Raw genomic sequence first — 56944 nt, forward strand, 5'->3', positions numbered from 1 at the left:
TCAGGTGTGAAACGCGACTGCGGCGACGATACTCTGGGGGTCGCCCCACGGGACAATAGCTCCGCGCCAGGTCGATTTTTTGTATTAATACAAAGCCCTCTTTTTCTATAGATGAAGGGGGCTTTATTTTTTTAATCTTTTTCGTCAAGTTCTAAGTCTATCTAGTATGTGTCAACTTGAAGAAAACTTCAATATGATATGACTGGACTTCTTAAGCGATCGCCTCTACCGATTTTTGTGCCTCGCAGTGCAATCCGTGGGCAATCCGAAACATTTCTTGCCCGACGTGCAAATAACGTTCATCATAGTTAAGCGGAAAGTAGGCTAATTCATCTAATCCATCCGCTACTTGATTAATACAGTAATAAAGATGCGCTGCTGCTTTGCCCATACTGGGAGGATTTGGCATTGAACGAAATGTCGTTTGAGCTTGTTTCAACCAGTCCTTACAATCGACGATGTAAGCCTGAAACTTGTCCAAAAGTTCGTCATCAAATGGATCGGCAGATAATTCTTCGATTTGTTGTTCTAAAGAGTTTAGGATTCGACATAGCGATCGATTGACAGGTTGATAAACTTGTTGCATCCATATTTCTATTTGCTCGTCAGCATCTCTACCACTAGGACGATTTTGGTAGGAAGATCGAGCATTTGGGCGTTGGGACGATCGCTGTTGTGTGGTAGTTGAATAAGGCGATCGCTTTGGCGCACCTGCTCCTAATTGGCGATCGTACTGCCGACGACTTTGAACGTCGCTCAACACTTCATAAGCAGCGTTAATCTGAATAATCCAATCGCGATCGCCTGTCTTAGGATTCGTATCGGGATGAAATTGCTTCACCAAGTGGCGATAGGCAGATTTGATCTCCGCTTGGCTGGCATGAGGTTGAATTCGTAGGGTTTCGTAGTGATTTGAGTGAGCCATTCAATCACTTTAGCGTTAACTAACCGTGGCGGGTAGTCTCGGCTCAAGATCTTGAAACAATGGCGTACTCAAGTAGCGTTCGCCAAAGCTAGGCTGAATCATCACAATTAGCTTGTCTTTATTTTCTGGACGCTGAGCTACCCGAACTGCCGCAGCCAGAGCCGATCCAGAAGAAATCCCCGATAGCAACCCTTCTTCCTTTGCCAAACGCCTACCGTAGGCGATCGACTCCTCATCAGTTACGGTAATGACTTCATCAATCAAGTCTACTTTCAGGACTTGCGGTACGAACCCAGCTCCAATTCCTTGAATTTTGTGGGGTCCTGGACGACCTCCCGATAGTACGGGACTGTTAGCTGGTTCGACTGCGATCGCTTTAAACCTGGGTTTTCTGGCTTTAATAACTTCCGCTACTCCAGTAATTGTTCCACCAGTGCCAACACCAGCAACTAAAATATCCACCTGACCATCTGTATCTTGCCAAATTTCTTCAGCCGTTGTCTCTTTGTGAATTTTGGGGTTAGCAGGGTTGCGGAATTGTTGCAACATGTAAGCATTCGACGTTGATTCCACAATTTCTTGTGCCCGCCGAATTGCACCACTCATCCCTTCGATGCCTGCTGTCAGTTCTAACTCTGCTCCGTAAGCCCGCAGCATAGCTCGACGTTCGGCACTCATAGTTTCCGGCATCGTCAAAATTAACTGATATCCCTTTGCTGCTGCTGCCATTGCCAGAGCAATACCCGTGTTACCAGAAGTTGGTTCGACTAAAATCGTTTTGCCAGGGGTAATCAATCCCTCCTGTTCGGCAGCATTAATCATGCTGATGCCAATTCGGTCTTTAACCGAAGCGGCAGGGTTCATGCTTTCCAGTTTTACGACAATTTGGGCAACACAGCCTTCAGCTTGCGGAATACGATTCAACTGTACTAGAGGAGTACGACCGATGAGTTCTGTAATATTTTGGGCAATACGCATAGTTTGTCCTTCGTCAGGTGTCATTTATCATTCGCGAGCAGCAATAGTAATTCCACTACTCACTACTCATTACTCACTGGCAATCAGATATAGTACATAATATCGAGTTGTCGTCTGGCAGCTATCTGTTCGCAAAGATTTTGTAAGGTATGCTGCTGCAAGACCATATTTGCCGCTTGTCGAGCTTCATGCCAAATCTCATGCACGACAGCAGTTTCTAACGTTCTAGGCTTACTTTCTTCTTCAGTAGCTCTTGCTTCTATACCTTCTAGGCAGACCAAAACCTCTAGTAAAGTAATTTTCCAAGGTTCTCGCGCTAGGATATAGCCTCCCTTGGCTCCCCGTTGGCTTTTGACTATACCACCGCGTCTTAAGGTTGCTAGTAGTTGCTCTAAGTAGCGGTCTGGAATGTTTTGTTGAGCTGCTATTTGCCGAATTTGCAAGGGTTCACCGCTTTGGTAGCGAGCTGCTAGCTCTGAGAGGGCAAGCAGAGCATATTCTGATTTACACGACAGTTCCACAAGCTAGTTCCAAGAAGTTGAAGGATATTTTAATTTTTAGTCTTAACTTCTCTATTATACCCCGGTTCTCCACTGGGGTTTGATAGATTTGTGATTTGTCACTTGTTATTTGTCAAGGGGTTCATCAAATGACAAAAGACAGATGACGAATGACCAACAAAAAACCCCGCTGCGATCGCGGGGTATGATAATTGAGAAAACGGCTAATTCCAGAACTAAGAGTCGCTCAAATTAGTCGGTCACCAAAACCTAGAAGTTGAATGTTGTGCGAAGCGTACCGATGATTGCATCTTCATCGCTGCCAGTTTGACCAACTCGGTTGAGCCAAATCACACCAGGAGTGACGGAAATATTATCGGTAAGTTGGTAGCGGTAGAAGCCTTCAACGTGGAGTCCATATTCATTACTGAAATCTCTGACACCAGGAGCATCTAGAGATGTTAATGTTGGTTGCACGCCAGCAAAAATACCTAACAAGTTACCTTCTTTACCCAGGTCAGAGAAAGCTACACCGCCACCAAATGACCAGATATCACCATTACCACGACCAATAAGAGTAGCATTGGTGTAAGATCCGAAGCCGCTGATCGAGATGGTGTCGCTTAATCTGAAAGAACCAGAAAGACCGTAGGAATTAGAAGAGATTGGGACAGTATCAGCACCTACAGCCGCACCCAAAAGCCTAGATGGATTGTTTGCCTCTAGCGTCCCAACAACACCAGTACTACCGGCGTAATTAAAGATATCGGAGTTTTCATCGTCATCTGGATTGAGGTTGCCGAGAGAAGCTCCGGTGTTGTATGCGTTAACATAAGTTGCTGCAAGGGCAATGCGATCGCCGAAGTTGAAGTTCAGCTGTCCTAATGCTGCATAATCACCGTTAAACAAGCCAGCCCCTTGACCTGGATCTTGAGCATTTCTAGCAAAATAGCCAGCTGTGATACTAGGTTTAAAACCACTGGCTTCGCCAAAAGGAGCGATGTTGATCCCCAAACCTGCACCACCCCCAATCCGATAGATCGGGTTTTCGGAAGCGAAGGTAGATATTGCCCCACGACCACCATCAAAGTCTTCAAAGAAGGGGTTGTTGGTAGGAGCGTAGTCGGCGTGAACGCCTCCCGCTGCGGCTAGATAAGCTCTGGAGTTTTCGCCAATTGGGAGTTTAAAGTCGTAGGCTGCCCAGTCTACCACAACATCATTACCATTGTCGGCTGGGTTGAAAGTGAGAGTGTTTTGGTAAGTATCTTCACCCACATCTAAGCGAGTCGCATTACCAGCTGATAAACGAGTGTGGAGGATATCGCTACCGGTGAAACTAGTTTGGAAATCCAATCGCACCCGATCTTGGAACACTGTATTAGCGTCGGTGTCTCCGCCAAAAGCATCACTGACAGCAGCGACCACTTCACCCACGAGTTTAGTGGTAGTCGAGAACTGATTCGCTTCGAGTTCTGCAACGTTAGCTTCTAGGCTGTCTACCCGTCCGCGTAGAGTTGCTAGTTCCGCAGAGAATTCTTCTTGCAATCTTTGCAGGGTAGCTAAGTCTTCCTTGCGAACTTGATCGGCTGTGCCAGCTGCAATCAATTCATTAACGCGATCGAGAGCAGCGTTCAAACCTGCGGCAAACTCATAACGAGTCATGGCACGGTTACCTCGAAACGTGCCATCGGGATAACCTGCAATTACGCCATAGCGTTCTACCAAGGATTGCAAGGCTTGGAATGCCCAGTCTGTAGGCTGTACGTCTGATAGCTGAGAGACTGAGGTTACCTGCGCGATGTTGTTGCGATCGCCTCGACCTTCATTACCATAACGGTTGATTTCGGAAATTGTATTGTCAGTTTCAGGGGCAGCAGGCACTTGTTGTGCGATTAGCGTTCCCTGTGGTTTTGTAACGCCACTATTGACAATACTTGTCTCTTTGGCTTCAATAGCAGCATTAAGTTCTGAAACTGCTAGAGCGCTGCTTGGTGTAGCAGCGATTGCCGATGTTGAAACTGCGAGTGCGGCAGTCAGCCACGCTGGGCTGAGAATAACGGTTTTCCACAATAACCTAGACATATTCCTTTTTTCCCTCACACCTTTAATCAATCTATATACTCAACTGTTACCTTCGTCTTGCGATCGCGGTACAGCTAGTTTACTAGTATCTGTAGATAAGATACTTCATATTTAGTTTAACTCCGTTCTCGAATAGTGCAATACTCAATCTAAAAAAAGATTAATAAAATCCAAAAATATTATCTCACTCCAATCTCAATTCAAGCTTCAGCAAAATTTGCTACACAGCTCTACACTCTGGCTGAGTGACACTATTCAAACTGTCACTCAAAAGTTTACTTTCCAATTGCTTTGAACTACGCCTAGCCAGCGCGACGATTGTTGTGCGAACTACTGAAAGTATTGCCATTATTGTCAGTCTCAGCACAAAGTTGAAGCGAGCTTCACGCTCCCGCTGCTCGGGAAGAAATAACAGTTGAAGCGATCGGATTTTGAGATTTTCTCACCCTCGATCTTAACAAATTTTAAAATACTTTTTTCTATATAATATATAAGTCAAATTAAATAATAATTTATCTATCTTGAAAGAAGATAACAAATTGTCAAACTTATTGCAGTAGCATGACCGTTATGCTTAAGAATAATAATGAGAGATGATGGCTTGCTAAGCTGCTTGAGCTAACTGAAAAAAAGCAAATTCTAACCCACTCATCCACTAACCAAGCATAAAAACTAGACGCATTCACTATCGGGTTAAATCAATGATTGAAAAAATTTTGCTTGCTGTCTCAGGATTGGGACACGCAGAAGAAATGCTCAAGAATTTGAAAGAGATTCCATCGATCGGACAGGCAAAAGTTACTGTTTTACATGTAGTTCCTTCCCAAGCAACTTCTGCTGGAATGACAACCAAGCTAGAGGAAGGTGACAAAATTATCGCAAATGCTGTGGAGTACTTAGGCTTAGATCCCAGCCGAACTGTTACTATGCTGCGACAGGGAGAACCCAAAGACGTAGTATGTCAAGTAGCAGATGAGATTGATGCTGACTTAATTATTATGGGTTCGCGAGGACTCAAGCGGTTGCAAGCAATTTTATCTAACTCTGTCAGTCAATACGTATTTCAGTTATCCTCGCGTCCTATGTTGCTGGTGAAGGATGACATTTACGTGAAGAAAATCAACCGTATCATGGTAGCTTATGACGGTTCCGATGCGGCAAAACAATGCTTGCAGTTAGCACTCTTTTTGCTGAGAGATATTAAAGGCGGTCAGCTAGTCTTAGCATACGTTAATAAGAATTTGAGCGGTAAACAAGGAGAAGTCGCCCTAGCAGCAGCAGAAAAAGATTCAGTTTTGGCTGGGGCGATCGCTGAAGCGAAAAAGCAAGGAGTGCAAACCCGCTGTGTTACTAGTATGGGCAAGCCAGGCGAAGAAATTTGCCGCTTAGCTGAAGATATGTCTGTAGACTTACTAATGCTGGGTTCACCCGATCGCCGTCCTTCCGTGGCTAAAAGTTTTGTTGACATCGATCGCTTAATCGGCTCATCGCTATCAGATTACGTTCGTGTCAATGCTACATGTCCCGTGCTGTTAGCGCGGACGGTTGGTTGAAGAGCAGGAAGAGAAAGTCGCAAAGCAAGACAAGTCACAATTCAATCCTACACCCCGTGAACTAATAACTAAAAACCTCTGTAGTTCTTTCTACAGAGGTTTTGTTTTTGATTCAAAGCAATTGACAAAACAGTGATAATTAATCTTTTTTTCCTTCGCGGCTAGCGGTTTGGATGTAAAGAATGATTAAAAATACAGATGGAACTAGCACAAATAAGATGCTTGCCACAAAGCCTAAATCGTTTACTTGCATCGCCAGAAAGCCTCTTTTATACGGGGGTTTGACTCTTTCAGGATATCATCAATGCGTGACACAGAGGGAGGGGCGAGTCAGCGACCAGTTGTCAGTTATCAGTAAAGAAAGGGTGTAGGGTGTAAGGCGTGGGGAATTGGTAGTTGGTAGTTGGTAGTTGCTCCTGAAGCCCCTCAGCGACCTTGCGCTCTGCTACTCCTCTGCTCGATCGCTCCCTCATTTTGGTTTAGTGACAACGCTAACTGGTCCGTTGACTAAAGTTTGACAAGCAAGACGATAGTTAGCTGGCTTTTTCTTCAGCTTTTTGTTTTCAACTGGAGTGCGGGGTGAGAGATTTTCTACACCTTCAACAATCTCTACGATACAAGTACCACATTGACCATAGCCGCCGCAGTTCATCATTTTGCCCCAAGTCGTATAAAGATCGATACCATTTTCTAGAGCTTTGATGCGGAGGTTTGCCCCATCAGCGGCGATCGCCTCCCGATTTTCTTGCACAAATTTGATGTTAGCCATAGCTGCTCTCTTTACCTGGGTTTCTGTCTCTCCGCCCTGCATCATAATACTTTGCTGAAACAAAAATTATACGTCTTGTTAATTATGTTAAATGATTGCGAAGTTTTATAAATGATTTTTTTAAAGAGTATCATGACAAATTGCGACGGCTAGCAGCAAACCTCAAGTATCGATAAATTCCCCAGGCGATCGCTCCAGGAATCGAATTGAGTGCCGAGCGACTCGCGATAAACCAGAAAATATCTGGTTCGAGTAGCTGGACGGGATGTAAAGGGCTAAGAGTTCTGACAAGCAGAAAAAAGCCAAAAATTGCATTACCACCGAGCATCAGGGCAAACGCAACCAAACCTCTTTGCCAGTAGCGATGGATAGATGTGATGCCAGAAATCAGGATAATTGATGGCTGATGCTGCACCTGTCGCCACCAGCTTTCCATGCGCCAAAAGAGCCAGAGGAAAAATGGAAATAATAAGTAGCTCAAAAGATTTATTGGTGGATTGTAGCGCCAAGCACTAGAAAATATATTGACGAGAGCATGACAAATAATTGCGTCGATCAAAAAGGCAAAAGGCAAGAGGCGAGAGGCAAGAGGTAACTTCTCCCTCAGCCTCCTGGGCTCCCTGGGCTCCCTCAGCTCTCTTCTTCCCTGCTCCCTTGCCAGAGCATAGCCAAAAGCTGCTGAGAACATGGCATGAATGGGAGTACCGATCGCGCGCTCGAATACAGTTGCTACGCCATTGGATAAATAAACCCAGCTTTCTTGAGCAGTGAACCCTAGAGCGATCGCGATCGTCTGTATGAAAATAGAGAGGGCAGGCGATCGCCCGTTACCTCTACGTCCTGCCAACCATTGAGAAGTAATGACTCCAGCTAACTTACATCCCTCTTCAATTGGGGCAATAAACACCAACTGACGTACAGCTACACCAGCAAGAGTGCGAGTAAATCTTTGCCAATCTTCCCACTGGCTGGTGAGATGCTCGAATATCCACTCTAGACCCAGAGCGATACTACCAAAAATTGCGCCCCAACCGAAGCACAGTAGTAATAGAAACAGGGGAGGTGGTGCAGTTGCCCGACGATAGTAATAAATCAGTAGCAATAGTGGCGGAATAACTGCCCAAATGAATTCGGAATTAAATACGTTCCACTCTGCTCGCGCACCACGCACCACGCACTACTAATCCTTCACCTGAGACACAATCGTCCGGTGGCGGGGGCTGTTACAGGTGATAGTAGGTGGATGGAAACCTGCTGCTACGATTGCTTGAGCAATATCCAACGTGAAATATTCGTCTAGATATGGCTCGGTACTTTTGAGTAGCGTCAAGATGTAGGGTGGCATCTGGGCATAGATTTCTGACTGGGGATTCATGTCCATAATTGCCAAATATCCGCCCGGACGCAACAACCGCTGCATCTCCTGCAATATCTGCCGCGTGGCTGACTGAGGCAATTCGTGACAGACAAGAAAAATCGAAACGAGATCGTAATTTGCCTCTGGTAGTCCTGTTGCTTCTGCGGCAGCGTGTACCCATTCGATTTCGCTCTGGTTTTGCTGCTGCGATCGCTGATGGGCAACGGCAAGAAAATAGGGTGATAAGTCTAAACCAGTAATTTTTGCTTGGGGATAGAGTGCTTTTAGAGCAAATGTACTCATACCCACGCTACAGCCTACATCAAGAATTGCTTGTGGGTTGTGAGGAAGTTGGCTTTTGACGATTTCATGATAGCTCTGACGAAGTTGAGCATCGCCAGCCGCGCCTGCATCAGACCAAATTCCTGCATGAACGGCACGCGCAGCGACTTCTACCTCAAAAGCTGCATCCCAACTGAGATTGCCTTGTTCGTAAGCGTGGAAAGAGCAGCAATAATACTCGGGATATTGCAATTGAGGATTGTATACCTGTTGCCAGTGGCTTTCCCATTCTTGAGAGCGTAATTCTCGGACTGTTTTGGTCCAGGGTACGCCGATTTTCTCTGCTCGTTTCACCATCATTTGCCGTGCTTGATGCTTAGCTAAGTTAGCTAGAGGCTGAATTGCCAGCACGGTGTTTACCAAGCGGGAACCTAGTCCCGTAGCAGTATTTGCAGCAACGGTCATGAGTAAGAGTTAAAACAATTGGTTGTTCTATAAACATTTCTGGTCGGCTAAAAGCCAACTGACGTTTTGTGTGGACTAAAAGCCAACAGGCATTTCTGGTTGGCTAAAAGCCAAGCAATACTGCAATTTTACAAGCTTTGGATCTTATGAGATAGGGGTGCGATCGCACCTATGTTTATCTTGCTCAACTCGGGATTAACCCAGGTTCCGAGTCTCAATTGTGGTCGTCAGGCGATCTAATGCTCCTGTCAATCTCTCTTGGGCAATGACAGTAGGATCGGGTGGTGCAGCTTCAGCAGCTTCTGGACTGCGGAAAAATCGGCGCTGGGCTTTTTCAAAGGCACGGATGATTAAGAAAAGGCAAAAGGCAATGACTACAAAGTTGAGAACAGCTGCTAGAAATACACCGTATTTGATGCCGTTGACCGATAAATTTTGTAAATCTTGAACGTTAGCAGCCTGCAATGCCGGATTGAGAATTACGGGCGTAATAATATCTTCTACGAAAGAGGTAACGATCTTGCCAAATGCGCCACCGATAACAACTGCAACTGCCAAGTCAATGACGTTGCCGCGCATGATAAACTTGCGAAAATCTGCCCAAAAACCGCCGCCATTACTACGTGCCATAAATTTGTCAATCTCCTTTTATGTAGAGATTTGATGTTTAGATGAGGATTATACAAGTTTTTTGGGTTTTTGCTCAAATGCAATCGCGCTATTTGTTACAAATGCTACATGTCATAGTTAAACTTTAGAAACAGCCGGACAACCCTGCACGTACCACCGCCAAGGGAGATCTACACCTTGAGATAGTCCGATCCGCGTTGTCTGGACGATCGCAAATTCTTGCTGACGTTGTTCGAGCCATAGCGGTTGTCCTGGTTGTAATATAGTTCCGTTTAAGCCGCGATCGATCTGCAAAACACGACATAGTTTACCTGGTCCAGCCGCTAGACGGTGCAAGTTTCCTTTACTACCAATTTCCCAGCCACTAGGCAAGCACTCCAGTTGTAAAGCGCGAATGAGTACGGCACTAGGAATTCCTTCGCAGTCCGTGACGACATTTAGGCAGTGGTACATGCCATAGATTTGATACACGTATGCTCTCCCTGCCATGCCAAATACAACTTGATTGCGCGGGGTGACACGCCGATAGGCATGAAAAGCTGGATCTCCAGGGGCATAAGCTTCTGTTTCGACGATCGCTCCCCTGAGAATTTGTCCAGACGGCAATTGCCTAACTAAAGTGCAGCCAAGTAATGCTGGTGCAACTTCAGTAGATGGACGGGTTAGGGTAGAAGGTTCTAAAATCTGATGGAAGAGAGTCAATTTACCAGCAATTATTTATTTACAATTGAACGGATGAAGGCTGTTAGCGATCGCCCGATCGCGCTCTGCTAATATCCCCAGGGTAGAAGTCTCTCGACTTCAAATCGTTGTGCTTGTCGAAATTAAAGAGAGGAATAATTAAGAAATGGATATCAAACTTGTCTTAGTAGGATTAACGGTTGTATTTACTGTTTGTTGCCTATTTTTTGGCACGAAAAACGGATTTTACGATTCAGACAACTACCACGGTAACGGCTCCGCCCATTAACAGTGACCAGTGACCAGTGACCAGTTATTAGTGAAGAGTTGTTAGTTGTGAGTGCGTGGGGTCTAATTGCGCATTATGAATTGAATTGCCCCCCGATCTTTCCCTAACCTGTCGCTTCTATTCGCTGCTCGCTTCATTCATGACCTAATTATCCTACAATTCATCGTTTCATATTTATCGCTGCGCTCCAACAGCGGCATTAGGTTTGAGTGGAGGGGAAGATGAGCGATCGCATGTCAGCATCCTCTATGCCTGTAGGGGAAGCAAATTCAGAACTAGAATGCTTTCCCTATGGTGTGAAGCATGGGGATGAAGGTGTCTGTTTGATGGTCAAGATGGGACCGTACCGCATTCTGCTCGATTGCGGATTGACGGACATTTCTGTTTTACAATCGGGACTAGAACAGCCTAAGTCTCATGGTTTACTTGTCGCTACCAACTTGCCAGTAGACCTAGTTCTATGCAGTCATGCTCATCCCGATCATGCTAAAGGTTTACTATCCCTGCATCGTGCCTTTCCGCAACTGCCAATTTATGCCAGCGAAGCAACAACTCGTCTGCTACCGCTGAATTGGTTAGATGAGGATGGAAAGATCCCGCAATTTTGTCAAGCGCTACCTTGGCGATCGCCTGTGGAATTTCAGGATGGATTGACGGCTGAATTATATCCTGCCGGACACTTACCAGGGGCAGCAGCCATTCTCCTTACCTACACGACTGGACGGCGCACTTATACAGTGTTTTACACGGGGGACTTTTTCTTATCTAACTCTCGCCTGGTGGAAGGGTTACCTTTAGAAGAGTTACGCGGTTTAGAACCAGATGTATTAATTATCGAAGGAACCTACGGCACGGCACGTCATCCGCACCGTCGCAACCAAGAAAATCAACTGGCTGAAAGAATTAATCGGGCGATCGCCAGTTCGTATTCTGTCCTTTTGCCTACATCGACTCTAGGTCTAGGTCAGGAAATTCTGATGCTGTTGCGCAGCCATCACAACTTTACCGGACGCAACCTCGATATTTGGGTTGATGGCAGTGTAGCTCAGGGCTGCGATGCCTATTTAGAATTACTACCACATTTCCCCACAGCAGTACAAAACTTTGCCAAACATCAATCTTTATTTTGGGATGAAAAGGTACGCCCGCGAGTCCGTCGCCTACCACTCGAACAGCGAGGAATTGTCGGTCAATCGCCCTGTATCGCGATCGCAGATAATGTTACTGATTTAAGTCAATACTGCCAACCCAACACCGGACCCTGGTTAGTTCTTCTGCCTGAAAATCCTGGTCATCCTAACGAGTTTCAACCCTCACTCTTCACTCCTCATTCCTCACCCCTAGTAGAGGTAGAAACCTACCTGCTAGCACAGCATAGCGACGGTCCTGGTACGACTCAACTCATTCACAACCTGCGACCGAAGCACGTTATTTTCGTTCATGGCGCTCCAACTTATCTAGCCGACCTAGCTAGCCTGGAAGAATTACGCAACCGCTACCACTTACATTCTCCAGCCGTTGGCACGCTTGTCGATTTACCCATCGGCGATGTTTTCGTTCAACCAGCTGCTCCAGAAACGAATTATGAAGGAGAACTTAATGAATTAGGTACGGTTGTAACTATTACCTTGCCTGATGCCATTACCGCCGATCCTCGCTGGCGCAATTTTGCCGATACAGGCTTAGTGGAAGCTCGCTGGCAAGGTGAAGACCTAGTTTTGCGGGGCTTGTCGCCCCGCGAGTTGATGAACCAAAATGGCGATCGCTTAGCCTGGACGGATTTGAGCTGCTGTGCTACCTGCAAGTTCCAGCGCGGGCAGCGCTGTTGGAATCCAGAGTCGCCCTTATTTGGCTTCAAGGTTACACCGGATGGCTACTGCCCTGCCTACGAACGCCAAGACGAATAAAACAAGTAAAGGCGTTTTAGATAACGCCTTTACTGATTAGAACTTATTCAGGATTAGAATCAGTAAAGCGATTGCGAATGCGCTCTGCTTCGGGGCAGTCGTCAGAAACTAAGGGTTCAGCATTGCCTCGCGGTACAGAAGCTAGCTTCTGAGTCACTGCACCAATACTTTCTAGGCGAACCATCTCCTCCCAAGAGCAGATTTCGTCTTCTTCTTCAGTTTCATATCTGAGAGTGACTAAATCGCCTTCGATATCGATGATGCGGGCTTTCTCGATCCAGCGTTGCTGATCCCGCAAGAAGATACATACTTCACGCCCATCGCAACACAGTTGATAAATCTTGCGGTGTAGCATTTATTGCTTCTACCTTTCTCAACGTCGTTATACCTGTGGACTGTTGGGCTAAACCCTACTATATAATACCCAGTTTGAGCTACTTAACTTTACTCCAATTTGGCAATTATATGTTTGTGTTTCAGTTTTTGCTTGTATTTCAGTTTCATATTATATTTCGACCGCCAGCTATTGATTGAAACTACTACTGAGTCTAGCGGACACTAAAGAAGCCTATTAGAAACTTCATCTGTCATTAGCAGCATTTCGCTTATCCTCGCACTCCGACCAATATCAGTGGCTATCGACCGCGCTACATGCATTAAGCAACTTGGAAATTTTTGTACCACCTTTACGCTAGACGTTTACTTAAACGAATCATGCCTTTCCCTCTGCCTCCTCGGCTTGAGTGGCATCCCTCTAAGCGTCAATTCGAGAAAACTCGACCTTATCAGCTCGATCTATTTTAATCAATTTTAACTCATTCTTTAGCATCTCATCAGCTTGAATAGAGAAAAATCAGGGTTTTCTATAAATCTTCCTCGCTCTTTGGCGCCATTTAACTAGTCATTTGTCATTGGTGAGTGGCTGGTGACCAGTGGTTAAACTCAATTCTTGTCACCAGCCACTCGTCACTAGTCAGTGATAACTGATTCAAACAACTGGCATCTGCGTTCTGTCTTGCTTGTGAATCCGGTCTGAGTAATGAGCTGCCGATCGCTGTTTTTCCGAGTCAGTATTCTCTCGACTAAGTTCTGTAGACGAGCTTTCCGAGCCATCATTGCTGGCGTACTATCCAGTCCGACTGTAGCTAAAATTGTTTCCCAACGGTAAACCCAATCATGTTTTAAGAGTGAGTTAACAACATTGTTAGTACGGATTTTTTGCAAGCGATCGGGCTGGGAGTCAAGTTCGGCTAGAATTTCAACTATATTAGGGGCATCGTAAGCAACTTGAATGACTGCATCCTCCCAGTCAAAATTTCGAGTAAAGGATTCGCATTCAGGGGGAACTCCTAGCATGACTGTTCCTGCTGCTGCACCTTCAAAAAAGCGTGCGCCTACTTCTTGTTGATCGCCAGTTGCATTTGCATCGTCAATCTTTGCTCGATTGGCAATAAAATAACGACTCTTTTTTAAAATATTTTTATATAAACTTCGATGATATCTATGATCGGCTGTGTATAGATCTTTGATAGTTTCATAGATATAAAAAAAATTAATTCTTTCAGATAAATTCAATAAAGCTTGATGCGTGACTTGCGAGCGGCGACCAACACTATAAAGATCGACGCTACGCTCTCTATTCAGCGGATAAGGACAGAACTTAATTGCATCAATTCCAAATGGAATGTATTCACAAGGACGCTGAATTATTTTGGAGACTCCCTCGATACTTTGGCTAAAGTTCATGAAAATATAGTCAATTTCTTGCAAAAAACTCAGCTGAACTTTCCATTTTTCAATATCTTTTGCCCAAATTTCATCGAGCCAAACTACTACTCTACGACATTTGTTTCGCCAGTTTCTTATTGAATTTATCGTTAGAATATCTAGAGGAGACTGACAGATGATAAAAAATAGTTCATACTCTTTATCCAGATTAAATTGCTTGAACAATGGGTTAATTAGCCTGCTACTACCAACAGCTTGAGCCATAGTATTAGCAATTCTATTAGTAACTTTGAACAAGTCGGGATTAAAAACTGGTGTAAGTATATCGGCTGAGTCAAATTCACAAATCAAATCTTCTAGCTCGTATAAATAACAGCGGGCGACATGAAACTTTATCTTTCGCAAAGATAGTAATAGAATTCGAGCGTTTTTCTTAGCATCGAGATTGAAGATTACTGACATATAGCTTACCCCTACTCGAATATTTAAATTGATAGTTTAGTTTTGCAATAGCTACTGCTATGCCACAGTAAAATTCTTCGCTTGCCTATGCAAGCGATCGCATTTATGCAACTCGTGAATTTATCCGATTGAGTCTGCCGAATTACTACAACAGCTTTTACCAAACTTCCGCAAAATAGTCTAACAAATTATTTTGATATTTCGTAATAATTTGTTGACAATCAATGCAGTGAATTGATTTTAAAAAATCAAATCTTGCTATTAAATACTTAAACTAAAAAAGGCAAAGTTAGTAGAAACAGTGTATGTATGTAAGATGCTGCTGACGAAAACTAGTAAGAATTGCTTGCAGAAGTTGCTTAAACTCTTACCGTCTTGATAAACGTATTGTTTTATACTTTTTAGGTTACTTGCTGGATCTCAGATAAATTGTAAAATGGGCTACAAAATTTTCGAGTAAATGTAAAAATATATAACGATATTGGCTGTGACTTACGTAAGATCGCGGAGGTGTTTGGGTCGAGAAGCTGCTAGCGCTTGTAGAAAAGTCGAAAATCTTCGTCTTGCTGACTTAATTGCGCCCATTCCACTCCGGCAGTTTGAAGCTTTGTCACCAATCGATCGCAAGCTGGACGTTCGGTAGCGTAGTGTCCGGCATCAATCAGAATTAAACCGCGATCGCGACTTTCTTGAAATTGATGAAACTTACAATCGGAAGTTAAATAAGCTTGCGCCCCTGTTTTTACCACATCCGAAATAAAACTAGCACCAGACCCACCTAAAACAGCTACTCGCCCGATTGGTTTTTGTAAATCTACTGTGGGGGAGAAAATCAGATCGGGAGGGTTCAGTACTGTTTGAATTTGTTGTAACAATTCTTGCAAAGGACAAGAAGGGTTAATCTCTCCCACACGACCATAGCCTAGTTCTGGCTGCGTCGGTACAATTGGCGCAACTTGCTTGAGATGTAATAACTGCGCTAGTACGTCAGCAGTACCGTCTGCTACTTGGTCAAAGTTAGTATGAGCTGTATAAACGCCGATCTGGTGACGAAAAGCTAGGCGCGTCATGTCCGCGATCGCATTTCCACTACACAAAGATTTCAGCGGACTAAAAATTAGTGGATGATGGGCAAAAATTAGATTGACTGGAATACCCAATTTTTGTAGTGCGATCGCCTCTTGCATCACAGCTAGAGTTGGTGTCAAGCATACCAGTACCCTTGCAGGTTGCTCTAATACTCCTGGTTCAATCTGCCAACCAGAATTATCCCAACTTTCTTGCCAAGCAGGATTTGCCCAATTTTCAAACCAATTTATTAAATCTGAGATTTTCATTGTGGCTGGTAATTGGTAATCAGTAATTGGTAATTGGTGAGAGATAAACTTTTATTTCCGACTTCCGCCTTCCGACTTATTAAGCAATATGAACGACGAGTTCTCTAATATGGCTGCGCTGACGGTGTTCCCAAATGTAAATTCCCTGCCAGGTTCCTAATAATAATTGTCCTCTAGAAATGGGAATTTGTTCGGAAGTGTGAGTTAGGGCTGTACGAATGTGGGCGGGCATATCATCTGCACCTTCAGCATTGTGGATGTAATTCGCTGATTCTGGTACGAGTTTTGCCATGAAGTTTGCTAAATCTTGCAGTACATCAGGATCGGCATTTTCTTGAATCACTAAACTTGCAGAAGTATGGCGCAAGAATAAACTACACAGTCCAGTTTCTACACCAGATTGAGCAACAATTGCTTCAATTTTAGCAGTGATGTTAGTAAAAGATTTACCAGTAGTAGAAAGTCTGAGAATATGTTGATGCATGGTCAGTTGTCAGTTATCAATTATCAGTTAATTCCGATTTATGACTTACGGCTTCAAGCACGGCTTGAGCGATCGCTTCGTTACCGTCTTTCGCTATAGGTTGAGATTGTCGAGGCGGTTGTGGAGGTTGGTGGAGAAATTCCCAGTGGCTTTGAAAGAATTCTTCTGTGTTGAGAATTTGATGGTAAGAGTAATTTGCAATTCCATCAACTAGAAATTTAGCTTCGGCAAAGTCTTCACGAGTCAGGGTAACTATAGGAATTCCCACGCCAACTGCTTCAGCAAAAGTACCGTAACCTGGTTTAGAAATAACTCTGCCACAGAGGGGCATAAAATCAACTGGACGTAACTTTTGGTCAGTAATTTTGATTAAATTTGGTAAGTTTGGAGCTGTAACATCAAAAGTAAGGAACTGCCAATCGGGGAAAAGTTGAAGGTTTTCAAACGGAATTTGTTGTAGACCTAAACCACCAAAAGTGAGTAAGATAGTTTTTTCTGGTGGGGTACTGATACCCCAATTAGATCGTAGCGTGTCGATCGCGTGACGTGGTGAACCACCTGTTAAGCCAACATCGGTAATATTGGGAAAAGCACTCATCGGTTCGTGAAAAGGCAACCGAAATAGGCGATCGCATTGTACGTAATGCTTGCCCATCCAATCGGCAAATTCCACAAATTCACCTCCCCAGTCGCGATAAATGAAATCCCATCCAAAGTTACTACTCATATAACAGGGAATACCTGCGGCATGGGCGATCGCTACTGCCAAAGGAGGGATATCGGCAAGGATCAGATTAACGCGATTTTGACGGATAAAGTTAACTTCTGAGGCAATTATCGAGTGTTCTTGTTTGCGGATTTGCTGTAGCTTTTCTAACGTGGCGACTTTGTCCATCGTTAAGCTATCTGACTGGATTACACCTAAATCGAAGGCGCGAGGACGATAGATAAAATCTCCTTCTATGTATGATTCCAGTAACCAACGGGGTGCGGTTGTCACCATGATGAGTAAGATATCGGGACACAACTGCTGGATCTTCGCTGCAAGTGAGGCGGTGCGGGTAGCATGTCCGAATCCGTGGTTGGTGATGGCTATGTATATGGTGGGTCTAGATTTTTCCATAAAAGTTAAAGACAGATTAGTGTCACGCAAAGGCGCAAAGTGTGCTTAGCGTCTTCGCGTGACATTTTAGCTTTGCTGGCAAAATCTCTCGATTTCTTCAATGAGGCGATCGATCTCGCAGGGGAGGGTAAAGTAGTGGACGCAAGCCCTGACGCAGCTTGGATCGACAAGAGTGCGTGTCATCAAGCGATTTGATTCGAGAAATTGGACGAGTTTTGCATGAAGAGAAGATCGATTTTTGAGTTCAAAGGAAACGAGTCCGGCTTGAGGTGGGGCGTGACGCAGGCAAATAATATCTGATAATTCGTTCAGACGTTGCCAGAGATATTGGCTGAGTTGGCAAATTTGTTGATAGCGTGACTCGGCGGTTCCCCATTGCTGATGGGTGGCGATCGCGGCTTTCAATCCGGCATACTGTGGAAAGGCTGATGTGGCGACTTCATAACGTCTACCGTCTGGTTGCCATGCTTGGGGCTGTCCCTTACTATCCATAACTATACTCCGCCAGCCGATGAAGGTAGGCTGTAAGGGAGGGCAGTTATCCGTGCCAAGAAGTGCTTCTGGACGGACGTATAAACCACCAACTCCGGCGGGTCCGCACATCCATTTATGACCCGTGAAGGCGTAGAAATCTGCCCCTAGTTGAGTCAAATTTAAGGGTAACAAGCCGACAGATTGCGCTGCATCGACTAGAATTTGCACGGGGCGATCGCCTTGATGCTGTTTGCATACTTCTACAATTTTGTCAACTGGCAAGACTTGACCCGTATTCCAGAGGATGTGACTGATGACAACTAGGCGGGTGCGGGGTGTGAGGTGTTGGGCGATGACTGCGGCTGGATCTCCTTGGTTCAGCGTCGCCATGAGGGGACAGGTAGAAACTTCTACACCGAATCTTCGAGTAATTTCTTGGGTAGTGGCGATGACTCCTGGGTGTTCGCAGTCTGAGAGTAAGATGTGGTCTTTTGCTTGCCAGTCAATCCCCCATAAGGCAATGTTACAGCCTACAGTGACATCTTCGGTGAGGGTAATGGTTTCGGGTGGGGCGTTTAGTTCAGTGGCAATTGCCTGTCTGGTTTTCTCGGTTTCTTGAGTAATCCAAGCGTTAACTTGAGAGGAGAAGGGACCGTTAAGTTGAATGTATTCGTGGGCAGCAATAATTGCGTCTATGGCTGCTTGAGGCATCGGTCCTTGCCCCCCATAATTGAAGTAAGATTTATTTGCCAGGGCAGGGAATTGCTGGCGATGTTGTTCGGTTCGGGTTTGTGCCGCAGAGATGCTCGTCATGGTGTAGCAAGCGGGGAAAAAAGCCATTCGCTCACTCTAGCATTATCTTTATCCTGTTGCTGTGGTAGGAGAGGCGCGATCGCTTGGGATATCAGGAAGAAATGGTTAAGTACATCAAAGTGCTGCGGCGATCGTAATACAATACATTTGTTCTAGTACATGCGAGAGGCTTTTATGACTCTAGGAACGATGAACCACCTCTGCCTCACAGTCAAAAGTTTAGAACAATCCGAACCTTTTTACGATGCGATTCTAGGCTTTATGGGCTACCAGCAGGTAGAAAAAAATGATATCTATATTATGTGGTGGTTGCAGGATGCTGGAGCAATTGAAATTACTGTTGCTAATCCAGATTCGCCTAACAAATTTCACGATCGCTACTCCCCAGGCTTCCACCATCTTGCATTTAATGCCGATAGTCGGGAGCAAGTAGATAACTTATACAAATTAGTTCAAGAAATGGGCGCGACAGTCCTCGATCCTCCCGCAGAATATCAATATTCACCTGGTTACTACGCCGTTTTCTTTGCCGATCCTGATGGGCTAAAATTGGAGTTAGTTCATATGCCTGTTTTGCCTGAGTAGGGGCAAGATCTACTCCATAGGTAATGTCACAGTGAAAGTTGTCCCTTCACCCTCTTCACTTTCTACCTGAATCTCACCTTGATGTAATTCGACACACTGTTTAACAATCGCTAATCCTATTCCCGTGCCAGGAATTCCACCCACGTTTCCGCAGCGATGAAAGGCAGCAAATAGCCGTTGTTTATCTTTTTCGGGAATGCCGATGCCTCGATCTTGAATTTGAAATGTTGCCTTACCATCCAGACAAATGAGGCTGAACTGAACGCAGCTATCGGCAGGCGAGTATTTCAGAGCATTTGAAATTAAATTGGTCAAGATGTGATATAACAAATTTGCATCCACGACAGCACGGATGCATTCTCCTTGACAGATAAAGTTGAGGCGGTTGTGATGAACGGAGTTAAGCGTTAAAGCTTCGATTAACTCTTGACAAAAACTCGCTAAGTCTAGTGGTGCTGGCTGGTATTGAAATATAGATATTTGGTTTTGTTTGAGCAGCAAGAGCCGATCTAGCAGTTGCAGCATTTGCGATATTGAGTTGTAGATCCGCTGAAAGTGTTGACTGCGGCGCTCTGGTGGCAATTTGTAGTGGTAATCTTGAATGATTTCCGCAGACGAGCGAATAGTTGTTAAGGGATTGCGAAACTCGTGGGAAATCATGGAGAAAAAACTGGATTTCAACTGATTGATTTCCTGTTCCTGTTCTAGAGCTAAGCGACAGTTACGTTCGCTTTCACTCCGTTGTTGGAGCATTTTACCTCGGACAATAGCATGGTGAAGGGTACGTTCTAGCTGTTGAAGGGTAATTCGATCTTTAACGAGATAATCCTGTGCGCCTTCCTCTACTGCTTGCAGGGCTAAATCTTCTCGATCTAACACTGTTAACACTACAACTGGAGTATCGGGAATAGCAGTACGGAATTGCGTCACTGTTTCCAATCCATGCGCGTCGGGAAGGCACAAGTCCAATAATGCTATGTCAAATTGGCGATCGCCACAAGCACTAATACCATCTCGCAGTCGTTCTACGTGAGCGATTTGCCACAAGCTACCGTTTGAACGTTCGATGACTCGTTGTAGTAAGTCGGCATCTGTAGGACTATCTTCTACTAGTAAAACTTGGATTGGTGTAGTACTCATTAATTAGTTCCAATATAAACTGACCCTCCCACTCAAAAGTTTTTGCTGCTTTTGAGGACTATTTAAAGTATGATGCCCAAATCGAAAAGAAAGCATATATCAGTATAAGACATCAATCCTAAACAACGGCGATCGCCAATCTGTATCCATACTGAAAAAAGCTGCACGGCAACTCTAATTTTCTCTAAAAGTAATAGAAAAAACAGATATTTTTCAATAGCAATTTTATTTGATTTATGAACTTATCGTTATGGTAGTTAACGGTTAACAGTTAACAGTCAACGGTCAACGATATATTAGCTTTAATTATTCAGAAGGCAGAGTGAAATAAAATGTTGTACCTTTACCAAATTCAGATTGTACCCAAATTAAACCGCCATGACGTTCGACGATTTTTTTACAGATAGCTAAACCTATACCCGTACCAGGAAATTCTTGACGGGTATGTAGCCGTTGAAAGATTTCAAAAATGCGATCGAGGTATTGCGGCTGAATACCAATACCATTGTCATGCACGGAAAAAATCCAGATGTTTTGGTAATTGGTAATTGGTAATTGGTAATTGGTAATTGGTAATTGGTGGTTGCTCCTAGTCTCCTCTGCCTCCTTGTCTCCCTTGTCGCCTTGTCCTAACCGCTCAATTCTTACGGTGCTGATATGAATTTGAGGAATTTCCTGGCGGCGAAATTTGATTGCGTTGCCGATGAGATTTTGAAATAATTGTATGAGTTGGGTTGAATCTGCATTAACTGTTGGTAAAGGATCGTAGGTAATAGAAGCATTGCTCTGGGCGATCGCAACTTGTAAGTTATCGATCGCTTGACGGAGAACAACGTTACAATCTGTAACCGCAAATGTCATAGAATTGTGACTCAGGCGGGAATAAGCTAATAAGTCGCGAATAAGCTGCTGCATCCGCATAGCTCCCTGGAGGATTTGAGTCAGGTATGCTGTAGCTGATTCATTGAGATGCACTCGATCGTCCGCTTCTAGCAGTCGAGAATAACCGATGATGGCGCGTAAGGGTTCTTGTAAGTCGTGGGAGGCTACGGAAGCAAACTGTTCTAAATCTTGATTGGAGCGCTGAAGCTCCTGATTCAGTTTTGCTAATTCAACAGTGCGTTCTTGGACTTTGATTTCTAGCTCTGCTTTCGACTGTTGTAATTCTGCCTCAAAACGTTTGCGATCGCTAATATCTGTAATTGAACCAACCATCCGTACTGGCTGTCCTGCTGCGTTCCACAATGCCTGTCCGCGTGACAACATCCACTTGTAAGTGCCATCTTTACAGCGCATTCGATACTCAGCAGCATAATATTCTGTCTGGCGATCTAGATGAGCTTGAAAAGCATTCATCATGGAGGCGCGATCGCGAGGCTCGATTAACTCAAACCATTTGGGAAAATTATCGACTTCATGCTCTAGATACCCTAACATTTCCCAACAACGGTCAGAGAGAAAGTGGCGATCGGTTGTGAGGTCGTGATCCCAAATCCCATCATTATTCCCCCTGAGAACCAGTTGCCAGCGTTCTTCGTCGCGAAGTAAAGCTGTTTCTAACTGGCGGCGTTCTGTTACTTCCTGCTGCAATTGTGCGTTGATGTGTTCTAGTTCTGCCGTGCGCTGCTGGACTCGGACATCTAATTGAGCTTTAGCTTGGGTAAGAGCAATTTCTGCGCGTTTGCGGTTGCAAATCTCTTTTTGTAGAAGAAAATAAACTCCAATCAACAAGCTCAAACTCAAGATAAAAATGAGTTCGGCTAAAAAAGTAACCTGCTGTATGCTGTTGTTTGTTACTGCTATTTGTTGCTGAAGCAGGGTTTTTTCTCTTTGCGCGATCGCCTCTAGCTTTTTCTGTATAGTATCTTGTAGCTGTATGCCGCGATCTGTTAAGCGAATTTGCGTTGTTAAATCTGACGGATGCCGATCGAAATAGGCGATCGACTGTTGAGTTATCGCTAGTCTTGCTGAAATGAGTTTTTCTAATTCTGGCAGTTCTTTTTGTACGGCTGGATAAGACAAAGTTAGTTGGTGCATAGAGGCGACTGCTGCTTTAGTTCGAGCGACTCCAGCGAAATAAGTTTTTAAATACCTTTTTTTCTGAGTAATGAGATAGCCTCTTCTCCCTCCTTCAGCAAATCTCATTTGGTCAAAAACAGTATCAAGAGTTGTTATCAGTTCATTGGTGCGCTCGCTCTTCTGGCGACTAGCTTGTAATTTGTGGATGTTTAGTAAGGAAGCTCTACCAACAAGACATAGTAGCAGCAGCGCCAAGGAAAATCCACTGGCAATAGTATATTTTTTCATTTATAAACTTCCCCTGAAACAAGTTCAGGCGGAAAGAAACAGGTTTTTATATGGATTTAGTTTTGAGGCTACAGAAAACTTTTGAAGAATATTTGAAAACTTTTAGTTTTTATTTTGGGCATGTTAGCTATAAATACATCCACTAACGTAGCTTCTGCTTTACGGAATGTCCGCTGCTCTAATGAAGACTTTAGACTAGAATTGCGCTAGAAGACTTAAAAATCAAGGAAGTATAGGAGAGTAAATTTTTTACAAGATTGGTAAAGTAATGTGAAAGCGATCGCATTTGAGTAAAAATATTGAGCGAATAGAATTCGCGGCTACACAAACTAAGTCCGCCTGCGCGGACTGAAATCAATTGAGGTTATGGTAGCCAAATGGGAGGAAAAGTATTGCCTAAATTACGTAAATTTCTGTTAAGCGATCGCATCATTTCTATATGTGGCTCGTCCGGTTCGACGGGAATAATTTCGGCTGTTGTCCCCTTGCCAAATCTTTCTATAACTAGATTTGCTGCTTCTAAACCAGTAACGTAGGCTTTTTCTTGCGACCACGAACCGTGACGGTTAATAATCCAATCGCCGCTCATAAATACATTATCTATACTCGTCTTTGCTGGTAACATATTTTGATAGCTACCAGGGGCAAAATGAGTTACGGCTCTAGATAAACGAATAATACTGCGATCGCAAATTCTAGCTGCTTGAAATTCTGGTATGCAAGTTGCTAAATAATCTTGCACCATCTGAACAATTTCCTCATCGCTCATCGGTAACAGTTGATTGGCATGATAGAAATCTACTTCAACTACTGTTTCCGGTACGTCGCGGTATTCATCATGTAAAGCATTGAGATCGAAAAACGTCCAACCCGTGGTAGCATCAAACCCAAAACAAGCATTGGAAGGACGGGGAATGTGAATTTTGCGATCGCACCATAGCCGAGTTGCTAACACATCAACCGCACCCAAATTCATTAAATTCCGAAATTCTTTGCGGTTTTGCAAGCTAGAACTACCGCTAACAATCTTCTGCATCCCGCTGACTCCTACAGCAAAGATAACAGCATCCGCCTCGAAGACTTCATCGCCGCAAACTACAGCTTTTGCCAATCCTTCACTATCGAGGAGAATATCGCTGACGCGACGGTTAGATAGAATTTTGCCTCCCGCTTGTTCGATTTGTTCTACCCAAGGACGAAAAATCTTTTCTCCTACCGTACCCCGACACCAAACCACGTCAAAATCTGGTTGGTGCGCCAAAATGAAATAATACAACATTCCCAAAGCCGCAGCCGCAGAACATTGTTCGCCTGGTGCAAATAACCCAACTAGCAGCATCGGTTCAAATGAATCGCGGTAAAGTCTAGCCGATACGCCAAAATCTTTAAACAGTTCGCGAGCTGTAACTTTATCGTAACGCTGCCAAGCCTCGTCACTATTATCGAAATCTACTACAGCATAGAGTAATGGTAAAGCACTGAGGCGATCGCTTAAAGGTAATCGTTTGAACTGGGTGTAGAGAAAAGTTCCCAGTGGTGTAGGAAGGCGCGGTAAATCTTGAAAAATTGGCGACTCTACCTCTAATCCAGCAGGGGAATATTGGGAAGAACGGGTAAAAGGCGTAAAAGGATTAATTCCTAGTTCCCGTATGAGGGAAAAGATATTGCTGTAAGGATACCAGAAACCGTGAATTCCCGCTTCTACCGATCGCCCGCCTGGAGTTTTCCAACCCGCAACCAAACCCCCAGGATAAGCACCTGCTTCTAACAGCGTTACATTGTACCCTTGTTTTGCTAGGCGATATGTAGCTCCTAATCCAGCCCAGCCAGCACCAATAACGACGACTTTCGGATTCTGTGATTCCATGCTTGAGAGTCAGCCTACGATCGCATCAACGCCTTAATCTTACCTGGATTGAGCAACCCATAGGGATCGACCATTTGTTTAAACTTCATCTGTTCTGGGTCGATAACTTTTCTGCCACCGTCTTCAATAATATATGTATGCGGATTAGCAATGAAAACCCCGTGTTCTTCGTGATAGCGGATAATTTCGTTCAGGCGTTCCTCGGTAGTATATTGCACTAATTGCAGAGCAGCGGGAACAGTTCGACCGCCAACACGGATAAATTCTAAATGCATCATCACCTCGTCGCCGAAGTAACGATACATATGGTCTACTATTTGGAGATTTTTATCGGCAGGAAACAGACTTTGTAAATAGGTAATATTAGGATTGGCACTACGAGCGTGTAAAGTAGTATGATTCCAGGTAAATTCTGCCAAGTTGAATTTCTTACCTGCATCTTGTTGCGATCGCTGATAGGTAATACAACCGCCGTATTCTTGTACCAATCCAGGTAATAATTCCAAACTCGGTTCAGCTACCATTAACAGTGCTGCGTGAGTTCCATCAGGAATGTATTGACGTGCGCCAAAATAAGAGGGAATTGACCAAGCAAAAATAGAAATAAGCTTTTTAATCATCCCATCAGCATCGCCCAAAGCCTGACCGAAATGGGCAGCCGCCATAAAACTTTCAAAAGTGACAATCACCTCAGTCCAAGGATAAGCCGCACCAAGGGGAATTTCTAATTCCGTGATAATGCCATTAATACCCCAAGCGTGGTTGACTTTGTGGATATCATCTCCCCGCAGTTCAATCGCTCTGGGTTCGTCTTCCATAGTTACGACACGAATAGCATTAATATTACCGCGATCGCGTAACTGTCCGTAATTAATCGAGCCAATTCCCCCACTCCCGCCAGCAATAAATCCGCCAATCGTCGCCGTCCGATAAGTAGAAGGAGCCATCCGCATCTCCCACCCCGTCTCTCGCGCTTTTTTGTCCAAAGCAGCTAATTTTACCCCTGCTTCTACCCGCGCTACTCCCGATTTAATCCAGTGAATTGCCTGCATCCGAGACATATCCAAAACCACGCCACCGTGGAGGGGTACGCACTGCCCGTAATTGCCCGTTCCAGCCCCCCGTATCGTCACCGGAACGCGGTATTTAACGCAGGTTGTTGCAGCCTGCATTACCTCTGCTTCTGTCGTAGGACGGACAACCAAATCCCCCTTTTTGCCATCTAACTGAGCTTGCAGTATGGGACTGAAAGTGTGGTAATCCTGAGATAACTTAGCAACTTGGTTAGGATCGCTAATAACTTCAATTCCCTGTAACTCAGCCGTCAGTGCATCCCAATCAATCATAATCAGTTATTAGTTATCAGTTATCTGTTGTCAGTGGAACCAGTGGCTGGTGACTAGTGACTAGAACTACTCGCCTATACTTAGCTCTTTGCCCCTCATAACTTTGCCGTACATTCCAAGAGCAGCCTTTGATTATCTATGGCATATGGCTGAATCTTCAATGCTTGGCGAAAAGCGCGAATTGCAGCGGCATAATTTGCTAGTGCCATTTGGCATAAACCCAGACCGTGCCAAGCACCAAAATGCATTGAGTTGAGTTTAACGACTGTCTGACAATCTACCAATGCTTTTTCGTACTGGGCAGTGAAGTAGTATAAAATAGCTCGGCGATTCCAAGCTTCGGCAAAATCTGGCTGGTCGCGAATAAGTTCTGTCAAGACTGCTTCTGCCTGCGACACTTTTCCAGCCGAGAAAAGAACTTGAGAACGTTGGATGCATTCCCAACCGTAGTCCCCTTTTTGATAAAACCAAGCTCGCCACAGCGCTTCTGTTGCTGCCTGACGCACGACTTCATCAGGATGCTTCAAGTTTTCTAAAAAAGATTGAATAGACGACTCATTCATACGTTCGTTGTCATAGCTAAGTTATTAGTTAAGTCGGATGTTAAAGGCGATCGCGGTATGACTAAGGGCTTTTACCCGTTTCCTTCAATTTTAGAATTAAGCAAGTCCTACCACTTTTTTGTACTTTTTTATACATAAATTTGAGAACTTAGTATCCTGAACCTCAGATTTAACCCAAGAGCAGCCAATTTCGTGCTATGGGTTACTATTGAACCCAAAATTCGATCGCTATAATTGAAGTTTCCCCCTTAAGGTTTGCTATTCGTAGCATCTTACTTTGTCTGGTTGCGTCACAGCCCTCTTAACCCCATTAGCAGGTAGAGCAAATACAACGATGCAAGAGCGAAAAAGTAGTCCCAGGCATATTATTCTGACTTCTCACCCGAGCAATTTTGGTTCGCAACCTATTCCGATTCGCTGGGGAGACAAAGACCCAATGCAACGGGGTCCGGTCGTGGCTACCCTTGCTAACCCAACTCACAGAAATGCGATCGGGACTCATTCAGGCGGTTATGCCGTCTATCGCGCTCTGGCTGTAGCAAGCGGGGTATTGCAAGCAGATCACCGTGCTGATTTAACAAATACTTCGCCTGTCGAGCATATTGGACCATATCCGAGTTGGTACGACCCGGAGAAAATAGTTTCGCTCGATCCGTTTGGGGCAATGGTAGGCGAGGCGTTTGCATCTTATTACCAGGAAGGATACGATATCAGACCGACGATCGCCATTACAAAAGCGCACGTTTATCTTCCAGAATTACAAGCAGCGGTGGAAAAAGGGCGGTTGGCGATCGATGGCAAGCTGCTCAAATCTAAAGGCGATGTCCTTGTCACTAAAGCAGCGATCGAACCTGTATGGTATTTACCAGGCATTGCCAAACGCTTTCAAATTTCGGAAGCAGACTTGCGCCGTGCCTTGTTCGAGCAAACGGGGGGAATGTTCCCAGAATTAGTGACGCGATCGGATTTAGAAGTATTCCTGCCACCAATTGGCGGAGTCACGGTATACATATTTGGCGATTTGGCAGCAATTACCGATCCCAATCGACCCTTGGCAGTGCGGGTTCACGATGAATGCAATGGTTCCGATGTTTTTGGCAGCGATATTTGTACCTGTCGTCCTTATCTAGTGCATGGAATTGAAGTCTGCATCCAAACAGCACAGGAAGGGGGTGCGGGAGTCATTGTCTACTGTCGGAAAGAAGGTCGGGCATTGGGAGAAGTGACGAAATTTTTAGTTTACAATGCTCGCAAGCGGCAAGAAGGAGGCGATCGCGCTGATGCTTACTTTGCCCGCACGGAATGCGTTGCTGGGGTGCAAGATATGCGCTTCCAAGAGTTAATGCCAGATGTATTGCATTGGTTGGGCATTACTCGAATCGAGCGTTTGGTATCGATGAGCAACATGAAATATGAAGCCATCACTAACTCAGGTATTGAAGTTGTAGAACGAGTACCGATTCCTGACGATTTGATTCCCCAAGACGCACAGGTGGAAATTGAGGCGAAAAAAGCTGCTGGCTACTACACTCCTGGCGCGGTACTAGATCCGTTAGGATTGGCAGAAATTAAAGGTAGAGAAATGGAATGAATTCAGAATTCGGAATTCGGAATTCGGAATTCGGAATTCGGAATTAACACCCCAAACTCGTACGGGCGGGTTTTGGCTGAAGATTTGTTGTCAAAGCCCGTAAATCTTTTGCTAAACCCGCCTCTACACCCCATATCCCATACTCTGTTCCCTGTTCCTTGACGATGAATCTTCAAACTTCGCCATCCAACCTTCAGTCTCCAGAAGAGGCGATCGCCTATTTGCGTTCTCCCAGGGCGATTCGCGATCGCTGCGGGCAGTTGTTTGAGTTGGCACGGCAAGATAAGTTGAGTCACTTCCGCTGCGATTTGTCGCAGTTGGGACGGGTGGCAGACTATGTTATTGCCGTCATGCAAGAGCAATATCCCGATGGGCAAATTCCCTTCCATAGCCGCTGGCAGCATTTTGAAGTTGGTGGAGTACCGCGTTTAGCACAGTTAGAGCGGCTGTTGGCAGGGCGATCGCCAGTCGAGCGAGCTGTGACTCGGTTCGATCTGGCGATCGTCAGCGTGCTGTTAGATGCGGGTGCGGGCGATCGTTGGTTGTATTGCGAACGGGAAACCGATTCGATCTTTCAGCGATCGGAGGGGCTAGCAGTAGCTAGTTTTCGGATGTTCTGTCAAGGTGCTTTCTCCAGCCATCCTCATCAGCTTTTACAAGTCGATGCCCAAGGATTGCAATCTCTGAGTGAAGCAACCCTAGCTCAAGGATTTCAGGTAAGTGAGGATAATCCATTGGTAGGGTTGGCAGGACGAGTAGAACTATTACAAAAATTAGGGCGATCGCTCCTCGATTTCCCGCAAATGTTCGGTGACGACAATCCCCGTCCGGGTCATCTGGTGCATTATTTATTAGAGCGATCGCACCACAAACAACTACCAGCTGCAACAGTTTTGCGTGCTGTTTTAGAAGGACTCGGCAGTATTTGGTCTGGCAGAATTGAAATAGCCGGAGTTAACCTCGGCGATGTCTGGCATCATCCTGCTTTAGCAGGGAGCAGGGACGAGCAGGGACGAGCTGGGACGAGCTGGGGGACAAGAGAGCAGAGGGGCAGAGGGAGCAACTACCAATTCCCAATTCCCAATTCCCAATTCCCAATTCCCAATTCCCTCGTACCATTTCACAAACTCTCGCAATGGTTGACTTATTCTCTTTTGGAGCCACTACAAGAACTCGGTTTAGAAATTACAGGACTTGACGACCTGACCGGATTACCAGAATATCGAAATGGTGGTTTGTGCCTGGATCTCGAACTGCTACAAGCCAAACACTCAGATATTTTCCACTACGCCCACTCAGTGGACTCGGAAGTCGTTGTCGAGTGGCGAGCATTAACTGTGATTCTATTAGACCAAATTGCTGCAACGATCCGCCAGCAGTTGGAAATGGATGCTAAGCAGCTGCCTTTAGTCAAAATTTTGCAAGGCGGAACTTGGAGCGCCGGACGGCGGATTGCTGCCGAACTCAGACCGAATGGAGTTTCCCCCATTCAGTTACAGAGTGACGGTACGGTGTTTTAGCGAAATACTAAGCGCTGCAACAAAGTTTTCAAAAATATGCCGAGCTGAAATTGATAAAATTCGATCGCTAACCAACAAATTGTTAATAAGTGTGACAAAAAGGTGAGCCAAATCCAAGCATACGGTAGCCAATATAAAGGAGTATCTGGGAGTGGCGGAAAGATATAGACGGTCAGCCCAACTATAGCTGTTGGTACTGCTACGAGAGCGATCGCGGCTAGAGTATAACCCCAGCCAAATTCTACGCCGTCATAATAAGCTTCTATCCACCTTCTGCCATTCCAACGCCAGACTAGCGGTGGTTGACAGGAGAGCATTTTCAACTGCTGTCTTTCTACATCAGTTTCAAAAATCTGCTGGCAGCAGTCGCAAGCCATCGCTTCCATTAAAGGCATAGCTTGAACCTTGCCCAGGCGACAGGCTGGGCAGGGATAAATGCTGTTAGAGTTCAACTGCATCATCGCTGTCAGGAAACTACATCTTTCCAAGTTAGCAGTTATTAGGGAGCAGGGAGCGCACGAGCAGTGACCAGTGACCAGTAACCAGTTATCAATGACTAACAACCAACAACCAACGAGCAACTACCAACTACCACCGATCGATGACAAATGACAAATGACCAACTACCAGTTAAAACTTATAACTCAATACATGAATAGCAGTTCCGTCCTTGGGTAAGTCGGCAGGTTTAATCGTTAAGCTATCGCTTTGACTGCGACGGATGGGAGTTCCTTCCATCAATGACAAAAATTCATCTAACGGCACGATGTCGCAGGCAGCAGGATCGGCGGCTTGGGTACGATAGTGCGTCGGAATGACTAACCTGGGATTGATAGTTTTGACGGCTGCTTGAGCTTCTTGAGGGTTATAAGCTTTAGCACCACCCCCCACTGGCACTAGTAACACGTCGGGACGACCTATGAGGATTTTTTGTTCGATTGTAATTGGTGCAGCAGCTCCCCCTAAGTGCAAAATCCTAATCCCGCCTTGCGTCCACAGCCATGCTACGTTAGTACCAAATCTTCTCCCCTTTTCGCGATCGTGGTCGATCGCAATTCCTTGGATCTGCGTTCCTTTAAATTGGTATACTCCAGGTTCAAAGATCAGCTGGGGATTGCCAGGAACTTCTTCTACTGCCCCTTCATCCAATAATTGACTGCTAATTAAAACCAAATCTGTTTCTACTTTCGGTGGTCTGTATCCCGCCGCACAGCCTAGCTGCCGAAAAGGATTGACCAGAATTCGCGCCCCACCACCAGTAAATAGAAAACAAGTATGACCCAACCATCGTACCGTTAACCCGCTACCAGTTTGGGCTACAGCAGGCTGAGATTTTGCTGCAAGCGTCACTGCTAAGGTAGAAAGTAGCCCCGCTCCAGCATAGCCAATCAACTGTCGTCGTTTCATTGCTTCTCCGTTCACTCCACTAGTGAGACGGCAGTTGTTTCAGGAAGTTGCGCAGCAATTGCTTTCCTGAAGTTGTGAGGACGCTTTCTGGGTGAAACTGGACTCCTTCAATGTGAGGATATTGCCGATGTCGCACTCCCATAATTGTCCCGTCCTCAACCCAGGCGGTAATTTCTAACACGTCTGGGCAGGTCTGCCGTTCGATCGCTAAACTATGATAGCGGGTTGCGGTCAACGGATTTTCTAAATCTTTAAATACGCCTACTCCCGTATGGGAAACTGATGAAGTTTTACCATGCATCAATTCAGGTGCAGAGACAACTTTACCACCAAAGACTTGTCCGATGCTTTGATGCCCCAAACATACGCCCAATATCGGTGTATTCTCGCCTAACTGCGCGATCGCCTCTAGAGAAATTCCTGCATCTTCTGGGCGACCTGGACCTGGAGAAATCACAACCCCATCTGGCTGCAACTCGCGGATCTGCTCGATTGTAATTTGGTCGTTACGATAAACTCGAATCTCTGCTGCAACTGGGAACTCTGCCCCTAACTCACCTAAGTACTGCACTAGGTTATAAGTAAAACTGTCGTAGTTATCAATAACTATAATCATTTTTGAGTAGTGCGTGAAGAAGGGGTGTAGGGTGTAGGGTGTGGGGTGTAGGGTGTGGGGTGTGGGGCGTGGGGTGTAGGGTGTGGGATTTTTGCTCCCTCAACTCCCGAGAGCATCATAAGCTCTCTTCTCCCCCTTGTCCCCCTTGTCTCCCTTGTCCTTATTCCTATTGTCAATTTAAATATGAAACAATTAGTCTCACAAGGGGAGGTAACAAAAGAGCGGCGGCGACTAAAAGGGCAGCGATAGCCGAGATTAACACTGCTCCGGCGGCGCAGTCTTTAGCAATTTTAGCGAGTTCGTGATATGTCTGCTTTACCGTCAAGTCTACAACAGACTCGATCGCGGTGTTTAGTAATTCCATCACTAGCACTAAGCCGCTAGTCAGCGTAATCACAGCTATTTCGACCAAAGGCAAACGTAATAATAAGCCCAGAAAGACAGCAAGAGTTCCTATACAGATATGGATGCGGAAGTTGCGTTGAGTTTTAAACGCATAAGCAATGCCACTCCAAGCATATTTGAAGCTCACTAATAAGTTGGAGGCGACTTGCCAAGAGAAATTTCGCTGAATTGGAACCACTTTTTCTGTTCTACTAGGCGTTGAGGTCGAAACTTTTTGGGTCATAGATGGCAAACATCAATAATTTTTGGTTTTTATATCTAGCCGAGTTACAGCCTACTACTTGCTTAATTTGTCAATTTCCACAGACAGTTTAATTTAGACATATCTCATCTAGCGAGACCATATTAGTAACAAATTGTCGCGATCGCGCTGTGCCAATATTTACAATTACAATCTTGCCCAGTTTAATCAAGATTGACATCAAGACCAACTATCCTTAGTAGCAAAGTTTGCTGTTCCAACATCTCTGATAAGCTTTCCTCATCTGGGTGATCCCAACCTAAAAGGTGTAAAAGACCGTGAGCGGCTAACCAAGCCAGCTCTGTCGATAGCGAATGTGCTTGTTGTTGTGCCTGCTTGCTAGCGGTATCAATTGAGATCGCAATATCGCCTAAGTACAGAGGTAAAAGCGATCGCAACTCCTCTAACTGCGGTACGTCCGTTTCCAGTGCAGCAAAGGCTAAAACGTCCGTGGGCTTATTTTGCTGCCGATACTGCGAGTTAAGTACTTGAATTTCTGCATCATCCGTTAGACGTAAACTCAGTTCGTAACTGTCAGCAGAAGGAAGCTGAGAAGATAAACTCTCTAGCCAGCACTCAAACCATTTTTGCCAAGTTTGAGCATCAACTGCTGGCTTCATTCCAGAAGCTTCAGTAAAACAGTCTTGCACGCAGACTTCGACTTGTACGCCGGAATTTTCTGTATTCCTGGTTGTCATTATCTAGTTATGTAAGCTAAACCCACCAGTAAAGACAATAATCCTATAGTTGTGAGGGCAAAATGTTTCAGAGAAGTCCCCCGCTTTTTCACCATGTTGCGCATAGCGAGTTTTACATAACTCGGTCGAGGCTCATTGGCAACTTCATTCGCTACATGAGGGGGCATGGTTGTCGCTTCCGTGGATTGTGCCTCGGCAGTTTTCGTCGTGTCAGGTGAATTCTCCATGAGATTGACCCTAAAGTTTTGCTAGGTTCTTTCTCAAATGTAACAGTTTGTTGCACCAATAATGTAGTCCGTACCAGGGTTAATAGCTGAGAAACAAGCGCAAATCGCTTTGCGCTCGTTCCCAATCTTTGTCTAAGTTTCTAAAGATTGCCGTTTATACTAACTACAGCGATCGCTCCCATTCGCCATTAGACAAGCAATGTTATTACTAATGTTATTACTAATGTTGTTACTTGCGTCCGACAAGTACCTGCTGGCGCTCGGTTACTTCCTCAGTGTGAACCTCCTCACCATAAACTTCTAATAAACGATAGCGAACCCGATCGGAAATTTTAGCTAGCCCACCGCCTCCGTGAGTATCTGATGGTTTCAGCGTATTTCGGGTAATCCCGAAAAAGTGAGTCACAAAACGGTGATGCACTGGTTCTGGTAGTCCTACAAAAAACATCAGCCTTTCGTACCGAAGGTATTCAAATATTTTGGCTCCGGTATCGTAAAATATCGCAGCGGGTTTCAAAGCATGGCAAGAGCGTCGCAACTCAATTGGTCCTTTCTTGAATATTCTGTGGAGTAGCTTGAAGCGCGATCGCAGTTTATTAAAAGGTGACAGCAATGAGTATTCATTGTCTAGGTAAAAATCTACAAATGACTTTCCATGCCTAAGTGCTTCTCGAATAGGGGCTACCTTAAGGAGAGTTAGCGGTATCCAAGGACGTTCGTGATAGAGAGCATTTTCTAAAGCGGTTCCCTGAAAAGCTGGTTCTTCCAGCCAACTTGGTCCATTGGTAAAGCCACAACCAAAAACCTGCGGTTCGTCAATATAATCTTTGAAAAAGCTAACTATAGCGGAATCCTGAATTTCCAGATCCGAATCAACTAATAAAACTTTTTCTGCGGCAATATGATTAAAAAGCCAGTCTAAAGTTTGACCGTGAGGGCGTAAGGGAGCGGTTAAAATATCAAAATCATACCGCTTCATCAAAGCTAGAAAATGTTTTAAGCTACCATCAGTTGACTCGCAGTCGATCAACAGTACGGGCATTTTTGCATGACGAATAACAGAAAGTAAAGCTAAGGTTGTAACTAGTTTTGTATTGAAATTAATAATAACTGCTCTTTCTGTTACAGCAGGTAGCTCGGATAAACTTTGAATTAGCACGATGATTGTCCTAAAATAATTTTTTTGTGTCTTAGCGTGGAGCCAATAGCATCAACAGCACGTGAGAAAATGGATTTTTGTAGCTATTTATTGCAATAATTATGAAGCTTAAAATTCAGCAGAGCAATATGGAAAAATTCAGCAAAAAAGTTCAGGGTAAATACAGCAATCCTATTTGATTCATGAATATGGAGCAGGCTAGAAGCTTGCTTCACAAATCATTTAGAACTGCTATAGTTGGTAAAATTAAAAGAAAAAGCTAAGGACTGTAAACAGCAAAACCATTTTGGTTTTTCTCCTCCAGTTTCCTCAGCTTTCTTGTTTCTGCTTTGGGTCTTGCTTGTTCCTTAACTAGCCACTAGTTGTTTCTCCTGGCGTAGATAAGACTCAATAAAGGTATCGAGTTCGCCATTCATTACGTCGGTAATTGCTGTTGTTTCTAGGTTTGTCCGCAAATCCTTCACCATCTGATATGGATGGAAAACGTAGTTGCGAATCTGAGTTCCCCAGGCTGCTTCTACCATATCGCCGCGAATTTCAGCGATTTCTTGAGCGCGTTGTTCTTGGGCAATAATTAACAGCTTGGCTTTGAGGATCGCCAGGGCTTTCTCTTTATTTTGTAACTGCGATCGCTCTTGGGTACAGCGGACGGCAATTCCCGTAGGAATGTGGAGAATGCGCACGGCTGTTTCTACTTTGTTGACGTTTTGTCCTCCCTTACCACCAGAGCGAGTGGTAGTAATTTCTAAATCTTTATCTGGAATTTCCAACTGTACGGAAGTATCGATTTGGGGCATCACTTCCACACCAGCAAAGCTAGTCTGTCGTTTACCGTTAGCGTTAAACGGAGAAATCCGCACCAAACGGTGAGTTCCTTTTTCGCCTTGTAAATAGCCGTAGGCATAGCGACCGGAAATTTCTAAGGTAGCGGATTTAATTCCCGCTTCATCTCCTTCCGAAATCTCATCGAGTTGGACTTTATAGCCGCGATCTTCCGCCCAACGAGTATACATCCGCAGTAGCATTTCCGCCCAGTCTTGAGCATCAGTTCCACCCGCCCCAGCGTTAATTGTCAAAATTGCGCCTTTGTCATCGTAGGGACCAGATAACAACTGTTGCAACTCCCATTGGTCGAGTTCGCGGTTGAGGCTGGTAACGTTTGTCTCAGCCTCTTGCAGCAGAGATTCGTCCGTTTCGAGTTCCAGTAGCTCTAGCACGGCTTTGGTATCTTCTAGGCTACCTTGCCAGCGATCGTATTGCTGGATATGAGTTTTCAGGTCGTTGAGTTCCTGAAGTGTTTGCTGTGCTTTGGTTTGGTCGTTCCAAAACTCCGGTTGGGCAGCAATTTGTTCTAAATCTTGAATTTTTGCCGTCAGTGCGGGGATGTCAAAGATAGTCCTGGGTTTTACCCAGGCGATCAGACAACTTTTCAACTTCGCGCTTGATTTCTAGTGCTTCCATATAGGTTTCGAGTAGCGATCGCTCACTGAGTGATAGGGTACATTAACAACGCACCCTACTTGTATTGATGATTTTAACTAGAGTTGATAGCGGTTTTCAATTGAGTAAAACACACGATCTGTAGGGGCGCTTTCTCTGTGCGCCCCTACAAATGTCATGCACGCAATCGAGAATTGCTATGAAAACCTTTGGGGCAACAACCAAAAAAACCGTGGCTTGAGGTTAAACCACGGTCTTGCTGTAGAGACGTTACATGTAACGTCTCTACAGTTCATTTAATGTCTCTACTAGTCGCGGCTATTCAAGGCAATCAACAACCGCAAGATGAAAATAAACAGGTTGATGTAAGTCAGATACATCGACAGCGCCGCAGGGAGATATTGGTCGTTGCGGTAGGTACGAGGCAGAACGTAGAAATCTACGACTGCTGCACCAACGAATAGACACACGCCAATGCCTGAAATTGCAATTTCTAACCAAGTCGGCGTATAGATGCCAAACAGAGCAAACAGAAATTGTGCCAAACAGACGACCACTAGGGCAATGACTCCCAGGCTGACTGTTTTCGTCAATGCCATGCCGTCCTGTTCTGACAAGTTAGAACCAATTTGACGTGCCGCAATAAAGGTGACACCGCAGCCGAGGGCAGCAAACCCCACACCTGCAATACCTACGCCTTGGGTTCTTAGTGCCATAAAGACGATGCCGCTAAGAGTATAGCCAGTTAGCAAGCTATATGTTGCTAGTAGAGGCAGGGCAACGCGATTATTACCTTTCTCGGCAACGTTCATCGCCACGAAGAACAAAATCAGTTCCAAAATGACCGCACCAATAAACGTAGGGAAGAATAACCCTGGATTGGCACGGATGACACTTAGACCACCGTAGGTTCCCAGTGCTGTTAGTACCAGCCCGCCACCTAGATAAGGCAGGGCGTTAGCAATAACGTTTGGACCTACTATGGCGCTAGTTTTAGCTTGACGAATTGCTTCGCGAAAATTGCTAGTGCTACTCATGGAATTTTTTCTTAATTTTTTAACGGGTTGTGTGAGAGCAACGATATGGTGACATATGCCTATTTTGGCTTAAACCTCTAACAGTTAACCAGGGTGAGACTAGCAGCAGAAATCTAAATCTAATCTTAAAATATTTAGCATTCTCAGCCAGTCAACTCAGCAGATCTACGGAGAAAATTCACCGCAATCTGCTAATCTCCTCATAAATTCAGTAAGAACGACATGGTTTGAGAAGCCTTCTCCACCGACAATAATTTTCAGCTTTGATTAAAGATTTTCCACCACCTGTTAATTCCCATTAGGGAAGCTTAGATCGCTGTTGAGGATTTTTATGTCGATAACTCATACTAGAGGCTGCTCTAATGGGATAGAGCTATTAATTGCTTATTATCAACATCCTTCGATTGCCTTACGCAATAAACTTGTAAGTATGCACACTGGTTTGGTGCGAAAGATGGCGCATCAATTTAGCCGCCAATGTACCGAACCATATGAAGATTTAGAACAAATCGGTTACTTTGGTTTGATTCGTGCTATCGAGCGCTTCAACCCTTATCAAGGTTATGCTTTTAGTTCTTTTGCCATTCCTTATATTCGAGGTGAAATTTTACATTTCTTACGCGATCGCACGGGAGTTGTCAAAATTCCCCGTCGTTGGCAAGAACTTCACAATCAAGGACAAAAGGCTCGTAAAGATCTAACATTAACTCTCGGTCGCACTCCTACAGATATAGAAATTGCTGAAGAATTGAATGTTGCAATTCAAGAATGGTTAGAGAGTAAGCTCGCTTTCCAAAATCGAATTGTCTTAAGTTTGGATAGTACAGTTATTCAACATCTCGATTGCCAAATTAAATTAGCTGATGCTTTACCTGACCAGCGCTCTACTAGCTTGCAACAACAGGAAGAAGATCGCCAACAATTGCAAGGAGCAATGAATCAGCTGGAAGAAAAAACTCGTAAAGCTGTAGAATTTGTTTTCTTAAAAGAGTTTTCTCGTAAAGAGGCTGCTAAACGAATTGGTATTAGTCCAATGACTGTAACTCGATATCTTCAAAAGGGCAAAGAACAGTTATTTTCTTTGCTTCAACCTCAAATTGCTCAAACTAGAGCATGATAATTTATAATTCGTAATTCGCAATTCGTAATTATGAATTGAATAAACGTCCGATAAATTCAAACTGTAACACCAAAACCATAAAGCTTATGAACTCCATCGATTCAGCGTTGGTAGATCGTTTTCCTCAGCCGATGGAAACTGAAGGTATTAAGTTGGATAACCGAAAAGGTGTCAAGTTTAGTGGTAAATGGGTACAAGTTGAGAACTTACAGAAAAATGACTCAAAGCAACTCGATCGCGTTGTAAATTTCTCTTTAAAACACGAGGAAAAAGAAATTGTTAATGAATTGTCTAACGATCCATTATTAAATTTGCTTTGTCTATTAGTTGAAGCCGGTCGAGAAATTCCTGACGATCGCTGTCAGCTCTACCGCGAAGGACTAGAAATTTTATTGAATCAATGGGATGAAGCTTATCACATTCCAGGCGATCGCTTCTACAAAAATTTGTCCGTACAGCACAAACAAGACTTGTTAAGTAAAATTGCTTTGGCTACATTTGAAACTGGAGGTAAGTTTAGCAAACAGGATATTGAAAAATCTATTACCGAATATATATGTAACCTGCCAAAAGCACCTACTAGTCCGGAACTCTTGCAACTTACGACTGAGGCGCTACTAAAGTCTATTCAATATCAACACCAGTTATTTGTTGAGTCCGCTCCAGAGGTTTATTCTTTCTCCGATAGCAGATTTCACGAGTATTTTATAGCGCGAGAAATAGCCGATCCTTCTCATCCTCAAAGAGCAGAACAAGCTTTAAGAAATTTAGCTGCTCGGATTTCAGAACCACGCTGGCACGAAGTTTTTGTCTTCGTTGTTGGCATGTTGCGAAATGCTGACTATTTTCTCAGCTTGATGAAGCAACAAGCTGACGCGATCGCCGGAGTCGATCCAGAATTATCGCGCTTTCTTTTCTGGCTGGAGCGCAAGTCACATCATCTGAGCAAACCTCAGTTTAAACCAGCTGCTTTCCGTGCCTTTTATTTAGAATTTATCCTCGATCTTAAATCAGATTCTCTCCAAGACGATCGCACCGATCGCCATCTTCATCTATCTGATATCGATGCTTCGAGTTACGAGCTGATAAATTTTCCTTTTACTTGCCAGCAAAAAGCTATTCTCAAACAATATTACGATGTCAATCAACTCATACTTGATTGCTTGCGCCAAGCACAATACATGACGCGGAGCTTACGTACAGAAATTGAAGAGACACTTTTAGTTCCTTCATATTTAAGCTGTCCGATCGAAACTGCGATCGCTTAATATAAATACCTAACATAAATTTCTTGTAGGGGCGCACAGAGAAAGCGCCCCTACAATGTTGTCACGATCTAGCAGGTTTATGGTAATGTTAGAGCTGAAGATCGCACGGCAAAAATCGCTAGATGACTAGTGAAGCAGATTTATTGCTAAGACAAGGTATTTCTCAATACCAAACAGGTGAATTTGAGCTGGCATTGCAGTCTTGGCAACAAGCATTAAATCTTTATCGCAGCAGCCAAAATTTCAAGCGCGAAGGTGCGGCTTTAGGGAATTTGGGCGCAGCTTATCAAGCTTTAGGAAACATACCCCAGGCGATCGTCTGCTTTCAACAACATTTGGAGATCGCCCAGAAAACTCAAGATGCAACTGGCGAAATGAATGCTCTTGCCAATATTGGTAATGCTTATTTGGCATCAGCAGAATATGTGCGTGCAATCGAGTACTGGCAAAAACTATTGGCGATTGTACCAGCACAAGGCGATCGCCTACAGGAAGGACAGATCTTAAATAGCCTGCGACAAGCATACACTAGTTTAGGAGAATTGACCCAGGCGAGCAAATATCAACAGCAACAGTTGGCGATCGCGCGGGAATTACTCAACTCGGCAATCGCGACAGACTTTGTTTCTAGTCTAGAAGCGATCGGTTTAGATCCTACACAAGATTTAGTCGGAGCCGATCTCAGTCAATTCGATCTTCGTAATGCTAGCTTGAGTCGCGCTAATTTAGAAGGGGCAAATTTGAGTGGTGCTGACTTGACATTAGCCGATCTGAGTCGCGCTAATTTGAGTGGTGCTTGTCTTGTGCGTGCCAAACTCAGTAATGCCAATCTTCGCGATGCGAATCTCAGTCATGCCGATCTGAGCGATGCAGACTTACGCGCAATTCTACCCCGCGTGAATTTAAGCAGTGCGAATCTCAGCCGGACAAATTTATCGAGTGCCTATCTTCAGAATGCTAACTTACAGGGGGCAAATTTAAACGATACGTTATTGCAACAAGCAGATTTAAATGGCGTGAATTTCAGCCATGCAAATTTGAATGCAGCTAATCTCACCCGTGCAGAATTGAATCAGGTAAAAGTAGAAACAACACGCTTTGTCAATGTTGTTGGAATTTCAGCGCAGATGAAACTTGAGTTTCAGCAACAAGGCGCAATTTTTGAGGACTCTACGGGCGATCACCAGCCAATCTCAACTTAGATTTAAACAGCGATCGCACCATCATATTTAATCTTAGATTTAAGGTGTAGGGGCTAAATCTTGCTCCGTTGAATTACTACCAGGTGTAGGGGCTAAATCTTGTTCCGTTGTCTGTGCTGCTGCTGGTTGCGGTTCGCGTACTTCCCAACGGCATTGTTTTTGTTCTGGCTGCTGATAGTTAACCGCCATTGTAAACGAGCGTGTAGCGGCGCGGTTCTTGTCGAAATTTACATCAGCCCGCGTGTAGTTTTTTCCAGCGATCGCCGTCCACTGTAATATCTCGTTGGCATACGCTCCATCGGGAACGAAGCGCATTTTGTATTTTACTTGGTCTGGAGAGTCTCCCGATCGCACGAATAGCAATCCCTGAGCGATGTCTGCCGATCGTTCCAAGACATCAGCAGAGATAAAGCTACATCGATCGCCTTCGTCTCCCTCCACCAGCGCTAAGAAAGAACGGTCAGAGCTAGTTTCTACTTGTTGGGCTGGCGTTTCTCGATCGGAAAAGACGACTAAGGCGATCGCTAAGATTGGTAAGATAGCTGCTTTCATAACTCCTCATCCCTCAAAGCACTCAGACGCAACTGATTTGTTATATAGTACAGCGAATTTGCTCTCTGGGACTGGCAATATTTGAGCGATCGAGAAAGAAGTTAGAAACTACAAGTCAAAACACGCTTCTGCATTATCCATATTTTCTATCTCTTTTCATTGATTCTTAATAAATTATCGCCTTTGCTCTTAACTTTATAGAGCTAAAACTATCTACAGCGATCGTTCCTAAAATTGTGAATTGCTGATTAATAATGTGTTAATGGTGCAGTTTTTTCATTGCGCGCGACCTGCATTGCCGATTACTTATTATTTAACTGTGAATCAATTGATATGTTTAAATTCATAAAATTATGTTTCCTAAAATCTCTCTTTGGCTAGTTGGAATCTCAATATTTATTATTTTTACTGCTCTGTATTTAGGCTTTTCCTGGTTGTCTTTACAAATTAGTTCGCCGCAAAAACCACAAGTTATCCAAGTTTTAGCCAGAATTGAAGTTGCCAAGCAAAGAATTTACTTAGAAGTTCCTCAAACCCCAGAACAAGAAGCACAAGGCTTAATGTATCGTACTATAATTCCCAGGAGTAGGGGAATTTTATTTGAATTCGATCCGCCTCAAACGATCGAATTTTCCATGCAAAACATTTTTGTACCAGTCGATACAATTTTTCTGAGAAATACGGAAATTCAGCAAATTCAAATAGCTGTTCCTATCTGTAACGAAGTCAATTGCCCTATATATAGCTCAAAGGTAAAAGTAGACCAAATGATTCAGTTGCAGGCTCGAAGAACTTTAGAGCTAGGTTTAAAAATAGGCGATCGCCTACCAATCGAGTTTCTCGACTTAGATACTAAAACTTTTCGCCGATCTTAGCTTAATAAAACTTAACGCCCGTTCTTTTGTTTTAGATAAAAGATTTAAGTAAGAGTTAATTTAAACTATTTACAAGAACGATTTTTGGTTAAGAAATTAGTCGATTTCCGGTTAAAAAGTCGAATAGATTCGGTTAAGAAATCGTTAAAGCGAGGGCTTTATGTTAACTGCGACCCAGAAGAAGTACTGGAAGATTTCAGCTAATAATGCTTTTTGCATAGTTACATTGGTGAGCGGTCTGCTTTTACTAATAATTCAAGCTCAAATTGAAAAACAACCACAATCTCTACCTGTAAGTGCGAAAGCGCAAATTTCTGGACAAGAAATTGAGTTGGAGGTTGCCCAAACAGCGCAGCAACAATCTCTGGGACTGATGTATCGTGGCGAACTGTCCCAGACAAGAGGAATGCTGTATACTATCGATCCGCCTCGCCCAGTTAAAGTCTCAATGCAAAATATGCACTTCCCTGTGGATGTTGTCTATTTGCAAAACGGACAGATCGCAGCCATTCAAGTGGAGGCAAAGCCTTGCGATGCAATTGCTTGCCCTACATATAGCTCCAAGTCAACGGTAGATCAAATGATTCAGCTACGAGGTGGCACGACAGCAACATTAGGGCTAGAGGTAGGCGATCGCGTCCCAATTCAGTTTCTCTAACGATGAACCCCCTAGAGCTTAGCTGATGCAGCCAACTAACTCGTTACCTGTCAAAATCACTTTGCTAGTTGTCAGTACGCTGACTGTGATGGCGGGTGCAACAATTGCACCTTCGCTACCAGCAATGAAACAGCACTTTAGCACCATACCGAATGCAGATTACTGGGTAAGGTTGATTTTGACAGCTCCAGCCCTATTTATTGCCTTGGCTGCGCCCTTTATTGGTGCGACGATCGATCGATTGGGACGCAAACCCGTGTTGATCGTTGCCTTACTCGTATACGGGCTAGCAGGTAGTTCGGGGCTGTGGTTGAATGCGATCGGCTTTATTCTGTTCGGACGAGCGCTATTAGGTTTGAGCGTGGCTGGGGTGATGGTAACGGCGACGGCGTTGATTGCAGATTACTACACGGGGAAAGAGAGAGGGCAGTTTTTGGGTATCCAAGCTGCTTTTATGGCATTAGGAGGAGTTATTTTCCTGACTTTAGGGGGCTTTCTTGCCGATATCAATTGGCGGATGCCCTTTTTTATCTACTTAATTGCTCTAGTTTTAGTCCCGTGCGTCGTGTTATTGCTACCGGAACCGAATCGTACAGCTAAGGGTGCTGGGGCTAATGTTGCAGACGAACCAACCAGCTTGGCGACTGGTTTAGTGGTATTGACTTATGCGATCGCCCTAATCTCGCAAATTGTATTTTATCTAATTCCCGTCCAACTCCCCTTTTACTTACAGCAATTACTCCAAGCAAGCAGTTCTCAAAGCGGGTTAGCGATCGCCCTTGCCACTGGGTGTTCTGCGGTTAGCTCGTTATTGTACCAGCGCGTCAAAGCCCGCCTCAGCTTTATTAGCATTTATGGCATTGCTTTTTTAAACATGGCACTAGGATATGAATTGATCAGTTTTGGCGCAGGTTATGCGGTGATTCTACTAGGATTAGCGATCGCGGGTCTGGGTTTGGGTTTACTCATGCCAAATATGAACTTTTGCCTGACTTCAATCGCTCCTGGTGTAGCCCGTGGGAGAGTTTTAGGTGGGTTAACAACTAGCTTTTTTTTGGGACAATTTCTCTCACCCCTCGTCAGTCAGCCTTTGACTAATTTCGTAGGAATAGCTGTAACTTACAGAACTGCTGGAATCGTGATGGGGATAATGGCTATAGCTGCCTTAGTATTTTTGATGCGGGCTAAAACAGCGGGAAATGCTAGCTAGGAATTGATTCTCACCACGCCGGATCGAAATAAAGATCGATCGTTAACTGTTCTTGTCCCGGAGGAACGGCAGTAATACAAGCGCACACTGTATTGTCCCCATCAATCTCGACTTCGCAAGCGTGACAGGAACCCATCATACAGCCCGTGGGGATGATAACCCCCGCTCGGTCTGCTACATCTAACAATGGTTCTCCGACTGTGGCTTCTACAGTGACATCATCGGGTAAAAAATTGACTCGCACAGTCATAATTCCTAACTTTAAGGCGACAGAACAGAAGATAAGTCTAGATGGGTTTCGACCATACCTGCTAGGGAGTCGAGCATTGCTTCTCGCTGCTCGCGATAATTAGAGATACCTGTAGGCAGAGATTTGAGTCCCCTTTGTTGCCGCAGGCGATTTAACCAAGCCCTCCGCCAAGGTCCATTATCGAAAATTCCGTGCAGATATGTTCCCCAGATTGATTGACTACTATCTACCATGCCAAGACCGGTATCGTCAAACAGGGGTTGATAGTCGTTGGCTTGGGCGGGGGGTAATTCCACTAAACGCGATCGCCCTTGGTGAATTTCATACCCCGATACGGGCAATCCTGACTGCGGAAAATTCGATATGACTTGACGCTGGCGAGCAACTTTATGCATTGTGATTGCCGTTCTGATTGGCAGCAATCCTAAACCTGGATACCTACCAGCTTCGCCCTCTAGCCCTTCTGGATCGGCTAGCTGTTGCCCCAGAATTTGGAAGCCACCGCAGATACCTAAAACCGTTCCCCCAGCCGCCGCATAGTTTTGAATTGACTTTGCCATCCCGGTTTTATGCAGGACGAGTAAATCGGCGATTGTGGTTTTCGTTCCTGGGAGAATCACTGCATCTGGATGTCCTAGTTCGTGTTTGGGGCTGAGATATCTCAAACCAATACAGGGTTCCGATTCTAACGGATCGAAGTCGGTAAAGTTAGAAATTCGCGGCAGGCGAATTACGACAATGTTGAGTTCGCCTTTAGCCCGAGAGGGCTTGCGTTCAAACAAATCGAGGGAATCTTCGGCGGGGAATGAATGATCCAGCCAGGGAATGACACCAATGACGGGGATTCCCGTCCGTTCTTCCAGCCACTTAATGCCCGGTTCTAAGATCGATCGCTGTCCGCGAAATTTATTGATGATAATCCCGCGCACTAAACTGCGTTCCTCTGGTTCGAGTAATTCTAGCGTGCCTACGACATGGGCAAAAGCACCACCGCGATCGATATCTACGACTAGTAACGTTGGCGCGTTCAAATACTTGGCGATCCGCATATTTGCTAAATCGCGATGCTTGAGATTAATTTCTGCCGGACTGCCTGCCCCCTCGCACACGATCATGTCAAATTCTGCTGACAGATGGCGCAGAGATTCTTCAATTGCCTGCCATCCTAGTTGAAAAAATTGCTCGTAGTAGTCTGCTGCGTTGACTCTGCCCACAGCCTTGCCTTTGAGGATCACCTGAGAAGACATATCTCCTTGGGGTTTGAGCAAGATTGGGTTCATCTCTACCATTGGAGCAACGCCAGCCGCCCACGCTTGCACCGCTTGGGCATAGCCAATTTCGCCACCATTAACGGTAACGTAAGCATTCAGCGCCATATTTTGTCCTTTAAAGGGGGCTACGCGCCAGCCACGTTTGGCTAAAATGCGACAAATTGCAGCTGCGATTGTTGATTTTCCAGCATGGGATGTCGTTCCCACGATCATGATTGATTTCATATGCGGCTATCGGCTTGAGCAGGTAAAGGCAGAAATTTCAGACCGAGATGGGTTTCTGTGTTTATTTTTCCCCTTTTTTGCTGATTCTTAACTTTTGCGCTGACAAATTTAAGACATTCACCTAAAAAGGTAGCCGCAGCCAGCGACTCAGGGTATTGTAAAGGCGATCGCGCCACGTTGGAGTATCCCACTTACCATGCTGAGCGTATCGCTCTACTAGCTGTCTGCCCAGAGGCGTGAGCCGAAAACTATCTGTGATTCCCTGTCCGTCTACCTCGCGCCGCAATACACCGACTTGAATCAGCCAAAAGAGTTCGTTGTCTACTGCAAGTTCTGTTAAAGGACGCTGAGTATAGCCTTTTTCCATGCCAGAACTGCCTGCGATCGCCATAACTGGTACGCTTTGAGCTATCATTGCCTGAAATAAGTGTAAGTTAAAGCTAGAACAAATCAGCGCCCGACGCGCCCGCTCTAAGGTACGGTTGGGATAGAAAAATGGTTTAGTGTTGCTAGTATTCGCATGAGTCATTTTGGTATTTGTACCTTACAGTCACTCTGCCTGAAAAACGATTTTTGAAACTTCTAAATATCTTAATTATTACAGGTATTGGTCATTTGTCATTGATAATGACCCATAAAATAAGGTGGGCAATGCCCACCCTACATCGAATTCTTAATTCCTCTCTATTGTCCGGCTTTTGCCATATCTCCTCGTTTAAAGCCCACACCGTTTGTAACTTTACCAGTGGCAAATCCCTGACCGACTTCTGTTAATTCAATCGTGCCAATTGGCGAAGTTAAGGCGCGCAGAGTCTTACCAGTTTCAGGATCTTTAATTTCTTTGGCTACTCGCTCGATTGAGATTTTCATCCCGGTTTTTAAACCTGCTTCCTGTCCTTTGTTAATCGTGACTAAATTATTAGTGACATCAGCTACTACAGCATTAACATTTGGTGTAAACGAAGCTGCTGTCGTAACTTTGGCAGCAGAGGCAACAATTTCTCGCGTAATTTCACTCACAGCAAGTTCTGCGGCTGCACTCAATAAAGTTTCAGGATCGGCATTTTTCGACTCGTGATAAATACCACCCACATTTAAAGCTTTGCTTTTTTTATCAACTTCTCCTTTACCTTGAGTTGCAGCGAGAATTTCTGCGGTCGTCGTGCTGACGAGCCTAGCATCAATTTGCACGATCGCCCGACTTTTTTGTTTCGCCGAACAAACTCCAAAAACGCAAAAGCCGTTACCAGAATTATTTTCTTCAATATTAAATTGAGTTACCGCACCAATTACGACAGCATCAACTCCCAAAACCCTACCAATTTGAGCAGCGGTTTCTGGATTTATCCGTCCCGAAGCACCTAAGTCTTGTTCTTGTAAAATAGCGTCAATTTTACTACGCTCGATAACACTATAAGAACCATCTTTAACTAATGCATTTGCGATCAAATTACTCACTCCTTGGGCTGGGCTAGCACCACCAAAGATATTTGCAAAATTAACACTGCCAGTATCGGCAAAATCAAAATCTAGGACAGCAACTCGCTGGCGTTGAGGTGCTTGGGTTTGGCTATTTTCAGTCAGAATAGGAGTTTGAGCATTAACTATAGGTATCAGCAGAGATAAATTAGCCGTACTCAATAAACTAAAAAGACATAACAAATTCAGCGAACGAGTCGCTAATTTTACATGAGTTTGCATATTTTTTCGATTAGCAATAAAACTGTGGCAAAAAAATATCCTAGTTAACTGTAGAACCTACTATTTTGCAGATATCTTACAGATGGATAATCGCGATTATATCCAGGCGATCGCTGTTTTTCCCGTAGTATATCTACTTAAAGTTTAAGTATTCAAATCTATGAATAATGTATTAAGAGCAATTAGTATTGAATCTCTACTGTATAAATTTGTATTTCAGATACAGCCATGTGTCAGCAGATAAACGCAGACGAGTGCCATGTGGTTCGGGCTAACTCAGTCAAATTTTTGCAAAGCTATAGCAAAGATACTGAAGTTTGTTGCTACAGTAAAATTAAATAGTTTGTCAGTAATCTCCGTCCAGGAAGCAGGCAATGAGTAAAGATATCCGCGTTGCTGCAACTTCAAAAATTTGGGCTTTCGCTACGGGAATGCTAGCAATTTGCATTCCACTTTCTAGCGTAACTAGGAGTGGTCCTATTTTACCGCTAGCCGCGATCGCCGGAGCTGCCACAGGTACGTACTTTGTCTGGCGCGATGATAAGCAGTCTCAATCGCTAGCAAATAGCGATCCAAAACAACTTGAGCAACGCATTGCAAATTTAGAAACAATTGTCAGCGATCGCGAGTTTGAATTAGAGCGGAAAATAAAACAATTAGAATCAAAGGATTAAGTCAAAAGTCAAAAGTCAAAAGTCAAAAGTCAAATCCTATTCTTTGACAACTGATAACTTTGTACAGATGTTACATGTAACGTCTCTACACACACAACTGACTATCCCCCTAGAGCAATATCTAAAAACATCATTACCACAAAACCTAACATGACACCGATAGTTCCTTCGGTTTCTAATCCTTTACGGTGCGATTCGGGGATAATATCGTCGCTGATTACGAATAGCATTGCTCCTGCTGCAAACGCCATTGCCCAAGGTAAAATAAACTGAGCTATACTTGCTACGCCAGCACCAACTAACCCGCCCAAAGGCTCTACTAAACCCGTAAGCAGAGAAATTCCTAAAGCATAGCTAGTAGAATATCTTTCTGAGATTAATGATAGAGCTACTACTAAACCTTCGGGCATATTTTGTAAGCCAATCCCTAAAGCAACGGGTAGCCCTTGTTCGATATTTCCACTCCCAAAATTGACTCCTACAGCCAATCCTTCAGGAAAGTTATGAATTGTAATCGCGGTAATAAATAACCAAATTTGTTTAAGACTTTTACCTCGACAATTTTCTCGTCCTTTAAAAAAATGTTCGTGCGGTAAAGCATGGTGGGCAACTTGTAAGAACAATCCACCCAACAAAATTCCTACAACCATAATTAGAGCAGCGATCGCTCTGGAATAACCAATTTTTTCTGCTGCTTCTGTACCTGGAACGATCAGAGAAAAAGCTGTAGCTGCTAACATAACTCCACCACTAAACCCCAACATGATTCCCTGGATTCTCTGGGTCAAATTGATTGGTAGTAAGATTGGTAAAGCTCCAACAAAAGTTGCTAGTCCAGCGAGTAGGCTAGCAAGAAATCCGACAAGAACAACGTTCATAAATTGCGATCGCGGTAGTGATAGTAATAGTGAAATAGCAACTTAAATAGATGCTGCTTGGGTTTACATCTGTAAAAAGATATTTCCTGAAAATCAAGTATATCATACTCGTTATGAGTACGCATTATTAATGTGCGTACACTTTGAGGGCGCACGATTGTACGCCTTCTCAGAATGGATATGGTATGCTGCCCTGAATCACCAAAGAAAAGGAATCAAGCGGCTACTAGACTCTTGATACGCTGCATACTCGCTATACTTGCCAGACATGGTTTGTTCTCTTTGAGAGATGCGCTGGAGATAGAGGAGGGTAATAGTTCCTGGTACGAGATAAGCCCATAAAGAACCTGCGACAACGCTGAAACTGAGATAGCGTAGCAAGTCACCGAAGTAGTTAATATTGCGAGAGAATCTCCAAACTCCATCCTGCACTAAACCCGCCCCGTATTGCTTAGCAGTTAGTTTTTGTACGTCAGCAGTAGTATTAATCAAAGTTCCGAAGATGTATAGTGGTATGGCGATCGCGATCGCGAGTGCAGAAATAGGTGCGGGGTTGGTAAATGCCAAATATCCAGGTAAGGTATAGAATACTCCGACAAATATCAAAGTGAAGCTAAAACCTCCTACTCCTATGGGTTCGTTAAATATCTGTCGTCGGTTAGGAAAGAACCACTGTTCTAGCAACCACCACAGACAATAGCTAACGTGCAAACAAAGATAAATAACTTGGCGTAAGTCGGATATCCCAAAAACGATTGCACAAATTGCCAAGCAAAAAACTGTCAGCACCTTAGCTGCATTAATATGCTGTTAGTTGAGTTATGGCACTCGCTCCCGCATCAGATGTATTCTGCATCATAACTGACAAACTTCTCTTAACATTTCTTAATTGTAGCTGGGAATTCTATTCTAAAATTTGTCTCGCGCAAAGACGCAAAGGCGCAAAGGGTGCTTAGCGTCTCTGCGTCTTTGCGTGACATTTTTCTCAAGATTTACTGCTACTGGCGAATGATGCGGCGCAATTGATTTGCTTCTTCCCAACTTCTTTCAACTCCACCTTGGGCAATATCTTTGACGTAATTAATTTTGACTTCTTCGAGTAAGTCTACAAATAATGACTTGAGGGCTTGCAAGTTGTGTTGTTTTTTGACTTCTGTTTCTAGGGCAATGCTAAAGTTTTGAATTAAGTGACTCGATTTTTCTATAACTATAGGATCTTCTAATAAATTGGTCAAAGTTGTGTAAGTAGATTGGGAAATATCGTTAGCTAATTTGGATGAAACTTGACGAGGTAGAGTGTCCATACCTGGTAAATGCTGTATTTGCTGGTACATTTGAGTTTTCTTAATGGCATTTTCGATACTGTAGTGGAGTAATGATTCAATCTCAGTTTGGACTTTGGGAATAACTTGATAAATTGTCATTCGCAGTAAGCGATTAGCAATTTCTTGCACTTCATTAGTATTATTAATATTGATATAGGGTTGATAACGTCCCGTTCTTAATAACCACTCAGCTGCATCACCTCGTTCGATAGAGTCTTGCATTTGATCGATTAACCGCACGCCAACAATTTCTGTCACTTCTTCAGCGAAATTAGTGACGAAATCATATTTAATTTGCTTGCGAACAGGTTCGAGATTTAATAATTGTGCTTGATAAAGCTGTATCGTTACTGGAATTACCCTCAGCCAGCGCCAAAATGGTAAGAGGAGAAATAAATCGTACCAACGCCTTAGCAGTGCCTCTAGCCAATTTAAATCTGGTCTTTGACGGCTGATAATGAAAGTACGGATGAGAATTTCTAAGCCAAAAAAAGCGATAAAAGGTAAGTCAATTAACCAAAAGCGATCGATGAATTTACCTTGAGTATTAATTCCACGATAGTAGTTAGTTTCTATGAGTGGCTGAAGATTTGTTGTAAAGAAATCTAATTCTCGCTCCCAGCCTGCGCGATTGAGATAAGCCTGACTCCAAAAAGTATCGAAGGCTTGATGAGCTGAGTTAATATGAACGCGATCGCGGACTTGATTTTTGATATTTTCTAAATGTCCGGTTTTCTGGGCGATCGCAAAAGGATTATCTTCGATTAACTCATTGCTAAGTTGCCGCATTTGAGCTAATAGATTCTCGACTTCTGGTGACTGAATACCCGTCTGCTCAATTTCTTGTTTGATTTGTTGAAATTGAGCCAGATATCGGGTTGTTTCTCGATGGGGTTCGATACCTTTAATCGGATCGTACTGCTGAACAATTTGAGGAAGTTTTTCAAAATAAAAGTCGCGCCAAGGAATATATGATAAATCGAACAAGACAAGGAAGAAATTCAGTAAAACCACAAGAGCAACTAATCTTTCCAGCCAGAGAAAGCGCCGTACTGGACGAAATGCTATTTGAGTTTGTTGCACAGATGACATATTCATTTCAACCAAATTTTGCTCGCACCAAGAATGCGATCGCAGTTAAGGAGCGATAACAGCAAATAGTATCACCAATTGCTGTTAGTCAAAGCCGCGATCGCCTCTTCTTTTGCCTTAGCTTCAATTTCAATCCAGGGTGCTTCTCGGTAGATACTGGGCATGACGGTAATAAATTCGCTATGCTGTCTATCACTGAAAGCTGCTTCACCGTTAGAAATGTGGACGAGTTGCCACTCTGGATTTTTCCACGTCGATCTAGCAGCATAAAACATCTCGGCTACGGAGGGATGATCGTAGCTTTCTAGTTTCTCATGACAGATGTGATGGTGAGCGTCAAAAACCATTGGGACTTTTGCCTGCTGACAAACAGCTAAGATTTCCTCAGCACTGTAGGCATATTCGTCATTTTCAAAAGTGAGGCGGCTTTTAATTGCTTCTGGAAGGCGATTGACAACTTGCACCAATTGCGACGTTCTCTGAGCTTTGCCTCCGTGAATATTCATGCACGCCCAAGCCGAGCGCGGTAAACTGAGCAAGTCCATAATTTGGGCATGTTGTGTCAAAATTTTGATACTGTTTTCCACGACTTGTGGCGAGTCAGAACTTAATACCACAAATTGATCGGGATGGAGTACCATGCGGATGCCCAGTTGTTGCGATCGCCTTCCCACTGCTGCTAAATCAGCAGCCATTTCTGCTAAAATGTTCTGTCCGATGCCGTCTTCCATGTCACTTAGGGGAAATAAACCCGAAGGCATTCGATAGAGGAAGATTTGGTTTGCTTGACAAAAAGATATTGCCGCATCCAAGCGAGTTAAATTGCTCAAATAAAGCTCTCGTAAGGCAGTTTCCCGTTCTGCTGCACTTAACTTGAGGTAGCGCGTCCGCGTCATGGTACGATAGCGGACTGCTTTAGAAACGGTGATACAAACTAAACCCAATTTAGAGCGATCGCCCGTGCGAGATAATAATTTTGTACTGCTTGGCTCAGTAATCATACACATAAAGACAGTAGTTGGCTAACAAATGCGATCGCCACCACAGATAAACTTAGCAATCAAAGACAAATTTAATCTGCCAAATCTAAAATCACATCTATCGAGAGGTGAGAGGTAATGGGTAATGGGTAATGGGTAGTTGGTGGTTGACAGTTCTTGCTCCTCTGCCCCTTGTCTCCCTTGTCTCCCTTGTCTCCCTTGTCTCCCTTGTCGTCCTTGTCTCCCTTGTCTCCCTTGTCCTCCGACTCCCGTACCGACTTATCTTTTCGTTAATGTCGAACCCGTGCGTCCTGTCAGTACCCAAAGCAAAGCTCTACCTCCGTCGCGGATGGTTTTGTTGTAGGGTTCTGGCGATCGCTGCGAGGGAACGGAAATTGGGGTAAAATCAATCCCACGACTACCTAAGACAATTTGACCGATTGTTTCGGCACGGCGCATATGATAGTCAGACGTGATCAGGTAGATCTTCTTGATGCCCCGCTTTTGAAACTCGCCGACTAAGGTAGTAAAGTTTGTGACCGTATCTACTGCCTGGTAGTCTAAATGCAAACGACTGCGATCGACACCAGCTTGGGTAAATAAATTACGGGCGTATTCTTTCGGACTACCACCGGAAACCCAAATTGGTAAATCTGGCTTGTTCTGTGCAAATTCGATTGCGAACTTCTCTCGTTGGACGGAACCGCCGAGAACGAGAATTGCTTGATATGGCTCTAACTGGCTTTTCACCTCCTGATATCCCAGCCACAATAAGGTAGGCAGTAGTAGCATCAGCCAACACCAACCCCTACGCCCAGATTTTCGCGGTTTGACCCGTCGATAACGTCGCTTTTTCAGAACTTTAGCAGAGCTTCAGCGCAACAACACGAATATCTAGGGTAGCAGGCAACTGAGCGGCATGGCTGAGGTCAAGATAAATTTAATGTTTTTGAAGAAAATTGCTTTCGGCAATCTGATGGGGTCAGATAATACTGGCTTCTTGCTATAACTCAACCTTTCTGTGTATTTTATGAAACAGTTAAAGATGAAAAAATACGCAGATGGCAAAGCTTTCAGATGAAACTTTAGGTACCATTTTTACTCTACAAAGACAGTTAGTGGAAGGGATGGATGAGGCAGCAGCAACAGAATCAAGGCTCTTTGAACAGTTTGGTGAAACAGAAGAAACGCTTCCAGTATTAGAACAACTCCTGAATGTGAGAGAACGCCTACTAGCTCCTTATTCTCGTCTGAGTGCGCTCTTACCTAGAATTTCCGAATATCAACCGACTGCTCCTACAGATGTGGTAAATTTACTGTATCAAAACATCGAGCAAGCCCAAGCTGCCCGCGATGCTTCAATTGCAAGTATTAGAGAAGCTAAGAGGGACTTTGACCTACATGAGTAAACCTAAAAAAATTCCCGATCCAGACAAAGTTAAGCGTACCGTCGAACAATTACGTGACAGTAATCGACAACTCGAACTTGTAACTTTGGCACTGGATGAATTGATTGCTAGAGTTGATAACGATTTGCGCCATCAGCGCCGAACTCGGCTTCAGGGTAGAAATTACAAGTTCTAAATTACAAGTTCTAGATTACAATTTATAAAAATTCATGCTTTTCTCAAGCTACTTGAGTTGAACTGATAAAAGCTAGGGAAGTTAAGCACAATGAAAGCAGCAAAATTATCGTTGGCGACTATCTTATCCACGACTGCGATCGCGGGTGGAGTTTTATTTTCTTCTGTCGATCCAGCTCAATCTTATCCTTGCAGCAGATATCGGAACAGCTACACGACGCAATCAATTGATTGGTGGCGTTCTCCTTGGGTAGCAGTTTTGACTATTCCTGGAATTGCTCTAGGAGTAACTCTTTATAGGCGCGGTCGTTCGTATCAGAATTAGCGACGTGTAATTTCCTCCATATTATGCCTAATTTATTGGGGCGCACAGCTGTGCGCCCCTACAAGTGTGTATGCATCAACTTACCTCCGATCTCTCACTTCTTACGTCTGTTTGCGGTAAAGTTTAACTAATCAAATTTACAGAGAAACACTCGCTTTTGTGGCAATTGATACCACTTAGTATGAGCGTGCATCGTAAAAAAACAGAGAAGAGTAGGACAAATCTATTTATGTTCAAAAGGAGTGTACTGCTAGTGGGTGTTGCGCTGGTAGCAACTCCTTTAACTGCTTGCAGCCAATTTTATTCCCAGTCACCACAGCCACAGGGAACCGCTCAAACAGGAAGTAGCCCAGCCGCAGGGGGAGGAGGGGGTACATTAGATGCAGCTAAGTCTCGCGGCAGGCTGGCGTGCGGTGTCAGTGGTACTTTACCAGGGTTTAGCTACGTAGACCAAGCAGGTAAGTATTCTGGACTCGATGTGGATATCTGTCGGGCGATCGCAGCGGCTTTATTTGACGATCTGAATGCTGTCGATTTCCGCAATCTGAACGCAAAAGAGAGATTCACTGCCCTGCAAGCAGGAGAAGTCGATATTCTCAGTCGCAATACGACTTGGACGATGAGTCGCGATACTTCGGTAGGGCTGGAGTTTCTTCCCGTGACGTTTTATGACGGTCAGGGCGTAATGGTGAAGAAATCTGCTGGGACAAAAGACTTGAAGGGTTTGCAAGGCAAAGCTGTTTGCATGGAGACGGGAACTACTACCGAGCAAAACTTTGCCGACCAAATGCGCAAAATTGGAGTGAAATACACGCCCCTAGTATTTGAAGATGCTAATGCCGTTTACGCAGCATACGAACAAGGTCGGTGTCAGGCTGTGAGTACCGATCGCTCTGGATTGGTATCCCGTCGAACAACGCTGAAAAATCCGCAAGATAATATTATTCTAGATGCGCTTTTATCCAAAGAACCACTAACACCAGCCGTGAAAAACGGAGACTCCCGCTGGTTTGATGCGGTTAAGTGGACGATCTTTGGCTTAATTGAAGCCGAAGAACTGGGGATTAATTCTCAAAACATCGACCAATTTGCCAAAAGCCAAGACCCAGTTGTCAAAAGATTGCTAGGCACGGAAGGGAATTTAGGTCAAGGTGCGGGTTTACCGAATGATTTTGTTGCCCGTGCAGTGAGGAAAGTCGGCAACTACGGCGAGATTTACAACCGTAATCTCGGACCTGGCACGCCATTCAATTTACCACGCGGTCAGAACGATATCTGGGAGAAAGGTGGTTTACACTACGCTCCACCGTTCAGGTAACATTTGTCAGGGAGCAGGGAGCAGTCACTTTTGATGTCTGACTTCTGGCTTTTGGTTTTTGACTTGTAACTTTTGACTTTTGACTTACCAATTACCAATTACCACTACATGAAGTTGCAGAAACTATTACGAGACGATCGCTTCTGGCAGATTGCCGGACAGGCGATCGCGGTTTTGTTGGTGGTAATTTTTGTTGCTCTGATTTGGGATAATCTCACTTATAATCTGCGGCAATTAGGCATTCAGTTAGGATTTGATTTTTTGGGAGTGCAAGCCTCCTTTGATATTGGCGAAAGCATCATTCCCTACGATCCGTCTAATAGCTATAGTCGGGCAATATTTGTCGGATTGCTTAATTCATTGCGTGTGGTAGCAATCGGTCTAGTTTTAGCTACTATTTTTGGATTGGTCTTTGGTATTGCCCAACTTTCAGATAACTGGTTGGTACGACGTATTGCTATTTCTTATGTAGAAATCTTCCGCAATGTACCTCTACTATTGCAACTATTTTTTTGGTACTTTGCCGTTTTTATCAACCTACCAGGAATTGAAAATCCTATTACTCTTCTTGGTTCTACTTACCTGACGGGACAAGGCGTGTTTTTTCCGTGGCTGGAAATTGGGTCGGGGGGAGGCATTTGGTTGGTGTTACTGCTGGCGGGAATTGTTGGGGCGATCGCCTTGTGGCGCTGGCGGGGGCGCGTCATGGTAGAACGAGGACAGGCAGGACATCAAATTTGGTATGCTTTGGGTTCGATTTTAGGGGCTATCGTTATCGCTTTTGTCTTGACCCGCAATATTCCCTTTCGGTTGAGTATTCCGCAAGTTACGCAGGGACAGATTGAGGGTGGATTGCGTCTGTCGCCAGAGTTTTGCGCCCTCCTTGCTGGACTGGTGATTTATACGAGTAGTTATATTGCTGAAATTGTGCGGGCGGGGATTCTAGCCGTACCAAAAGGGCAATGGGAAGCAGCTCGTGCTTTGGGACTGAAGCCGAATCGGATCATGCAAATGGTGATTTTACCGCAAGCATTGCGCGTAATTATACCACCCTTGACGAGTCACTACCTCAACTTAGCGAAAAACTCCAGTTTGGCGATCGCAGTTGGTTTTCCCGATGTTTATTTTGTTGCTTCCACCACGTTTAATCAGACGGGACGGGCTGTGGAAGTGATGTTGCTAATTATGATTACCTATCTAACTACAAGCTTAACCATCTCTCTCATCATGAATTTATACAACCGCACTGTGCAAATTAAGGAGAGATAGACCCTTGCAAATCCAATCGTCTGCGCCTCCTACCCCACCCACATCTCCCCTGAACTGGGTACAGAAAAATTTGTTCAGTACTTGGTACAACAGTATTCTGACAATTGTTTGCTTAGCAGTCATTATTTGGGGACTGAGTAACTTTATTAGTTGGGCATTAACCGCAGCACAGTGGGGGGT

General features: G+C 44.4%; 60 protein-coding genes and 1 pseudogene (1 of these 61 cut by a window edge). 19 read left to right on the top strand and 42 right to left on the bottom strand.

The window, feature by feature from the left end; genetic code table 11:
* Positions 1–211: 211 nt before the first annotated feature.
* The 4 genes from DSM107010_RS12930 to DSM107010_RS12945 form a co-directional block, all read right to left on the bottom strand.
* On the bottom strand, positions 212–925 hold the full coding sequence (locus DSM107010_RS12930; protein WP_015157490.1) for a J domain-containing protein: 714 nt from the start codon (positions 923–925) through the stop codon (positions 212–214).
* Between the two features lie 15 nt (positions 926–940).
* Positions 941–1903 (bottom strand): cysteine synthase A, encoded by a 963-nt coding sequence (gene cysK / locus DSM107010_RS12935; protein ID WP_041463597.1) that lies wholly within the window; start codon positions 1901–1903, stop codon positions 941–943.
* 83 nt (positions 1904–1986) lie between these two features.
* Positions 1987–2424: an RrF2 family transcriptional regulator gene (locus DSM107010_RS12940; RefSeq protein WP_015157488.1), complete on the bottom strand. Its 438-nt coding sequence runs from the start codon at positions 2422–2424 to the stop codon at positions 1987–1989.
* Between the two features lie 249 nt (positions 2425–2673).
* Positions 2674–4485, bottom strand: coding sequence for an iron uptake porin (locus tag DSM107010_RS12945; protein WP_106168771.1), 1812 nt, complete (start codon positions 4483–4485; stop codon positions 2674–2676).
* A 701-nt stretch (positions 4486–5186) separates the two neighbouring features.
* On the opposite strand from DSM107010_RS12945, the gene DSM107010_RS12950 reads away from it, so the two are divergent.
* Complete coding sequence (locus tag DSM107010_RS12950) at positions 5187–6038, top strand: universal stress protein (RefSeq protein ID WP_106168770.1); 852 nt, start codon at positions 5187–5189, stop codon at positions 6036–6038.
* Positions 6039–6177: 139 nt separating this feature from the next.
* Here the strand turns inward: DSM107010_RS12950 and psbM are convergent, their stop codons facing one another.
* The 6 genes from psbM to DSM107010_RS12980 form a co-directional block, all read right to left on the bottom strand.
* Entirely contained in the window at positions 6178–6291 is a 114-nt protein-coding gene (psbM, locus tag DSM107010_RS12955) for a photosystem II reaction center protein PsbM (RefSeq protein WP_015157485.1), read from the bottom strand.
* A gap of 216 nt (positions 6292–6507) precedes the next feature.
* A complete protein-coding gene (locus DSM107010_RS12960; protein WP_041463596.1) occupies positions 6508–6807 on the bottom strand; it encodes a 2Fe-2S iron-sulfur cluster-binding protein in 300 nt (99 codons plus the stop codon).
* Positions 6808–6937: 130 nt separating this feature from the next.
* Complete coding sequence (locus tag DSM107010_RS12965; protein ID WP_106168769.1) at positions 6938–7981, bottom strand: PrsW family glutamic-type intramembrane protease; 1044 nt, start codon at positions 7979–7981, stop codon at positions 6938–6940.
* 6 nt (positions 7982–7987) lie between these two features.
* The gene (locus DSM107010_RS12970) at positions 7988–8911 is read right to left on the bottom strand and encodes a class I SAM-dependent methyltransferase (protein ID WP_127023103.1); all 924 of its coding nucleotides are present in this window, start codon (positions 8909–8911) and stop codon (positions 7988–7990) included.
* 195 nt (positions 8912–9106) lie between these two features.
* Positions 9107–9541 carry a large conductance mechanosensitive channel protein MscL gene (mscL, locus tag DSM107010_RS12975; protein ID WP_106170586.1) on the bottom strand — a complete coding sequence of 145 codons (435 nt, stop codon included), beginning with the start codon at positions 9539–9541 and terminating at the stop codon, positions 9107–9109.
* 117 nt (positions 9542–9658) lie between these two features.
* Complete coding sequence (locus tag DSM107010_RS12980) at positions 9659–10243, bottom strand: DNA-3-methyladenine glycosylase (protein WP_015157480.1); 585 nt, start codon at positions 10241–10243, stop codon at positions 9659–9661.
* A 145-nt stretch (positions 10244–10388) separates the two neighbouring features.
* On the opposite strand from DSM107010_RS12980, the gene DSM107010_RS42205 reads away from it, so the two are divergent.
* Together DSM107010_RS42205 and DSM107010_RS12985 are read left to right on the top strand one after the other, a co-directional pair.
* The gene (locus DSM107010_RS42205) at positions 10389–10511 is read left to right on the top strand and encodes a hypothetical protein (RefSeq protein ID WP_015157479.1); all 123 of its coding nucleotides are present in this window, start codon (positions 10389–10391) and stop codon (positions 10509–10511) included.
* 221 nt (positions 10512–10732) lie between these two features.
* Positions 10733–12418 (top strand): MBL fold metallo-hydrolase, encoded by a 1686-nt coding sequence (locus DSM107010_RS12985; RefSeq protein ID WP_015157478.1) that lies wholly within the window; start codon positions 10733–10735, stop codon positions 12416–12418.
* 43 nt (positions 12419–12461) lie between these two features.
* On the opposite strand, the gene DSM107010_RS12990 is transcribed toward DSM107010_RS12985, so the two are convergent.
* The 6 genes from DSM107010_RS12990 to DSM107010_RS13015 form a co-directional block, all read right to left on the bottom strand.
* A complete protein-coding gene (locus DSM107010_RS12990) occupies positions 12462–12773 on the bottom strand; it encodes a DUF6679 family protein (protein ID WP_015157477.1) in 312 nt (103 codons plus the stop codon).
* A gap of 614 nt (positions 12774–13387) precedes the next feature.
* Entirely contained in the window at positions 13388–14608 is a 1221-nt protein-coding gene (locus tag DSM107010_RS12995; protein WP_127023105.1) for a glycosyltransferase, read from the bottom strand.
* Positions 14609–15138: 530 nt separating this feature from the next.
* Positions 15139–15945 (bottom strand): Nif3-like dinuclear metal center hexameric protein, encoded by an 807-nt coding sequence (locus tag DSM107010_RS13000; RefSeq protein ID WP_106169008.1) that lies wholly within the window; start codon positions 15943–15945, stop codon positions 15139–15141.
* Positions 15946–16024: 79 nt separating this feature from the next.
* Complete coding sequence (locus DSM107010_RS13005) at positions 16025–16429, bottom strand: secondary thiamine-phosphate synthase enzyme YjbQ (RefSeq protein ID WP_199755527.1); 405 nt, start codon at positions 16427–16429, stop codon at positions 16025–16027.
* Between the two features lie 16 nt (positions 16430–16445).
* A complete protein-coding gene (locus DSM107010_RS13010) occupies positions 16446–17552 on the bottom strand; it encodes a glycosyl transferase (protein ID WP_106169006.1) in 1107 nt (368 codons plus the stop codon).
* Between the two features lie 66 nt (positions 17553–17618).
* Complete coding sequence (locus DSM107010_RS13015; RefSeq protein ID WP_106169010.1) at positions 17619–18839, bottom strand: aminotransferase class V-fold PLP-dependent enzyme; 1221 nt, start codon at positions 18837–18839, stop codon at positions 17619–17621.
* Positions 18840–19013: 174 nt separating this feature from the next.
* Between DSM107010_RS13015 and DSM107010_RS13020 the strand changes: the two genes are divergently transcribed.
* Entirely contained in the window at positions 19014–19424 is a 411-nt protein-coding gene (locus DSM107010_RS13020; RefSeq protein WP_106169009.1) for a VOC family protein, read from the top strand.
* Positions 19425–19433: 9 nt separating this feature from the next.
* On the opposite strand, the gene DSM107010_RS13025 is transcribed toward DSM107010_RS13020, so the two are convergent.
* The 5 genes from DSM107010_RS13025 to DSM107010_RS13045 all read right to left on the bottom strand — a co-directional run bounded on the left by DSM107010_RS13025 (position 19434) and on the right by DSM107010_RS13045 (position 26647).
* Entirely contained in the window at positions 19434–20564 is a 1131-nt protein-coding gene (locus tag DSM107010_RS13025) for an ATP-binding response regulator (protein ID WP_106169005.1), read from the bottom strand.
* Positions 20565–20870: 306 nt separating this feature from the next.
* Positions 20871–22871 carry an ATP-binding protein gene (locus DSM107010_RS13030; RefSeq protein WP_127023108.1) on the bottom strand — a complete coding sequence of 667 codons (2001 nt, stop codon included), beginning with the start codon at positions 22869–22871 and terminating at the stop codon, positions 20871–20873.
* A gap of 364 nt (positions 22872–23235) precedes the next feature.
* The gene (locus DSM107010_RS13035) at positions 23236–24738 is read right to left on the bottom strand and encodes a hydroxysqualene dehydroxylase (protein WP_106168474.1); all 1503 of its coding nucleotides are present in this window, start codon (positions 24736–24738) and stop codon (positions 23236–23238) included.
* A gap of 14 nt (positions 24739–24752) precedes the next feature.
* A complete protein-coding gene (locus DSM107010_RS13040) occupies positions 24753–26084 on the bottom strand; it encodes an FAD-binding oxidoreductase (RefSeq protein ID WP_106168473.1) in 1332 nt (443 codons plus the stop codon).
* 95 nt (positions 26085–26179) lie between these two features.
* Complete coding sequence (locus tag DSM107010_RS13045; RefSeq protein ID WP_015157466.1) at positions 26180–26647, bottom strand: tetratricopeptide repeat protein; 468 nt, start codon at positions 26645–26647, stop codon at positions 26180–26182.
* Positions 26648–26981: 334 nt separating this feature from the next.
* On the opposite strand from DSM107010_RS13045, the gene DSM107010_RS13050 reads away from it, so the two are divergent.
* Both DSM107010_RS13050 and DSM107010_RS13055 read left to right on the top strand, forming a co-directional pair.
* A complete protein-coding gene (locus DSM107010_RS13050; protein WP_106168472.1) occupies positions 26982–28238 on the top strand; it encodes a GTP cyclohydrolase II in 1257 nt (418 codons plus the stop codon).
* A 164-nt stretch (positions 28239–28402) separates the two neighbouring features.
* Positions 28403–29758 carry a URC4/urg3 family protein gene (locus DSM107010_RS13055; RefSeq protein WP_106168471.1) on the top strand — a complete coding sequence of 452 codons (1356 nt, stop codon included), beginning with the start codon at positions 28403–28405 and terminating at the stop codon, positions 29756–29758.
* Here DSM107010_RS13055 and DSM107010_RS13060 read toward each other — a convergent pair.
* The 10 genes from DSM107010_RS13060 to DSM107010_RS13100 form a co-directional block, all read right to left on the bottom strand.
* Entirely contained in the window at positions 29755–30219 is a 465-nt protein-coding gene (locus DSM107010_RS13060; protein WP_015157463.1) for a hypothetical protein, read from the bottom strand. The genes DSM107010_RS13055 and DSM107010_RS13060 overlap by 4 nt on opposite strands.
* A 169-nt stretch (positions 30220–30388) precedes the next feature.
* A complete protein-coding gene (locus tag DSM107010_RS13065; RefSeq protein WP_106168470.1) occupies positions 30389–31165 on the bottom strand; it encodes an MBL fold metallo-hydrolase in 777 nt (258 codons plus the stop codon).
* A gap of 19 nt (positions 31166–31184) precedes the next feature.
* Positions 31185–31781, bottom strand: coding sequence for an anthranilate synthase component II (locus DSM107010_RS13070; RefSeq protein WP_015157461.1), 597 nt, complete (start codon positions 31779–31781; stop codon positions 31185–31187).
* Entirely contained in the window at positions 31778–31900 is a 123-nt protein-coding gene (locus DSM107010_RS42210; protein WP_277871321.1) for a hypothetical protein, read from the bottom strand. Before DSM107010_RS42210 ends, DSM107010_RS13070 begins: the two co-directional genes overlap by 4 nt.
* 53 nt (positions 31901–31953) lie before the next feature.
* Positions 31954–32409 (bottom strand): diacylglycerol kinase family protein, encoded by a 456-nt coding sequence (locus DSM107010_RS13075; RefSeq protein ID WP_015157460.1) that lies wholly within the window; start codon positions 32407–32409, stop codon positions 31954–31956.
* Between the two features lie 182 nt (positions 32410–32591).
* A complete protein-coding gene (ybeY, locus tag DSM107010_RS13080) occupies positions 32592–33125 on the bottom strand; it encodes an rRNA maturation RNase YbeY (RefSeq protein WP_106168938.1) in 534 nt (177 codons plus the stop codon).
* Positions 33125–33352, bottom strand: a complete 228-nt coding sequence (locus DSM107010_RS13085) for a DUF3285 domain-containing protein (protein ID WP_015157458.1) — start codon at positions 33350–33352, stop codon at positions 33125–33127. The genes ybeY and DSM107010_RS13085 overlap by 1 nt, the downstream gene beginning before the upstream one ends.
* A 229-nt stretch (positions 33353–33581) precedes the next feature.
* On the bottom strand, positions 33582–34511 hold the full coding sequence (locus DSM107010_RS13090) for a hypothetical protein (RefSeq protein WP_106168937.1): 930 nt from the start codon (positions 34509–34511) through the stop codon (positions 33582–33584).
* Between the two features lie 347 nt (positions 34512–34858).
* A protein-coding gene (prfB, locus tag DSM107010_RS13095; RefSeq protein ID WP_127023111.1) for a peptide chain release factor 2 occupies positions 34859–35972 on the bottom strand; the annotation gives its coding sequence in 2 pieces (ribosomal slippage) (positions 34859–35899 and positions 35901–35972; 1113 coding nt in all).
* A gap of 287 nt (positions 35973–36259) precedes the next feature.
* Positions 36260–36988: a Bax inhibitor-1/YccA family protein gene (locus tag DSM107010_RS13100; RefSeq protein ID WP_015157456.1), complete on the bottom strand. Its 729-nt coding sequence runs from the start codon at positions 36986–36988 to the stop codon at positions 36260–36262.
* 331 nt (positions 36989–37319) lie between these two features.
* Here DSM107010_RS13100 and DSM107010_RS13105 point away from each other — a divergent pair, with 331 nt between their 5' ends.
* The 3 genes from DSM107010_RS13105 to DSM107010_RS13115 all read left to right on the top strand — a co-directional run bounded on the left by DSM107010_RS13105 (position 37320) and on the right by DSM107010_RS13115 (position 40578).
* Positions 37320–38105 carry an RNA polymerase sigma factor SigF gene (locus tag DSM107010_RS13105; RefSeq protein ID WP_015157455.1) on the top strand — a complete coding sequence of 262 codons (786 nt, stop codon included), beginning with the start codon at positions 37320–37322 and terminating at the stop codon, positions 38103–38105.
* Between the two features lie 89 nt (positions 38106–38194).
* A complete protein-coding gene (locus DSM107010_RS13110; protein ID WP_127023114.1) occupies positions 38195–39376 on the top strand; it encodes an NACHT domain-containing protein in 1182 nt (393 codons plus the stop codon).
* Between the two features lie 122 nt (positions 39377–39498).
* Positions 39499–40578 carry a pentapeptide repeat-containing protein gene (locus DSM107010_RS13115; protein ID WP_106169789.1) on the top strand — a complete coding sequence of 360 codons (1080 nt, stop codon included), beginning with the start codon at positions 39499–39501 and terminating at the stop codon, positions 40576–40578.
* 39 nt (positions 40579–40617) lie between these two features.
* Here the strand turns inward: DSM107010_RS13115 and DSM107010_RS13120 are convergent, their stop codons facing one another.
* Complete coding sequence (locus DSM107010_RS13120; RefSeq protein WP_015157452.1) at positions 40618–41130, bottom strand: hypothetical protein; 513 nt, start codon at positions 41128–41130, stop codon at positions 40618–40620.
* Positions 41131–41483: 353 nt separating this feature from the next.
* Between DSM107010_RS13120 and DSM107010_RS13125 the strand changes: the two genes are divergently transcribed.
* From DSM107010_RS13125 to DSM107010_RS13135, 3 genes are all read left to right on the top strand, one after another.
* Positions 41484–42005, top strand: coding sequence for a DUF192 domain-containing protein (locus DSM107010_RS13125; protein WP_015157451.1), 522 nt, complete (start codon positions 41484–41486; stop codon positions 42003–42005).
* Between the two features lie 160 nt (positions 42006–42165).
* Positions 42166–42663, top strand: coding sequence for a DUF192 domain-containing protein (locus tag DSM107010_RS13130; RefSeq protein WP_106169792.1), 498 nt, complete (start codon positions 42166–42168; stop codon positions 42661–42663).
* Between the two features lie 25 nt (positions 42664–42688).
* Positions 42689–43873 carry an MFS transporter gene (locus DSM107010_RS13135; protein ID WP_106169795.1) on the top strand — a complete coding sequence of 395 codons (1185 nt, stop codon included), beginning with the start codon at positions 42689–42691 and terminating at the stop codon, positions 43871–43873.
* 10 nt (positions 43874–43883) lie between these two features.
* On the opposite strand, the gene DSM107010_RS13140 is transcribed toward DSM107010_RS13135, so the two are convergent.
* From DSM107010_RS13140 to DSM107010_RS13155, 4 genes are all read right to left on the bottom strand, one after another.
* Positions 43884–44123, bottom strand: a complete 240-nt coding sequence (locus DSM107010_RS13140) for a 2Fe-2S iron-sulfur cluster-binding protein (protein WP_015157448.1) — start codon at positions 44121–44123, stop codon at positions 43884–43886.
* 11 nt (positions 44124–44134) lie between these two features.
* Positions 44135–45619: a cobyric acid synthase CobQ gene (gene cobQ, locus DSM107010_RS13145; protein WP_127023117.1), complete on the bottom strand. Its 1485-nt coding sequence runs from the start codon at positions 45617–45619 to the stop codon at positions 44135–44137.
* Between the two features lie 121 nt (positions 45620–45740).
* Positions 45741–46148 carry an Npun_F0494 family protein gene (locus tag DSM107010_RS13150; RefSeq protein WP_106171661.1) on the bottom strand — a complete coding sequence of 136 codons (408 nt, stop codon included), beginning with the start codon at positions 46146–46148 and terminating at the stop codon, positions 45741–45743.
* Between the two features lie 155 nt (positions 46149–46303).
* The gene (locus tag DSM107010_RS13155; RefSeq protein WP_127023120.1) at positions 46304–47320 is read right to left on the bottom strand and encodes a CsgG/HfaB family protein; all 1017 of its coding nucleotides are present in this window, start codon (positions 47318–47320) and stop codon (positions 46304–46306) included.
* Positions 47321–47694: 374 nt separating this feature from the next.
* Here DSM107010_RS13155 and DSM107010_RS13160 point away from each other — a divergent pair, with 374 nt between their 5' ends.
* Positions 47695–47994 carry a hypothetical protein gene (locus tag DSM107010_RS13160; protein WP_015157444.1) on the top strand — a complete coding sequence of 100 codons (300 nt, stop codon included), beginning with the start codon at positions 47695–47697 and terminating at the stop codon, positions 47992–47994.
* Positions 47995–48095: 101 nt separating this feature from the next.
* Here the strand turns inward: DSM107010_RS13160 and DSM107010_RS13165 are convergent, their stop codons facing one another.
* From DSM107010_RS13165 to DSM107010_RS13190, 6 genes and pseudogenes are all read right to left on the bottom strand, one after another.
* Complete coding sequence (locus DSM107010_RS13165) at positions 48096–48872, bottom strand: ZIP family metal transporter (RefSeq protein WP_106169352.1); 777 nt, start codon at positions 48870–48872, stop codon at positions 48096–48098.
* Positions 48873–49070: 198 nt separating this feature from the next.
* Positions 49071–49728 (bottom strand): annotated as a pseudogene (locus DSM107010_RS13170) (DUF1295 domain-containing protein).
* Positions 49729–49870: 142 nt separating this feature from the next.
* The gene (locus DSM107010_RS13175; protein ID WP_241994203.1) at positions 49871–51295 is read right to left on the bottom strand and encodes a hypothetical protein; all 1425 of its coding nucleotides are present in this window, start codon (positions 51293–51295) and stop codon (positions 49871–49873) included.
* Positions 51296–51360: 65 nt separating this feature from the next.
* Positions 51361–52290 carry a UV DNA damage repair endonuclease UvsE gene (gene uvsE / locus DSM107010_RS13180; RefSeq protein WP_241994204.1) on the bottom strand — a complete coding sequence of 310 codons (930 nt, stop codon included), beginning with the start codon at positions 52288–52290 and terminating at the stop codon, positions 51361–51363.
* Positions 52291–52387: 97 nt separating this feature from the next.
* Positions 52388–52594 carry a hypothetical protein gene (locus DSM107010_RS13185; RefSeq protein ID WP_127023123.1) on the bottom strand — a complete coding sequence of 69 codons (207 nt, stop codon included), beginning with the start codon at positions 52592–52594 and terminating at the stop codon, positions 52388–52390.
* Positions 52549–53061: a YdcF family protein gene (locus DSM107010_RS13190; RefSeq protein WP_015157439.1), complete on the bottom strand. Its 513-nt coding sequence runs from the start codon at positions 53059–53061 to the stop codon at positions 52549–52551. Before DSM107010_RS13190 ends, DSM107010_RS13185 begins: the two co-directional genes overlap by 46 nt.
* A 269-nt stretch (positions 53062–53330) precedes the next feature.
* Here DSM107010_RS13190 and DSM107010_RS13195 point away from each other — a divergent pair, with 269 nt between their 5' ends.
* The 6 genes from DSM107010_RS13195 to DSM107010_RS13220 form a co-directional block, all read left to right on the top strand.
* On the top strand, positions 53331–53678 hold the full coding sequence (locus DSM107010_RS13195; protein ID WP_106167934.1) for a hypothetical protein: 348 nt from the start codon (positions 53331–53333) through the stop codon (positions 53676–53678).
* Positions 53671–53853, top strand: coding sequence for a hypothetical protein (locus DSM107010_RS13200; RefSeq protein ID WP_015157437.1), 183 nt, complete (start codon positions 53671–53673; stop codon positions 53851–53853). The genes DSM107010_RS13195 and DSM107010_RS13200 overlap by 8 nt, the downstream gene beginning before the upstream one ends.
* Before the next feature lie 90 nt (positions 53854–53943).
* Positions 53944–54177 carry a hypothetical protein gene (locus DSM107010_RS13205; protein ID WP_015157436.1) on the top strand — a complete coding sequence of 78 codons (234 nt, stop codon included), beginning with the start codon at positions 53944–53946 and terminating at the stop codon, positions 54175–54177.
* A gap of 229 nt (positions 54178–54406) precedes the next feature.
* Entirely contained in the window at positions 54407–55495 is a 1089-nt protein-coding gene (locus DSM107010_RS13210; RefSeq protein WP_106167935.1) for an amino acid ABC transporter substrate-binding protein, read from the top strand.
* A gap of 108 nt (positions 55496–55603) precedes the next feature.
* The gene (locus DSM107010_RS13215; protein WP_106167936.1) at positions 55604–56764 is read left to right on the top strand and encodes an amino acid ABC transporter permease; all 1161 of its coding nucleotides are present in this window, start codon (positions 55604–55606) and stop codon (positions 56762–56764) included.
* A gap of 4 nt (positions 56765–56768) precedes the next feature.
* On the top strand, positions 56769–56944 hold the beginning of the coding sequence (locus tag DSM107010_RS13220) for an amino acid ABC transporter permease (protein WP_181246372.1). It continues 1015 nt past the right edge of the window; only the first 176 of its 1191 coding nucleotides appear in the window; it begins with the start codon at positions 56769–56771; its stop codon lies beyond the right edge, outside the window.

Source organism: Chroococcidiopsis cubana SAG 39.79 (assembly GCF_003991895.1).
Classification (GTDB): domain Bacteria; phylum Cyanobacteriota; class Cyanobacteriia; order Cyanobacteriales; family Chroococcidiopsidaceae; genus Chroococcidiopsis; species Chroococcidiopsis thermalis.

Excerpts from the sequence above, each read along its gene's own strand:
- DSM107010_RS13165 (WP_106169352.1), bottom strand. The coding sequence starts at position 48,872 with ATGAACGTTGTTCTTGTCGGATTTCTTGCTAGCCTACTCGCTGGACTA.
- DSM107010_RS13075 (WP_015157460.1), bottom strand. The coding sequence starts at position 32,409 with ATGACCCAAAAAGTTTCGACCTCAACGCCTAGTAGAACAGAAAAAGTG.
- DSM107010_RS13155 (WP_127023120.1), bottom strand. The coding sequence starts at position 47,320 with ATGCAAACTCATGTAAAATTAGCGACTCGTTCGCTGAATTTGTTATGT.
- DSM107010_RS13055 (WP_106168471.1), top strand. The coding sequence starts at position 28,403 with ATGAATCTTCAAACTTCGCCATCCAACCTTCAGTCTCCAGAAGAGGCG.
- DSM107010_RS13015 (WP_106169010.1), bottom strand. The coding sequence starts at position 18,839 with ATGACGAGCATCTCTGCGGCACAAACCCGAACCGAACAACATCGCCAG.
- DSM107010_RS42205 (WP_015157479.1), top strand. The coding sequence starts at position 10,389 with ATGGATATCAAACTTGTCTTAGTAGGATTAACGGTTGTATTTACTGTT.
- DSM107010_RS13210 (WP_106167935.1), top strand. The coding sequence starts at position 54,407 with ATGTTCAAAAGGAGTGTACTGCTAGTGGGTGTTGCGCTGGTAGCAACT.
- DSM107010_RS13140 (WP_015157448.1), bottom strand. The coding sequence starts at position 44,123 with ATGACTGTGCGAGTCAATTTTTTACCCGATGATGTCACTGTAGAAGCC.
- DSM107010_RS13150 (WP_106171661.1), bottom strand. The coding sequence starts at position 46,148 with ATGACTCATGCGAATACTAGCAACACTAAACCATTTTTCTATCCCAAC.
- DSM107010_RS12990 (WP_015157477.1), bottom strand. The coding sequence starts at position 12,773 with ATGCTACACCGCAAGATTTATCAACTGTGTTGCGATGGGCGTGAAGTA.
- DSM107010_RS13120 (WP_015157452.1), bottom strand. The coding sequence starts at position 41,130 with ATGAAAGCAGCTATCTTACCAATCTTAGCGATCGCCTTAGTCGTCTTT.
- DSM107010_RS13190 (WP_015157439.1), bottom strand. The coding sequence starts at position 53,061 with ATGCTACTACTGCCTACCTTATTGTGGCTGGGATATCAGGAGGTGAAA.
- DSM107010_RS12970 (WP_127023103.1), bottom strand. The coding sequence starts at position 8,911 with ATGACCGTTGCTGCAAATACTGCTACGGGACTAGGTTCCCGCTTGGTA.
- DSM107010_RS12985 (WP_015157478.1), top strand. The coding sequence starts at position 10,733 with ATGAGCGATCGCATGTCAGCATCCTCTATGCCTGTAGGGGAAGCAAAT.
- DSM107010_RS12995 (WP_127023105.1), bottom strand. The coding sequence starts at position 14,608 with ATGTCAGTAATCTTCAATCTCGATGCTAAGAAAAACGCTCGAATTCTA.
- cobQ (WP_127023117.1), bottom strand. The coding sequence starts at position 45,619 with ATGAAATCAATCATGATCGTGGGAACGACATCCCATGCTGGAAAATCA.
- DSM107010_RS13085 (WP_015157458.1), bottom strand. The coding sequence starts at position 33,352 with ATGGAGAATTCACCTGACACGACGAAAACTGCCGAGGCACAATCCACG.
- DSM107010_RS13050 (WP_106168472.1), top strand. The coding sequence starts at position 26,982 with ATGCAAGAGCGAAAAAGTAGTCCCAGGCATATTATTCTGACTTCTCAC.
- DSM107010_RS13135 (WP_106169795.1), top strand. The coding sequence starts at position 42,689 with ATGCAGCCAACTAACTCGTTACCTGTCAAAATCACTTTGCTAGTTGTC.
- DSM107010_RS12930 (WP_015157490.1), bottom strand. The coding sequence starts at position 925 with ATGGCTCACTCAAATCACTACGAAACCCTACGAATTCAACCTCATGCC.
- DSM107010_RS12960 (WP_041463596.1), bottom strand. The coding sequence starts at position 6,807 with ATGGCTAACATCAAATTTGTGCAAGAAAATCGGGAGGCGATCGCCGCT.
- DSM107010_RS13060 (WP_015157463.1), bottom strand. The coding sequence starts at position 30,219 with ATGATGCAGTTGAACTCTAACAGCATTTATCCCTGCCCAGCCTGTCGC.
- DSM107010_RS12950 (WP_106168770.1), top strand. The coding sequence starts at position 5,187 with ATGATTGAAAAAATTTTGCTTGCTGTCTCAGGATTGGGACACGCAGAA.
- DSM107010_RS13160 (WP_015157444.1), top strand. The coding sequence starts at position 47,695 with ATGAGTAAAGATATCCGCGTTGCTGCAACTTCAAAAATTTGGGCTTTC.
- DSM107010_RS13195 (WP_106167934.1), top strand. The coding sequence starts at position 53,331 with ATGGCAAAGCTTTCAGATGAAACTTTAGGTACCATTTTTACTCTACAA.
- cysK (WP_041463597.1), bottom strand. The coding sequence starts at position 1,903 with ATGCGTATTGCCCAAAATATTACAGAACTCATCGGTCGTACTCCTCTA.
- DSM107010_RS13175 (WP_241994203.1), bottom strand. The coding sequence starts at position 51,295 with ATGAATATGTCATCTGTGCAACAAACTCAAATAGCATTTCGTCCAGTA.
- DSM107010_RS13035 (WP_106168474.1), bottom strand. The coding sequence starts at position 24,738 with ATGGAATCACAGAATCCGAAAGTCGTCGTTATTGGTGCTGGCTGGGCT.
- DSM107010_RS13030 (WP_127023108.1), bottom strand. The coding sequence starts at position 22,871 with ATGAAAAAATATACTATTGCCAGTGGATTTTCCTTGGCGCTGCTGCTA.
- DSM107010_RS13040 (WP_106168473.1), bottom strand. The coding sequence starts at position 26,084 with ATGATTGATTGGGATGCACTGACGGCTGAGTTACAGGGAATTGAAGTT.
- DSM107010_RS13215 (WP_106167936.1), top strand. The coding sequence starts at position 55,604 with ATGAAGTTGCAGAAACTATTACGAGACGATCGCTTCTGGCAGATTGCC.
- DSM107010_RS13125 (WP_015157451.1), top strand. The coding sequence starts at position 41,484 with ATGTTTCCTAAAATCTCTCTTTGGCTAGTTGGAATCTCAATATTTATT.
- mscL (WP_106170586.1), bottom strand. The coding sequence starts at position 9,541 with ATGGCACGTAGTAATGGCGGCGGTTTTTGGGCAGATTTTCGCAAGTTT.
- DSM107010_RS13105 (WP_015157455.1), top strand. The coding sequence starts at position 37,320 with ATGTCGATAACTCATACTAGAGGCTGCTCTAATGGGATAGAGCTATTA.
- DSM107010_RS13200 (WP_015157437.1), top strand. The coding sequence starts at position 53,671 with ATGAGTAAACCTAAAAAAATTCCCGATCCAGACAAAGTTAAGCGTACC.
- ybeY (WP_106168938.1), bottom strand. The coding sequence starts at position 33,125 with ATGACAACCAGGAATACAGAAAATTCCGGCGTACAAGTCGAAGTCTGC.
- DSM107010_RS13070 (WP_015157461.1), bottom strand. The coding sequence starts at position 31,781 with ATGATTATAGTTATTGATAACTACGACAGTTTTACTTATAACCTAGTG.
- psbM (WP_015157485.1), bottom strand. The coding sequence starts at position 6,291 with ATGCAAGTAAACGATTTAGGCTTTGTGGCAAGCATCTTATTTGTGCTA.
- DSM107010_RS13110 (WP_127023114.1), top strand. The coding sequence starts at position 38,195 with ATGAACTCCATCGATTCAGCGTTGGTAGATCGTTTTCCTCAGCCGATG.
- DSM107010_RS13005 (WP_199755527.1), bottom strand. The coding sequence starts at position 16,429 with ATGCATCAACATATTCTCAGACTTTCTACTACTGGTAAATCTTTTACT.
- DSM107010_RS13205 (WP_015157436.1), top strand. The coding sequence starts at position 53,944 with ATGAAAGCAGCAAAATTATCGTTGGCGACTATCTTATCCACGACTGCG.
- DSM107010_RS13045 (WP_015157466.1), bottom strand. The coding sequence starts at position 26,647 with ATGAATGAGTCGTCTATTCAATCTTTTTTAGAAAACTTGAAGCATCCT.
- DSM107010_RS13010 (WP_106169006.1), bottom strand. The coding sequence starts at position 17,552 with ATGGAAAAATCTAGACCCACCATATACATAGCCATCACCAACCACGGA.
- DSM107010_RS13000 (WP_106169008.1), bottom strand. The coding sequence starts at position 15,945 with ATGAAAATCTCAGATTTAATAAATTGGTTTGAAAATTGGGCAAATCCT.
- DSM107010_RS13130 (WP_106169792.1), top strand. The coding sequence starts at position 42,166 with ATGTTAACTGCGACCCAGAAGAAGTACTGGAAGATTTCAGCTAATAAT.
- DSM107010_RS13100 (WP_015157456.1), bottom strand. The coding sequence starts at position 36,988 with ATGAGTAGCACTAGCAATTTTCGCGAAGCAATTCGTCAAGCTAAAACT.
- DSM107010_RS12945 (WP_106168771.1), bottom strand. The coding sequence starts at position 4,485 with ATGTCTAGGTTATTGTGGAAAACCGTTATTCTCAGCCCAGCGTGGCTG.
- DSM107010_RS13065 (WP_106168470.1), bottom strand. The coding sequence starts at position 31,165 with ATGAAACGACGACAGTTGATTGGCTATGCTGGAGCGGGGCTACTTTCT.
- DSM107010_RS13025 (WP_106169005.1), bottom strand. The coding sequence starts at position 20,564 with ATGAGTACTACACCAATCCAAGTTTTACTAGTAGAAGATAGTCCTACA.
- DSM107010_RS13115 (WP_106169789.1), top strand. The coding sequence starts at position 39,499 with ATGACTAGTGAAGCAGATTTATTGCTAAGACAAGGTATTTCTCAATAC.
- DSM107010_RS42210 (WP_277871321.1), bottom strand. The coding sequence starts at position 31,900 with ATGATGCTCTCGGGAGTTGAGGGAGCAAAAATCCCACACCCTACACCC.
- uvsE (WP_241994204.1), bottom strand. The coding sequence starts at position 52,290 with ATGATTACTGAGCCAAGCAGTACAAAATTATTATCTCGCACGGGCGAT.
- DSM107010_RS13020 (WP_106169009.1), top strand. The coding sequence starts at position 19,014 with ATGACTCTAGGAACGATGAACCACCTCTGCCTCACAGTCAAAAGTTTA.